At 58.2% G+C, this 57671-nt stretch carries 50 protein-coding genes, 1 pseudogene and 1 riboswitch (2 of these 52 only partly in view); of the genes and pseudogenes, 30 read left to right on the forward strand and 21 right to left on the reverse strand.

The window, feature by feature from the left end; genetic code table 11:
• Window positions 1-183, reverse strand: partial view of a hypothetical protein gene (locus tag BN1241_RS11370; RefSeq protein ID WP_054953672.1) — the 5' portion only. Its footprint begins 138 nt before the window's first position; only the first 183 of its 321 coding nucleotides appear in the window; it begins with the start codon at window positions 181-183; its stop codon lies off the left edge, out of view.
• A gap of 881 nt (window positions 184-1064) precedes the next feature.
• On the opposite strand from BN1241_RS11370, the gene fmt reads away from it, so the two are divergent.
• The 8 genes from fmt to BN1241_RS11410 all read left to right on the forward strand — a co-directional run bounded on the left by fmt (window position 1065) and on the right by BN1241_RS11410 (window position 7632).
• Entirely contained in the window at window positions 1065-1973 is a 909-nt protein-coding gene (fmt, locus tag BN1241_RS11375) for a methionyl-tRNA formyltransferase (protein ID WP_054953673.1), read from the forward strand.
• The gene (locus BN1241_RS11380; protein ID WP_054953674.1) at window positions 1970-3388 is read left to right on the forward strand and encodes a transcription antitermination factor NusB; all 1419 of its coding nucleotides are present in this window, start codon (window positions 1970-1972) and stop codon (window positions 3386-3388) included. The genes fmt and BN1241_RS11380 overlap by 4 nt, the downstream gene beginning before the upstream one ends.
• Window positions 3389-3399: 11 nt before the next feature.
• Entirely contained in the window at window positions 3400-4065 is a 666-nt protein-coding gene (gene rpe, locus BN1241_RS11385) for a ribulose-phosphate 3-epimerase (protein WP_054953675.1), read from the forward strand.
• A 15-nt stretch (window positions 4066-4080) separates the two neighbouring features.
• A riboswitch (FMN riboswitch) is annotated at window positions 4081-4199 on the forward strand.
• A gap of 61 nt (window positions 4200-4260) precedes the next feature.
• On the forward strand, window positions 4261-5010 hold the full coding sequence (locus BN1241_RS11390; protein ID WP_230198315.1) for an ABC transporter permease: 750 nt from the start codon (window positions 4261-4263) through the stop codon (window positions 5008-5010).
• Window positions 5007-5963: an ABC transporter substrate-binding protein gene (locus BN1241_RS11395; RefSeq protein WP_054953676.1), complete on the forward strand. Its 957-nt coding sequence runs from the start codon at window positions 5007-5009 to the stop codon at window positions 5961-5963. Before BN1241_RS11390 ends, BN1241_RS11395 begins: the two co-directional genes overlap by 4 nt.
• Window positions 5964-6077: 114 nt before the next feature.
• Window positions 6078-6341, forward strand: coding sequence for a phosphoribosyl-ATP diphosphatase (locus tag BN1241_RS11400; protein WP_054953677.1), 264 nt, complete (start codon window positions 6078-6080; stop codon window positions 6339-6341).
• 11 nt (window positions 6342-6352) lie between these two features.
• On the forward strand, window positions 6353-7195 hold the full coding sequence (gene hisG / locus BN1241_RS11405; protein WP_054953678.1) for an ATP phosphoribosyltransferase: 843 nt from the start codon (window positions 6353-6355) through the stop codon (window positions 7193-7195).
• Window positions 7192-7632: a PH domain-containing protein gene (locus BN1241_RS11410; RefSeq protein WP_054953679.1), complete on the forward strand. Its 441-nt coding sequence runs from the start codon at window positions 7192-7194 to the stop codon at window positions 7630-7632. Before hisG ends, BN1241_RS11410 begins: the two co-directional genes overlap by 4 nt.
• A 109-nt stretch (window positions 7633-7741) precedes the next feature.
• Here the strand turns inward: BN1241_RS11410 and BN1241_RS11415 are convergent, their stop codons facing one another.
• The gene (locus BN1241_RS11415) at window positions 7742-8812 is read right to left on the reverse strand and encodes a DUF3866 family protein (protein ID WP_054953680.1); all 1071 of its coding nucleotides are present in this window, start codon (window positions 8810-8812) and stop codon (window positions 7742-7744) included.
• A 33-nt stretch (window positions 8813-8845) separates the two neighbouring features.
• Between BN1241_RS11415 and BN1241_RS11420 the strand changes: the two genes are divergently transcribed.
• The 9 genes from BN1241_RS11420 to BN1241_RS11460 all read left to right on the forward strand — a co-directional run bounded on the left by BN1241_RS11420 (window position 8846) and on the right by BN1241_RS11460 (window position 18184).
• Window positions 8846-9763, forward strand: a complete 918-nt coding sequence (locus tag BN1241_RS11420) for a helix-turn-helix transcriptional regulator (RefSeq protein ID WP_054953681.1) — start codon at window positions 8846-8848, stop codon at window positions 9761-9763.
• Window positions 9760-10734, forward strand: a complete 975-nt coding sequence (locus tag BN1241_RS11425) for a helix-turn-helix transcriptional regulator (RefSeq protein WP_054953682.1) — start codon at window positions 9760-9762, stop codon at window positions 10732-10734. The genes BN1241_RS11420 and BN1241_RS11425 overlap by 4 nt, the downstream gene beginning before the upstream one ends.
• Window positions 10731-11018 (forward strand): hypothetical protein, encoded by a 288-nt coding sequence (locus BN1241_RS11430; RefSeq protein ID WP_054953683.1) that lies wholly within the window; start codon window positions 10731-10733, stop codon window positions 11016-11018. The genes BN1241_RS11425 and BN1241_RS11430 overlap by 4 nt, the downstream gene beginning before the upstream one ends.
• 43 nt (window positions 11019-11061) lie before the next feature.
• Window positions 11062-11322 carry a twin-arginine translocase TatA/TatE family subunit gene (gene tatA, locus BN1241_RS12620; protein ID WP_082418344.1) on the forward strand — a complete coding sequence of 87 codons (261 nt, stop codon included), beginning with the start codon at window positions 11062-11064 and terminating at the stop codon, window positions 11320-11322.
• The gene (gene tatC / locus BN1241_RS11440; RefSeq protein ID WP_054953684.1) at window positions 11319-12143 is read left to right on the forward strand and encodes a twin-arginine translocase subunit TatC; all 825 of its coding nucleotides are present in this window, start codon (window positions 11319-11321) and stop codon (window positions 12141-12143) included. The genes tatA and tatC overlap by 4 nt, the downstream gene beginning before the upstream one ends.
• On the forward strand, window positions 12128-13030 hold the full coding sequence (locus BN1241_RS11445) for a diacylglycerol/lipid kinase family protein (RefSeq protein WP_054953685.1): 903 nt from the start codon (window positions 12128-12130) through the stop codon (window positions 13028-13030). Before tatC ends, BN1241_RS11445 begins: the two co-directional genes overlap by 16 nt.
• A 9-nt stretch (window positions 13031-13039) precedes the next feature.
• Window positions 13040-15655, forward strand: coding sequence for a DEAD/DEAH box helicase (locus BN1241_RS11450; RefSeq protein WP_054953686.1), 2616 nt, complete (start codon window positions 13040-13042; stop codon window positions 15653-15655).
• Between the two features lie 301 nt (window positions 15656-15956).
• A complete protein-coding gene (gene lnt / locus BN1241_RS11455; RefSeq protein ID WP_054953687.1) occupies window positions 15957-17447 on the forward strand; it encodes an apolipoprotein N-acyltransferase in 1491 nt (496 codons plus the stop codon).
• Window positions 17444-18184, forward strand: a complete 741-nt coding sequence (locus BN1241_RS11460) for a polyprenol monophosphomannose synthase (RefSeq protein WP_054953688.1) — start codon at window positions 17444-17446, stop codon at window positions 18182-18184. Before lnt ends, BN1241_RS11460 begins: the two co-directional genes overlap by 4 nt.
• 174 nt (window positions 18185-18358) lie before the next feature.
• On the opposite strand, the gene BN1241_RS11465 is transcribed toward BN1241_RS11460, so the two are convergent.
• The gene (locus BN1241_RS11465) at window positions 18359-18709 is read right to left on the reverse strand and encodes an RNA polymerase-binding protein RbpA (RefSeq protein WP_054953689.1); all 351 of its coding nucleotides are present in this window, start codon (window positions 18707-18709) and stop codon (window positions 18359-18361) included.
• Between the two features lie 61 nt (window positions 18710-18770).
• Window positions 18771-20558 carry a glycoside hydrolase family 15 protein gene (locus BN1241_RS11470; protein ID WP_082418383.1) on the reverse strand — a complete coding sequence of 596 codons (1788 nt, stop codon included), beginning with the start codon at window positions 20556-20558 and terminating at the stop codon, window positions 18771-18773.
• 71 nt (window positions 20559-20629) lie between these two features.
• Here BN1241_RS11470 and BN1241_RS11475 point away from each other — a divergent pair, with 71 nt between their 5' ends.
• From BN1241_RS11475 to BN1241_RS13045, 3 genes are all read left to right on the forward strand, one after another.
• Complete coding sequence (locus tag BN1241_RS11475; RefSeq protein WP_054953691.1) at window positions 20630-21904, forward strand: glucose-6-phosphate dehydrogenase; 1275 nt, start codon at window positions 20630-20632, stop codon at window positions 21902-21904.
• A 138-nt stretch (window positions 21905-22042) separates the two neighbouring features.
• Window positions 22043-24349: an ATP-binding cassette domain-containing protein gene (locus BN1241_RS11480; RefSeq protein ID WP_230198316.1), complete on the forward strand. Its 2307-nt coding sequence runs from the start codon at window positions 22043-22045 to the stop codon at window positions 24347-24349.
• Between the two features lie 260 nt (window positions 24350-24609).
• A complete protein-coding gene (locus BN1241_RS13045) occupies window positions 24610-25203 on the forward strand; it encodes a TetR/AcrR family transcriptional regulator (protein WP_054953693.1) in 594 nt (197 codons plus the stop codon).
• Window positions 25204-25421: 218 nt separating this feature from the next.
• On the opposite strand, the gene BN1241_RS11490 is transcribed toward BN1241_RS13045, so the two are convergent.
• Together BN1241_RS11490 and BN1241_RS11495 are read right to left on the reverse strand one after the other, a co-directional pair.
• Window positions 25422-25958 carry a GNAT family N-acetyltransferase gene (locus BN1241_RS11490; protein ID WP_077138375.1) on the reverse strand — a complete coding sequence of 179 codons (537 nt, stop codon included), beginning with the start codon at window positions 25956-25958 and terminating at the stop codon, window positions 25422-25424.
• A 67-nt stretch (window positions 25959-26025) separates the two neighbouring features.
• Window positions 26026-26733, reverse strand: coding sequence for a VIT1/CCC1 transporter family protein (locus BN1241_RS11495; protein ID WP_054953694.1), 708 nt, complete (start codon window positions 26731-26733; stop codon window positions 26026-26028).
• Between the two features lie 316 nt (window positions 26734-27049).
• Between BN1241_RS11495 and BN1241_RS11500 the strand changes: the two genes are divergently transcribed.
• From BN1241_RS11500 to BN1241_RS11525, 6 genes are all read left to right on the forward strand, one after another.
• Window positions 27050-28366 (forward strand): nickel-dependent putative hexonate epimerase, encoded by a 1317-nt coding sequence (locus BN1241_RS11500; protein WP_054953695.1) that lies wholly within the window; start codon window positions 27050-27052, stop codon window positions 28364-28366.
• A gap of 504 nt (window positions 28367-28870) precedes the next feature.
• Entirely contained in the window at window positions 28871-29887 is a 1017-nt protein-coding gene (locus tag BN1241_RS11505) for a TRAP transporter substrate-binding protein (RefSeq protein ID WP_054953696.1), read from the forward strand.
• A 2-nt stretch (window positions 29888-29889) separates the two neighbouring features.
• Window positions 29890-30498 carry a TRAP transporter small permease gene (locus BN1241_RS11510; protein ID WP_077138376.1) on the forward strand — a complete coding sequence of 203 codons (609 nt, stop codon included), beginning with the start codon at window positions 29890-29892 and terminating at the stop codon, window positions 30496-30498.
• Window positions 30495-31802: a TRAP transporter large permease gene (locus tag BN1241_RS11515; protein WP_054953697.1), complete on the forward strand. Its 1308-nt coding sequence runs from the start codon at window positions 30495-30497 to the stop codon at window positions 31800-31802. Before BN1241_RS11510 ends, BN1241_RS11515 begins: the two co-directional genes overlap by 4 nt.
• A gap of 210 nt (window positions 31803-32012) precedes the next feature.
• Window positions 32013-32540, forward strand: coding sequence for an NADPH-dependent FMN reductase (locus tag BN1241_RS11520; protein WP_054953698.1), 528 nt, complete (start codon window positions 32013-32015; stop codon window positions 32538-32540).
• Between the two features lie 324 nt (window positions 32541-32864).
• Entirely contained in the window at window positions 32865-33503 is a 639-nt protein-coding gene (locus BN1241_RS11525) for a TIGR03085 family metal-binding protein (RefSeq protein WP_054953699.1), read from the forward strand.
• 174 nt (window positions 33504-33677) lie between these two features.
• On the opposite strand, the gene BN1241_RS11530 is transcribed toward BN1241_RS11525, so the two are convergent.
• From BN1241_RS11530 to pepN, 4 genes are all read right to left on the reverse strand, one after another.
• Window positions 33678-34235: a MerR family transcriptional regulator gene (locus BN1241_RS11530; RefSeq protein WP_315968847.1), complete on the reverse strand. Its 558-nt coding sequence runs from the start codon at window positions 34233-34235 to the stop codon at window positions 33678-33680.
• 111 nt (window positions 34236-34346) lie between these two features.
• Window positions 34347-35096: a transcriptional regulator FtsR gene (ftsR, locus tag BN1241_RS11535; protein WP_054953701.1), complete on the reverse strand. Its 750-nt coding sequence runs from the start codon at window positions 35094-35096 to the stop codon at window positions 34347-34349.
• Complete coding sequence (locus BN1241_RS11540; RefSeq protein ID WP_054953702.1) at window positions 35096-35539, reverse strand: FHA domain-containing protein; 444 nt, start codon at window positions 35537-35539, stop codon at window positions 35096-35098. The genes ftsR and BN1241_RS11540 overlap by 1 nt, the downstream gene beginning before the upstream one ends.
• 287 nt (window positions 35540-35826) lie before the next feature.
• Window positions 35827-38262: an aminopeptidase N gene (gene pepN / locus BN1241_RS11545; RefSeq protein WP_054953703.1), complete on the reverse strand. Its 2436-nt coding sequence runs from the start codon at window positions 38260-38262 to the stop codon at window positions 35827-35829.
• Between the two features lie 388 nt (window positions 38263-38650).
• Between pepN and ald the strand changes: the two genes are divergently transcribed.
• Both ald and BN1241_RS11555 read left to right on the forward strand, forming a co-directional pair.
• Complete coding sequence (gene ald / locus BN1241_RS11550) at window positions 38651-39775, forward strand: alanine dehydrogenase (protein ID WP_054953704.1); 1125 nt, start codon at window positions 38651-38653, stop codon at window positions 39773-39775.
• Between the two features lie 217 nt (window positions 39776-39992).
• The gene (locus tag BN1241_RS11555) at window positions 39993-40904 is read left to right on the forward strand and encodes an NAD(P)-dependent oxidoreductase (protein ID WP_054953705.1); all 912 of its coding nucleotides are present in this window, start codon (window positions 39993-39995) and stop codon (window positions 40902-40904) included.
• A gap of 107 nt (window positions 40905-41011) precedes the next feature.
• Here BN1241_RS11555 and BN1241_RS11560 read toward each other — a convergent pair whose 3' ends face one another.
• From BN1241_RS11560 to BN1241_RS11595, 8 genes are all read right to left on the reverse strand, one after another.
• Entirely contained in the window at window positions 41012-41716 is a 705-nt protein-coding gene (locus BN1241_RS11560; protein ID WP_230198317.1) for a helix-turn-helix transcriptional regulator, read from the reverse strand.
• 202 nt (window positions 41717-41918) lie between these two features.
• Window positions 41919-43277, reverse strand: coding sequence for a D-serine ammonia-lyase (locus BN1241_RS11565; protein WP_054953915.1), 1359 nt, complete (start codon window positions 43275-43277; stop codon window positions 41919-41921).
• Between the two features lie 105 nt (window positions 43278-43382).
• Window positions 43383-44768 (reverse strand): GntT/GntP/DsdX family permease, encoded by a 1386-nt coding sequence (locus tag BN1241_RS11570; protein WP_054953706.1) that lies wholly within the window; start codon window positions 44766-44768, stop codon window positions 43383-43385.
• 213 nt (window positions 44769-44981) lie between these two features.
• Window positions 44982-46388, reverse strand: coding sequence for a mycothione reductase (locus BN1241_RS11575; RefSeq protein ID WP_054953916.1), 1407 nt, complete (start codon window positions 46386-46388; stop codon window positions 44982-44984).
• Between the two features lie 532 nt (window positions 46389-46920).
• The gene (locus BN1241_RS11580; RefSeq protein ID WP_054953707.1) at window positions 46921-48489 is read right to left on the reverse strand and encodes an ATP-binding cassette domain-containing protein; all 1569 of its coding nucleotides are present in this window, start codon (window positions 48487-48489) and stop codon (window positions 46921-46923) included.
• A 2-nt stretch (window positions 48490-48491) separates the two neighbouring features.
• Window positions 48492-49331, reverse strand: coding sequence for an ABC transporter permease (locus BN1241_RS11585; protein ID WP_054953708.1), 840 nt, complete (start codon window positions 49329-49331; stop codon window positions 48492-48494).
• The gene (locus BN1241_RS11590; protein ID WP_147599430.1) at window positions 49328-50278 is read right to left on the reverse strand and encodes an ABC transporter permease; all 951 of its coding nucleotides are present in this window, start codon (window positions 50276-50278) and stop codon (window positions 49328-49330) included. The genes BN1241_RS11585 and BN1241_RS11590 overlap by 4 nt, the downstream gene beginning before the upstream one ends.
• Window positions 50278-51921: an ABC transporter substrate-binding protein gene (locus tag BN1241_RS11595; RefSeq protein WP_054953710.1), complete on the reverse strand. Its 1644-nt coding sequence runs from the start codon at window positions 51919-51921 to the stop codon at window positions 50278-50280. The genes BN1241_RS11590 and BN1241_RS11595 overlap by 1 nt, the downstream gene beginning before the upstream one ends.
• A 496-nt stretch (window positions 51922-52417) precedes the next feature.
• Between BN1241_RS11595 and BN1241_RS11600 the strand changes: the two genes are divergently transcribed.
• Window positions 52418-53035: a hypothetical protein gene (locus tag BN1241_RS11600; protein ID WP_147599433.1), complete on the forward strand. Its 618-nt coding sequence runs from the start codon at window positions 52418-52420 to the stop codon at window positions 53033-53035.
• A 202-nt stretch (window positions 53036-53237) separates the two neighbouring features.
• Entirely contained in the window at window positions 53238-53807 is a 570-nt protein-coding gene (locus BN1241_RS11605; RefSeq protein ID WP_054953712.1) for a thymidine kinase, read from the forward strand.
• 170 nt (window positions 53808-53977) lie between these two features.
• Here BN1241_RS11605 and BN1241_RS13345 read toward each other — a convergent pair whose 3' ends face one another.
• From BN1241_RS13345 to BN1241_RS11615, 3 genes and pseudogenes are all read right to left on the reverse strand, one after another.
• Window positions 53978-55363, reverse strand: a complete 1386-nt coding sequence (locus BN1241_RS13345; RefSeq protein WP_222704449.1) for an HAD-IC family P-type ATPase — start codon at window positions 55361-55363, stop codon at window positions 53978-53980.
• Between the two features lie 283 nt (window positions 55364-55646).
• Window positions 55647-56576 (reverse strand): annotated as a pseudogene (locus BN1241_RS13350) (HAD-IC family P-type ATPase); the annotation flags it as partial.
• A 680-nt stretch (window positions 56577-57256) separates the two neighbouring features.
• A protein-coding gene (locus tag BN1241_RS11615) for a penicillin acylase family protein (protein ID WP_054953713.1) crosses the window boundary here: on the reverse strand, window positions 57257-57671 show its final stretch. The gene runs 2309 nt beyond the window's last position; the window shows 415 of its 2724 coding nt (coding positions 2310-2724); its start codon lies off the right edge, out of view — the gene reads right to left on this strand; the stop codon is at window positions 57257-57259.

Genomic DNA, 57671 nt, shown 5'->3' on the forward strand with positions numbered 1-57671 from the left:
AATTTCAAGCTCCTCATCGCTACTTGCGCTGCGAAATGCCTTGCCCAGGTAAGAAGTGGCGCGATGGAGTCGGCACACGGCTTCCATGGCACTCAGTTCAAACGGATCTTCGTATGGCGCGAATGCACTCAACCGTTCGGTCACAATATCTTCCGCGGCACACCTGATTTCGTCCTCGATCAAGCGACTCTTATTAAACTAACGTCGATTTACCGCGGTCACATATTTTTTACCGCTGAACGATCATCTCGACGCATAGCGATTGCTCTTCACAACGAACCCTTTCCCGAGTAGTTGCTAATTGATTGAGAGTGACAGTTCCACTTCGATCAAAGTATCCAACCGCTATGCGTCTATGCACAGAGTAGTGGTGAGAGCCAGAATAAGCGACAAGGTAATCCAATTGTGATGGAGTGAACGACGTGTACATATTGCGCAATGAATGCAACGAGTTTGCATTCATTTGATTGAAACTTTCCAGAGTGCGACATATTAAGCTAATTCGGTCCTGTGACCACTGCATTTAGGTTCAACTTTCCTTGTGTGAAAGCCATTATTGTTGATCGGCTGTTCGTGGAATTGTGGCGAAAGTTGTCACGACCTGAGATGAACTATTCTGTATCATTCGTTTCTTTGCAATCCTCCGTGCTCGAGGAGGAGTGACTGTTGGTATCCGTTTTATGCATTCATATTGGCGGCAAATTTCGATGTCCCATTTGTGTAATTTCAGAAAAGGGATGCTTTTCTCTCGGGTTTTCCTATAGTCGTTGTCGTGATGCGGATAATTGCTTACGGCTGAGTGGTGCCGATCAGCTTAGGTGAACGGAAAATGCGCGATCCGGAACAGTGCAGTGACGAGAAGATGGGCTGGCATCGTGCCTGCGGCTGGGATGATGGGGTGACTTGGAGGTGCTATTGCTGACTAGCGGGGACGGGTCGCCTAGTCGAGCGTCGGCACATGTAAGCCACGGCCTGAAATTGCAGCCTCGTTATTGGGTGCTATCAGTGCGCCGTATGCTTAGCTGCCATCTGAAGCGTTTGGGTGTTGGCGATAGAGTAAGGGCATGCGAATACTCTTTGCCGGTACCCCCGCAACCGCGGTGCCCACTCTGCTACGACTTGCTGACGAAAACGAAATCATCGGAGTCTTAACGCGGGCCCCAGCGCCCGTGGGGAGAAAACGAATCATGACACCGTCACCGGTTGAGAACTTTGCTCGAGAACGCGGCTGGTCGGTCCTCACGCCTTCAAGCCTGCGCGATGCGGGCGTGCAGCAACAGATTCACGAACTGCGGCCAGACGCCGTGGCAGTGGTCGCCTACGGTCTCCTTATCCCCAAGGCGCTCCTTGACGTTCCTACGCACGGCTGGATTAACCTGCACTACTCACTCCTTCCGCAGTGGCGCGGAGCCGCCCCCGTGCAATACGCAATCGCGGCAGGGCAAAAGCGAACGGGAATCTCCACCTTCCTGATCGAAGAAGGTCTCGATACGGGGCCCGTGTTTGACACGCTGGAGGTTGAGATTGGTCACCGTGAAACTGCGGGAGAACTCCTCGACAGACTCTCGGATGTGGGGGCGGACTTGCTGGCGAAGACCCTGAAGGATCTGGAAACGGGTGAGGCACGGGGGAGGGAACAGGCCGGTGAGCCGAGCCACGCCCCGCAGCTCAAGACAGCCGACGGGAAGCTTGACCTCACGAGACCAGCAGTTGAGCTTGACGCTCAAATCCGCGGATTTACGCCCGCTCCGGGAACCTGGACCACCTGGAATGGTGACCGGGTCAAGATCGGACCCGCCACGCCAGTCTCTGACCAACTTGAGGTTGGGGAGGTATCGGTTGGTGATCGGGTTCTCCTCGGAACCGGGGAAGGTGCACTCGAGCTCGACCAGATTGCGCCCCCGGGGAAACCGTGGATGAAGGCGGTTGACTGGGGTCGCGGTGTACGCGGAAAGGTAGTCTGGAACTCATGAGTGAAGACCGCCCCACGAACTGGCGCCCCGCGCGCATGCAATCCGACCCGGCACGAGTCGTTGCCCTCGACGTCCTAGAGCAGGTACGCAACGGTGCCTACGCCAACATCGCACTTCCCGCGACCCTGCGCAGAGCAAACGTGCGCGGACGCGGGCGCGGCTTCGCCACCAACCTGACGTACGGAACGCTACGCATGCAGGGGCGTTGGGATGCGATTATCGCCAACTGTGTCCAAGGGCGCCCCGTTGACGAGATTGATCCGCTCGTCATGGACATTCTCCGCCTCGGAGCCCACCAGATTCTCGGACTCCGGGTGCCGATCCACGCGGCCATGAACGAGACGGTCAACCTGGCACGCAACGAAGTTGGTTCCGGCGCCTCCGGCTTCGTCAACGCCGTCATGCACCGCATCAGCGAACGCACGAACGAAGAATGGGATGAGCTCATTGCAGAAGAGCTGAAGGATCAGGGAGAGCGAGCAGTTCTCGCGGCCCAGACCTCTCACCCCGAATGGATTCTTGAAGTGTACGAGGATTCCTTCGATGCCTCCGGTCGCGACCGCGAGGATTTGCCCAAGCTCCTCGCCGCTAACAACGAACCCGCCCGTGTAGCCCTCGCACCGCGTGCGGTTTCCCGAGAGACCGTCATGTCCGATGCTGCGGAAGCCGGCGTCCAGGTAGTTGACGGGGTGCTCGTGCCCGATGCTCTCGTCCTTGAGAAGGGCAATCCGGGACGCATGGCATCCGTGCGCGAGCTGAGTGCGGGTGTGCAGGACGAGGGCTCACAGCTCGTGGCTCACCTGCTTGCGGTTGCGCCACTTGAAGGTAGGGATGAGGAATGGCTCGACCTATGCGCAGGCCCCGGCGGTAAGACCGCGACCCTTGCCTCTCTCACCGGAGACCGCGACGTCACAATCTTCGCGAACGAACTGCACCCGCACCGCCTCGATCTTGTTGCCGACGCCGTTGCTCCTTTCGGTGACATAGTGGTCATGAGAGAAGGGGATGGGCGTGAGCTGGCCGATGAGGAACCAGGCCGGTTCGACCGCGCCCTCGTCGATGTGCCCTGCTCCGCAATCGGTTCTCTGCGTCGGCGCCCCGAGGCTCGCTGGCGCAAGGACGACGGCGACGCCGAAGGAATGACGGAATTGCAGGCAGGCCTCCTCGAGGCCGCCATTAACGCCACCCGGGAAGGCGGCATCATCTGCTATTCCACGTGCTCCCCGGATCTTCGAGAAACGAAGCAGATCGTTGATCGTTTTGTGGACCGTGTCGAGGTTCTCGACACGGTGGAACTGGCCTCCAGTATGGTCCTTCCGGGTAAGCTTGATGGCATGACCGGCCCGTACCTGCAACTGTGGCCGGACCTGCACGAATCGGATGCAATGTTTGCTGCCCTGCTGGTTAAGAAGTGAAAGAGTAGATTATGAGTGTTCTTATTTCCCCCTCCATCCTCAACGCCGACATTGGTGACCTCGCCGGCGAACTGAAGAAGATTGAGGGCGCCGACTGGGCGCACGTCGATGTCATGGACAACCACTTCGTTCCCAACCTGTCGTGGGGAATACCCGTGGTCGAGGCAGCAAAGAAGTATTCTCCCGTTCCGATCGATGCTCACCTCATGATTGAGGACCCGGATCGCTGGGCACCCGCCTATATTGAGGCTGGCGCGGCCTCCGCAACGTTCCATGCTGAAGCAGTGAAGTCCCCGATCCGCCTGGCACGGGAGATTCGGGCCATGGGTGGGCGTGCAGGCCTCGCCCTGAACCCAGCCACTCCGATCGATGCCTACATCGACATCCTCGATGAATTCGACATGGTGCTGTGCATGACCGTGGAGCCCGGTTTCGGCGGCCAGCCGTTCCTTGCCTCCGTCATGCCCAAGGTTGAGCGCCTGCGCGAACTCATCAACAAGAAGGGCCTCGAGACCTGGATCCAGGTTGATGGTGGAATCAGCGCCGACACGATTGCGCAGGCTGCTGAAGCGGGTGCCAACAACTTCGTGGCCGGCTCCGCCGTCTATAAAGCAGAGGATGCTGGTGAGGCAGTGGAGAACCTCAGATTGCTTGCCTCACAGCATGTGCACCCCTAGTCATGCTAAAATCGTGGCGTGTTTCGGGGTCGGTGAAAGTCCGAGCCGGCGGTTAAAGTCCGCGACCCGCGCAAGCGGCTGATGAGGTGAAAGTCCTCAACCGACGGTGAAAGTCCGGATGGGAGAAACACGTTAGGCTGTCACGCCCTGCGTGCGTGACGCGTGCCCGCTGTCCCCGAAATGCGCGGAGGACAGTTGAGGCGTTTCGCTCCACTCATTTTCGGACTTGGTGTCCTTGTCCTGTGGTGGGTTGTTGCCGAATCGGGTGCGGTCGAAAGCTACTTCCTGCCCCATCCCGTCAAGGTGTGGGACACGCTCTATCTCGGACTGACCGAGGGGGATCTCCTTCGCGCGACTGGCGTGACGTTGACGTCCGCGGGACTGGGCTGTGTCATCGCCGCCCTGCTCGGGATCCCTCTCGGCTACGCGATTGCCAAGTCCCGTGTCGTGTCCGCAACGATCGGGCCCTATCTTGCTGCCTCGCAAGCGATTCCTGCCGTGGCGCTCGCCCCACTTCTCGTTGTGTGGATCGGCTATGGCCTGCCCTCGATCACGGTCCTGTGCGTCATTCTCGTCATCTTCCCGGTCGTCATTTCGACAGCCCTCGGTATTCGCGAACTCGATCCCGACATTATTGCGGCCGCTCGGCTGGACGGTGCGGGAACCGGGCCGCTCGTGTGGCACATCGAATTGCCGCTTGCTGCGCCATCGATTCTTGCTGGCCTGCGCACCGGCTTCACTCTCTCCATCACCGGTGCGGTGGTGGGGGAGATGGTCATGGGTGGTGATGGCCTGGGCGCTGCCCTGGCACGAGGCCAAGGCTCAACAGCCAATGTTGCCCACCTCTTTGCCGTCATCGCGATCCTCGTCGTCCTTGCGGTCGGTATTTATCTACTCCTCACGCTCATCGAGCACATGGCGGATCAACGAAAAGGAAACTCATGAAAAAAATGGCGGTAGCGGCGCTCTCCCTGCTTATGCTCGCGGCCTGCGGCAGTGACGAAACTGATGAGACGATGACGGTGGGCCTCACTTACATCCCCGATGTGCAGTTCTTCCCGTTCTATGTCGCTGTCGACCGAGGCTATTTTGAGGATGCTGGGGTCACCGTTGGGCTGCGTCACCACGGCACCCAGGAAGCCCTTTTCACCGCACTAGCAACCGGTCAGGAAGACGTTGTCTTCACGTCGGGGGACGAGGTCATGTCGGGACGGGATGAGGGAGTGGACCTCGTGAGCATCGCGACTCTCTATAGCGACTATCCCGCCACCCTTATCGTCCCCGCCGACTCACCCATCACATCCCCGGAAGATCTCGAAGGGAAGACCGTGGGAATTCCCGGCGAGTTCGGTGCCACCTACTTTGGGCTGCTCGCCATGATCGACCATTACGACCTGGATAACGTCGACGTGCAGTCGATTGGGTATACGCAGATGGCGGCGCTTTCCCGCGGGGATGTCGATGCCGTGGTCGGTTTCATCAACAACGATGCGGTCGCCATGCAGTCTCAGGGTTTTGACGTTCGCACAATCGACCTCGCACCCGAGGTGCCTCTCGTTGGCCCCGGCCTTGCCGTCATGACCGACAACCTTGACGGGAATGAGGAGCAGTATGCCGGGCTCCTCGAGGGGCTCGATCGGGCCGTGACCTTTGCCGAAGAAAACCCTGAGGAAGCGCTCGACATTGTGTCGAACTACGTGACGAACATGAAAGATCCCGAAGTCTGGGAGGCAGCGCGCGCCACTTTCGAGGCAACCCTGCCCCTGTACAGCGGTCACGGCACCGTCGGTTTCCAGGACCGTGACCGCTGGGAGGCGATGAATGAGTTCATGGTTCAAGCAGGACTCATCACAGCCCCGATTGACATCGACGAGGCCATGTTCGAGATCGAACGATAGTGACGATCGCCTTCTGTGGCGCTTGCAGTGTGCGGGATGCTTGTGGCGTGCGGGTACTTGCGGGGTGAAATGGACGGGTGTGCCCGGACCGAGTAAAGGTCGTAAGCTTGAGCCGTGAAGAACTTCGAAGAACTGTTCGCTGAACTGTCCCAAAAAGCCATTGAACGACCCGAGGGCTCGGGAACCGTTGAGGAGCTTGATGCTGGGGTCCATGCGATCGGCAAGAAGATCATTGAGGAAGCCGGCGAGGTTTGGATCGCTGCCGAATACGAATCGGATGAGCAGCTGGCCCTGGAAGCTTCCCAACTCCTTTACCACCTGCAAGTCATGCTCATCGCCCGAGGCCTCACCCTCGACGACGTGTACCGCTACCTGTAAGGAATAGATCAATGCTGCGAATTGCTGTCCCCAACAAGGGATCCCTGTCCGAACCTGCCTCCACACTCCTCAAGGAAGCCGGATACCGCCAGCGTCGGGACATGAAGGAACTCGTCCTCCTCGACGAAGTCAACGGCGTCGAATTCTTTTTCATCCGCCCTCGCGACGTTGCCGTCTACGTAGGCGCAGGAACGGTCGATGTTGGCATCACCGGCCGCGATCTACTCGTCGACTCCGAAGCCGATGCCGTTGAACACCGGGCTCTTGGCTTTGCTCGTTCGACGTTCCGCTTCGCATCCCCGGGCGGTTCCATGAGCACCATTGACGATCTCGCGGGCAAGCGTATCGCCACCTCCTACGATGTCGTGGTCTCCCAGCACCTGAAAGAGAAGGGCATCGACGCGACGGTTGTGCACCTCGATGGTGCAGTCGAGTCCTCCGTCCAGCTCGGCGTCGCTGACGCGATCGCCGACGTTGTCGAAACCGGTTCCACTCTTCGCGCAGCTGGCCTCACGGTTTTCGGGGAGCCGCTCATGATGTCAGAAGCGGTCCTTATTCGCCGCGCCGACCGTGTCCCCGAAGGTTTGGAAGTTCTCGACCGCAGAATCCAGGGTGTTCTCGTCGCCCGCGGCTACGTGCTCATCGATTACGACATCCGTGCCGACCACCTCGAAGAGGCCGTCGCCATCACCCCCGGTCTCCAGTCACCAACGGTATCGCCGCTGCACGACGGCGAATGGTTCGCTGTACGGGCCATGGTCAAGAAGGACGATCGCAATAAGGTGATGGATGGGTTGTACGAAGTGGGGGCCCGGGCAATCCTCGTGACCCCGATTCTGGCCTGCAGGTTGTGACACCCTTCCGTCCGAGACTCGCCCGCATCGTCTCAGTCGTCCTCGCCATCGCCCTTATCATCGGAACTGGTGCACTGTTTGCCGTCTCCCCGAGTTTCGGCATGTACGAATTCACGACCTGGGATTATGTGGGCACGATCGTCTTTGTTGCCCTGCTCCTTGGGTTGCTGTGGATCCAGTACCAGGTGCGCCTCGTGCCCAGTGAGGACGGCATCTACATCAAGAATCTCTTCCTATCCCACCGACTCACCTGGAACGAGATTATTGGCGTGGATTTTGGTCAGGGTCCCTGGGCCCGGATCGACACGGTCATGGGCGATACGATCAATATCATGGCCATCCAGAGTGCCGATGGTGAGTATGCCAAGCGGGAGGCGGTGCGTCTCGCAACGCTCATCGACAATCATTCACCACAGGAACCGCCAACACCCGCCTAGCCTAATCAGGTAACAATTTTCTGGCCGGTACTTTCTGGACGGTCGGTCCAGCCAGTCCCGCGCACTGTCGAGACAGTTCTTGATTCTACGGGCAGGTCTCGTTCGGCACTCACGCCAGGAGCTGGGCTGCGAGAACTCCGCCCGCCCCGGCAAACGCAAATGCAGCGTAATCGGCCTCGAGGTTCCGTCCCATGGTGCGAAGCGGCACGGGACTCGACTCGAGACCGGGCCGAATACCCGTGACTTCTCTCAGTGTCAGAAGGCCTGTTTCCTCCAAGGCCGGATAGTCAGCTTCTATGAGGCTGAGGGTTTGCGGATCGATGCCCTCGGTCGTGATGGGGATGAGAGCCGGGGTTAACGCGACCTTCGTGTAGGCGGTGAGGGAATGATGAGAGATCCCGCGGTGACGCGGCCTCTCATCGGCCTGCGAGACCCGGAGGGTGGCGATCGCGGTGCCTCCGAGGACATTGATGGCGTTGATGGCTTCACCAACGGCGGTGCCCGAGTAACCCCAGGGTGTTCCGGTCCCGATATTCCCGGGGCCTTGAATGACGATCGCAAAATCCGCATTGATCACATGGCGTGCTGTCAGGAGTGCGGTGTGGACGTTGACGGCCTCAAAGTCGCCCCCGTACGACTGCCCAGCCGTTACCGTCACGATATTGCACGTGTCTTGCAAGGTGGCAACGGTCTTGGAGAAGGCGATGGGAAGGGCGGCGGTGTCGGTATGGACGTAGGCGATGGTGAGATCGGGATTGGCATGGAGGGCGCAGGAGACAATAGCGGGGAGTGCGGAATGAAGGTCGGCCACCACTACCGGCATACCACCCACTTCGTGGGCGTTCTTCAAGGTCTCGTGATAACGGGATTCCTGCTCGTCGACACCGAGGACCATCGCTTGCAGGGGCGTGTAGCGGGCCTTCATCATGTGCCCGGGAGCGCTCCGCGGGGGAGGGAGGGTGTCCGTTGGGGCGACGATAAACAGGTAGCCGCCCGTACCTAGGTTCCGGTCGGTTGCCGTGGAGGTCAGAAGAACCTCGGCACCCTCATGGAGGGAACCAACCATGTCCCGGTAGGAAAGTGCCTTGACGTCCTTTCCTTCGACACGTACGAGCCACTCGTCCGCCCCAGACCATGAGCCAAGTGCCTTCAGAAGGGTCCCTTTGCGCCAAGTAATCACGAACCAACCCTATCGTGCGATAGTCTGAGTGACGTGACTGAAACACGTTATGACCCCGGCAAGCGAACGTTTCGACTGCTTGCCAATCTCGTGGACCGTCCTCGCACGAGGAGTGAGCTGTACGAGCTGGGCTACGACCAGGCAGGCACGGACCGAGCAAAGGCGCTGTCCCGCGATATCGACAGGCTCGAGCAACTCGGTTATCCCGTGACGATCGACAGTGACGATACGGATCCTGTCTACCGATTGAAAAGAGACGGGCTCGTCGGAATTGACCTGAACTCGGCCGACCTGACACTCCTGCGTCTCGCTGCCCAGTCCATGACCGGCAAGGACGAACTGCACCAGATCGCGCGCCGCACGGTCCGCAAGCTCCTTGGTGGTGCGAGTGTGACGGATGATCAGGCAACCGTACGCATCACCCTCCCCGAACACGGATTCTTGTTCACCATCATTGAGGCCATGGCGCAGCGGGCTCCCATTCGCATCGAGTACGAGAATCCCCGCCACCCCGAACGCCGCTTCTATACGGTCGAGGTCACCGGCGTGTGGGAAACACTCGGAGCCTTCTATTGCCGCGGCACCAGGCTCGCTGTTGGTGCGGTCGTGGGGGATATGCAGGAGACGAAGCCGGAAGAACGAAACTTCCGCCTGTCTCGCATGAAGAGCGTTGAGATACTCGAGCCGACCGGTTACGAACCGAAGGGCACCCTCAACCGCTACTTTGATCCGATCGATGCCTCGGTTTTCCTCGCAGAAGGTGCGGGTGACCACCTGCGTGACGAAGCGCAGTACGTGGGCACGAGTGAAGGCTGGGACGAGTACCGGTTTGAGAACGTGAACTGGCCGCGACTCATGGAACAGCTGGGTGTCATCGGCACGGGTGCACGCACCTCCCATCCCGACTATCGGGAGCGCCTCGAACACCTTGTCGGATTGGGGGAGTCATGAGTAAACCCGATGTTGTGCTCCTGACCGCGATCACAACCTATATCACCAACGCAAAACAAACATCCATCGGGGAGATTGCCGACGTTTTTGACCTCAAACTTGAAAATGCGATCGACGCGATCAAGACGATCCTCTTTACCGAGGTCGAAGACCGGGTCGGACGCTACTATCTGGATTTCCACGTAGATGCTCAGGAAACTGAGGATGGCACGGACGTCATCTATTCCGAGGATGACGAGATCACCTACCAGCCCACCAAGTACGACGACCCGCACGTCTATCTGACCGTTGGTGAGGCCGCCGTATCGATCGAGATGCTCGACCAGCTCCTCAAGCTAGTTGCTCCCGACTCACCGTCGGCCGAGTCGCTCCTGTCCGTGCGCGGTAAGCTCCACGATGCGACCGGCCAGATCATCGGTGCAGAGCCACCCACATCCCGCGGGTCAAAGGATGTGCTCACGACCGTCTGGGACGCGTTACGCCACTCGAAAGAACTGATTTTCCAGTACCACAGTCCCGAAGAGTACGGCGAGAAAGTTACCGAACGGACCGTCATTCCCTGCGCCGTCGTATCCGAATACGAGGGCTACCTGGCAGCACTCCAAGACAAGAAGGACCTGAGGTGGTTCCGTTTGGATCGAATGTCGCACGCACGCACGGGTAAGACCTTCACCACGACGGATGCGAACCGTGCGCGCAGGACGCTGCGCAGGCAGCCCGACACGCACCCCACCGGCGGTGCGACTGTGACGTTCACAACGAAACCGTCAGCCGTGTGGTTCGCGGAATCCACGCCCGGTGCGACGATGGTGGCAGGCGATAACAGCATCCGGATCACGGTGCAGGCGATCTCCACGACCTGGGTGCGCAACTGCGCCCTCAAGATCGGCACCGACCTTCTCGACATTGAGCCGGCCGACATGAAGGCCGCGGTTGTCGAGCAGGCCAGGCGGATTCTGGAGGTCCAATGAGCGCGTGGCTCATTGCTGGTCTCCTCGTCCTGTTCGGTCTCGGCTATTTTGTTTACGCCGCCTGGAATCTGGTTCGGGGTTATTGGAAGCGACTCGCCGCACTCGGTGAAGAAGTTGGACGTAGCAGCGAAAAGCTCGCCAGCATCGAAGCCCCGGAGATCCCCGCCGCCCCTGAACAAACCGCTCTTGAGGTCAAGAGGCGGGTCAGGGAGACTCGGCATAGTGGCAAGGCCACGAGGCTAGCTAGGACCATTGGACGATGGTCGGGAGAAATGTCCGATTAGACTCGAGTTACTATTAGGGTCTACACACATTTAGGGAGTCACAATGAATCTCAGCGGATGGGAAATCATCATCATCCTCGTCGTCCTCATTCTCGTTTTTGGGGCCGCGAAGCTTCCCACGATCGCCTCCTCGGTTGGTAAGTCGATGAAGGTGTTCAAGAAGGAAGTGTCCGAGCTCCGCGATGACACGAACGTCAATGGAGGTAAGACTCAGATCACGAACCCCGCTGACACCCCGATCCCGCCCGCCAGCTACGACACCACGGCACCGCGTGATCAGGGACAAGACCGCACCCAGCAGTGACGGAACGGATCACCAAACGCCGTGATCCGGAAGGGCGCATGCCGCTTGCTCAGCACCTACGTGAACTACGAAACCGGATCATTTATGCGCTGATTGGCATCGCCCTTGCGTCCATTGCCGGATGGTTCCTGTACGAACCCTTCGCGGCGATCATGGCCGAACCCCTTGACGGCATCAACGAGCGCGGGGGACATGCCGAGCTGAACTTCGGTTCGGTCGGCATTGGCTTCGAGCTGCAGTTGAAGATGTCGGTTTTTATCGGGCTGTTCATCTCCTCACCCTGGTGGATCCTGCAGGGCTGGCTCTTCATCGCCCCCGCCCTCAAGCGCAAAGAAAAGATCATGGCCCTCAGCTTTGCTGGGGCAGCCGCGATCCTCTTCCTTGCCGGCGGGCTACTCGGCTGGTACATCCTCCCCAGAGCGGTTGTCATCCTGACCGGCTTCGCTCCGGACTTCGCTGTCAACCTGCTTGATGCTCGGACGTACTACCGGTTCTTCATGCAGATCATCGGTGCCTTCGGCGTGAGCTTCCTGCTCCCGGTGTTCATGGTTGGCCTCAACTTCCTTGGCATCATCAAGGGCAAAACGTACCTGAGCGGATGGCGGTGGGCCCTGGTCTTCTGCGCCGTCCTTGGCGCACTCCTCAACCCCCTGCCAGACGCCTGGTCGATGCTCATGATCATGCTCCCCATGTTCCTGTTCTACTTCCTCGCCACCGGTCTGTGTATTATTCACGACAAGAGGAAAGCAAAGCGCCGATCCAAAGAATTGGCGGAGCTTCTTGGCGATGAACAAGAAGGACAGGATTGGATTCAACCCTAGGTTTCGTCATCAGTCCCACGGCCGGCAACGGCCGTGGGACTTTCGTTGGACGTACGGTCCGTGACCGCCTGCTCGAAGCGGGCCACCGGGTGATCCCACTCGGTGCCCCCACTCACGAAGAAACGAGCGCACTCCTCGAATCCGCACTCGATGCGGGCGAGCTCGACGGGATTGTGACGATGGGTGGGGATGGCACGATCCACCTCGCCATTCAGCACCTTGTCGGCCGGGACGTTTTCCTCGGACATGTCCCCTTCGGAACAGGCAGCGACATTGCCCGAGACCTGGGGCTGACAACCTCCTGGGACACGGGTCTCGACATCCTGATCGAAGCCCTGAACGAGCGCCAGCCCGGCACCATCGACGCTCTGGAAATCACCGGCAGCCACGGGGTGAGCTACGGGATGGCGGTGGTCTCAGCAGGGGTTGATGCGATCGTTAACCAGGCTGCCAACACCTATTCCTGGCCGCACGGGCACTCCCGCTACCTCCGCGCTGTGCTCGCGAAACTGCCGGGATATAGACCGCGCACATACAGGATCGAACACGACGGCAAGCAGGCGACGGGCGAGGCTATCCTGATCGCTGTGGCGAACACGAAGTCGTTCGGTGGCGGGCTCACGATCTCACCGGACTCAGATCCGTTCGACGGGAAGCTGGAACTCCTCATGGCGAAGAAACTGTCACTCCTCGAGGTGGCCGACGTGCTCCCCAGGCTTTACGAAGGCACCCACGTCGAGAAAGACTTCGTCCACGTACACGACGTGACCGAGGTCCGGCTCGACACGATCGGTGAGGGCGTTGTGGCCATGGTTGATGGTGAAGAAATTGGTCCACTTCCCGTGACCGTGCGAGTACGTCCACGCGCACTGAGGATCCTCCGCTAACCTAGCCCCGTGGGCATTTACCTCGACAACTTCTCCGACGCCGTTTCCGCCACCGGAATCACGCTCGATTCCTTCCAGGAAGATGCGGCACGGGCACTCGAAGAAGGACGAGACGTTCTCCTGTGCGCACCCACCGGGGCAGGGAAGACGATGGTGGCTCTTTTTGCCGTGGAAATGTCTTTCGCGACCTCCACCACCTGTATCTACACCACCCCGGTCAAGGCACTGTCGAACCAGAAGTATCGTGAGCTTGTCGCCCGGTACGGAAGCGAATACGTGGGCCTGATGACCGGCGATGTCACGATCAATCGGGGCGCCAACATTGTTGTCATGACGACCGAAGTTTTGAGGAACCTGCTGTACGCGGGGGAAGACCTGAAAAACCTCGGATACGTCATCCTGGACGAGGTTCACTACCTGGCTGATCCCGAGCGGGGGCCGACGTGGGAAGAAGTAATTCTCGAACTCGACACCTCCGTCCGGATCGTCTCACTGTCCGCCACCATAGCCAACGCCGACGAATTCCATTCCTGGCTCGAATCCGTACGCGGCAACACCACACTCGTCCAAACCTCCCTCCGTCCCGTTCCGCTGCGCCAGCAACTCGTCGTGGGACGCAAACTCCACGACCTCTACGAGGGCGGGGCCTCCGCGACCCTCGGGGCCGGCAGGAATCCAAACGAACGGGCACTGGGGAGTCTCTCGCGCAAGAAACTCCCCGAACGCATCGGGCCCGGGCAGAGATACAGCCTGCTCCGCCTCATGTCCGAACGCGACCTGCTCCCCGCGATCGAGTTTATTTTTTCCCGCAAGGGCTGCGATCAGGCCGTGGCTGACCTTGTCAAAGACAATGTTTCGCTCACGACCCGAAATGAACGCAGACTCATTCACCAGGCACTCGACCCCATTCGCGAGCAACTGACCGACCAGGACAAGGCGGTGCTCCGCTTCCGGTCCTTCGAAAGAGCGCTTGCCAATGGCTATGCGGCCCACCACGCGGGGGTGTACCCGCCCTTCAAGGAACTCATCGAATCGCTCATGCAGCGGGGCCTCATCAAGATCGTGTACGCGACCGGAACGCTTGCCCTGGGGATTAACATGCCGGTGCGAACAACCGTCATTGAATCACTGACGAAGTTCAACGGCACCGAATTCACCGACCTGACCGGGATTGAGTACACCCAGCTCATCGGGCGTGCGGGCCGGCGCGGGAAGGACGAAATCGGTCACGCCCTCGTCTATCCCACCACCGACACCGATACGGATGTCCTCCTCACCCTCGGAGCAGGCGAACTCGAACCGCTCGAATCGGCGTTCTTCCCCTCCTACAACACCGTGGTCAACGTGCTGGCCGACCACGACTACGAGAGCGCCCGCGCCCTGCTCGCCCGTTCCTTTGCCCAATATCAGCGCAACCGGGAAGTCACCAAGCTCGAGGTGACCCGCGAGCGCGTCCGTCTCGCCCTCGATGAGGAGGCGGAGAAGCTGCGCGGTATGTGCGAGGCGGGGGATGTTGCTGATTATGCGAGACTGCGATCCTCGTCCGCCCGAGCATCATCGTCGGCACGCAAGAAGGCGAAGAAGGCTTACCGCCACAGGGTTGCCGACTCCTTTGAGTACGCGAACGGCGGCGAGATCATTGCCTACGCCTACGGGACCTCACTCGAATATGCTTACGTCACGCAGGTGGATGATGATCGGCTGCGCGTGGCGACGTGGCTGGGGGATCTGGTGTGGCTCACACCTGAGTCAGTTAGATCCGAGCTGCGTCACGTTGGTGACTACGTGCTGCCGGCAGGGATGAAGCTGCGGGACCCGAGCCAGCGTGAGGTCTTGGCGGACAAGATTGCCGAGTTCGTTGAGGACCGCGTCACCATTGGCCTGGATGAGGACCTGTTGAAGTCCTGGGATCGCGGCGCGGTCCGGGAAACCCCTGAGCTTCTGGAGCATCCTGTCCATTCGTGCCCGGACAGGGAGAAGCATCTGGAGGAGGCGACCGCTTTCCTTTCCCTCTCTTCCCAGCTTCGTCATCTTGACTCGTTGCGTGAGTCCTACGATGACTCCGTCGGTGCGGAGTTCGATGCCACCTGCGACCTGCTTGCCACGGTGGGTGTTCTGCAGGGGGAGAGGGGCGCCTACGTGCTGGGTTCCGGTGCCGCACCGCTGCGCCGCCTCCATTCGAACGCTGACCTGCTCATCTACGAATGCTTGAAGGATCCGCACTTTGCCGGCCTGTCACCGGTCATGTTGGCTGGCATGCTGTCCTGCTTCGCATTCAAGGAGCGCAGGGGCCGGGCGCGGCCGCCCGCCGACCCACTGGCGTGGCGAGTGATTCGACACAACCACGAATACCTGAGCGACCTGGAGGAACGATTCGGGCTTGCCCGGCAACCCGAGATCAGTTCGCATCCGACCACGGCCGTCGTTGCGTGGGCTGAGGGAGCTACTCTGCAAACCTGCCTCACCATGTCTCAGTTCCTGCCCGGTGACTTCATTAATGGACTGCGTCGGACGGCGGACCTGTTGACGCAGGTCATGCATGCGGCCGAGGGCACACCGGTCGGGGATTCGGCAGCCACTGCGCGCCGTCTCATCGATCGCCCGGGTGTCACCTCCGTCTTCTAGATAGCGTTCAAACGAGGCAACTCCGGTACCTATTTTGGCAACCCGGCAACCTACCGTTCGGTAGTGAATGTGGGCCGCTGAGACACGCTGGGAGTGGCGGACACGCCGCGGATTTGTTGGGATTGGCGGAACCTTCACCACAATCTGTGACATCGACTTGCGCAAAGGGTGCAGGCTCCTTACCGTAGGTATGACGCACGGCCAGTCCGTGTCTCCCGTCGCCTCTTCGGTAGAAAACGCTGGGCACCTGTCCACGGTCCGAGGGAGAGGCGGCGGGATCTTTTTTCGGTAATGTTGGACTGTGCTGACTCGTCTTCTCCTCCTGCTGGGTTCTGCCGCAGGCGGGACCCTCATGTGGGCGGCCTTCGATCCGGTCGATATCGGTTTCTTGGCCTTCCCCGCCCTCGCCATCCTCGCACTCTGCGTCAAAAACCAGCCCATGTGGTTCGGTTTCATGGCAGGCACCCTGTGGGGACTCGCATTCTTTCTTCCGCTCGTGGAGTGGACTTGGACGGCCGTGGGGGAGCCCCTGCCTTGGTTAGCCCTGTGCGTGTCGCAAGCCCTGTTCATCGGTGTTGTCGGCGCCATCTGGTCCCGGGTTCTGACATTGAAGGTGGTGCCGGCAGTTCTACTGGGCGGGTTTGCCTACGCGGGCGTTGAAGTGATCCGGACAAACTGGCCATTTAACGGTTTCCCGTGGGGAATGGTCGCCTTCTCACAGGTCGATACACCGCTCCTGCGCTCAGCCCCCTATCTCGCTGCCGTCGGGGTCACGCTCCTTACGGTCATGCTCAGCCTGCTCCTTGCCCTCGGCATCTATCAGCTCTTCTTTGAATCGCGCATAGGCGGCCTTGCCCTCATTCTCAGCGGACCCCTGGTTATTGCGCTGTGCCTGACGCTGTCTCTGCCCGTGCGAGCCGAAGAGACGCTCCGCGTGGGCTGGGTCCAGGGTGGTCCCGATGTGGGGAAGCACAACGAGGGTCGGGCCCTCAACGTCACCCTCCGCCACGAAGAGGAAACGATGCGGTTGCTCGAGCAGGGTCCCGAGCTTGACCTCATCGTGTGGCCGGAATCGGCCTCGGACCGCGACGTTCGGCAGACTCCGCAGGCACAGGAGATCGTTGAACGAGTCAGCACGGAAGCGGGAGTGCCGCTCCTGCTTGGCACCCAGGAGTACGTGGATGATGGTCGGTATAACGACTACACGGTCTGGGTTGATGGCGAATTGATCGACACCTACTCCAAGTCACGACCCGTGCCTTTTGGGGAATATATCCCGCTTAGAGATTTCTTCTCCAACTTCACCGATGCCGTTGACCAGGTATCGACCGACATGCTCCCCGGTGAGGGGCCAGCCACCGTCACGGTTCCCGTGGCGGGAGTCGAGCACGTTCTGGCGGTGCCGATCTGCTTCGAGATCGCTGTCGATGATGTGGTCCGAGATGCTGTCATGGCAGGCGGCACCGCCCTGATCGTCCCCGTCAACTCCGCCTCCTTCGGAGACAGTGCCGAATCACGACAGCAGATGGCACAAACCCAGTTCCGTGCGGCCGAGTTTTCCCGTGCGGCACTCCAGGTCTCCACCATCGGAGTATCGGGAGTTGTCATGCCCAACGGCACCGTCACCGACATGTCAAACAACGGTGAGGCCGCCTCAGGTGTCGCGACAATCCCGCTTCGCACCGACCTCACCTCCGCGGCCACCAATGGCTCCATCTACCGAGTCGGGGCGATCCTTGGCGCGCTTCTGTCTCTTGTGTGGGCGTTTGCCCTCAGGAAGGAACGATCATGAAACCGATCGTCATCATCCCTACCTACAACGAGATCGAGACCCTTCCGTCGACACTCGACCGGGTGAAAAGTGTTCTTCCCGAGATCGACATCCTCGTGGTCGATGATGGGTCTCCTGACGGGACGGGAGACTACGCAGACACGAGAGCGGCAGCGGATGCCACGATTCACGTTCTCCACCGCCCCGGTAAGGGTGGCCTTGCCGCCGCCTATCTCGCGGGATTCGCCTGGGCCTTGGAATCGGACTACACGCATGTGGTGCAAATGGATGCCGATGGTTCTCATCGGGCAGGGGATCTGAAGAACATGCTCGAGCGGGCTGATGGGGCGGATGAACCGGATCTCGTCATCGGCTCGCGGTGGGTTCCCGGAGGGGGAGTGGTGAATTGGCCGCGCAGCCGCCAATACCTCTCCCGCTTAGGCAACCTTTACAACCGGGCGGCTCTCGGCCTGCCGTACGCCGACATCACCGCTGGCTTCAGGGTGTACCGTGCCGATACGCTCCGGGCACTCGATCTCAACGATGTCGAGATCGTCGGCTACTACTGGCAGACGGATATGACCCAGCGGCTCCATGACCATGGCGCCCACATTGTTGAGGAACCCATTACGTTCCACGAACGGGAGGCGGGCGAATCCAAGCTGTCATCGACAATCTTCTTTGAATCCCTCAAAGAGTCGACGAAGCGCGGATTCCGCCACCACACCTCGCTAGCGAAGTCGATCACCAAACGATAGCCGGGCACTCTCGGGGCTCACTTGGGCTCCCAATGGTTGGCACCGTACGTTAGGTCGATTCGTAGGCCCCGGATCGTTGAATTGGGTCTGAGAATGAGTTGAAGGATGAGGAGGGGCCGGCATGATCCAAGTGGATCGACCGGCCCCTCCTCGACTTCTTAGTACCCGGGTGGGTTATGACATGCGGGAGCGCATACCCCTCTTGTTGATGAGAGCCATGCGTTCATCAAGCAGTTCGTCAAGCTCTTCAATGGTGCGACGTTCGCGAAGCATGTCCCAGTGGGTGCGCTGTGGCTTCACCTTCTTGGTGTCCTCCGGCTCCTCGGCATTCTCGAGGAGCGCGTTCGCGCCACAGTGGCATTCCCACAGTGCCGGCACGTCTGCTTCCTCCGCGAAAGTCTTGTGGAACACGTGACCGTTCGGGCAGGTGTACGTGTGCTCGGACCGTGGAACAAAGCGCACGCCCTCGTCGGTTTCGAGCGAGGAAGCACCAATTTTCATGCCACGAAGTGATCGTTCAGCCATTCTTCTCCTTAAATCTGCACCTAGTGCAACGCGGGTGAGCCCCACTTTGTTCCAAATACGGCTAATTCAGTTTATTGCCCAGGCTGTCGGCCGCCCGGATGAGACCCAGGTGGGAGAATGCTTGGGGAAAGTTCCCAGCAAGGCGCGACTGAACCGGTGAATATTCCTCTGCCAAGAGACCTAGCGGAGAGGCAATGCCCACGAGTGCATCCATCAGTTTTCTCGCTTCTTCAATTCGTCCTGTCATGGCGTACTGCTCGACCAGCCAGAAGGTGCAGATGAGGAAAGGATATTCATCCCCTTCCAAGCCATCCACCCGACCAGCGGTCCGGTAGCGGTGTACAAATCCAGCATTATCCACCAGGTCTTTTTCAATCCGGGCCACGGTCGAGAGCATCTTCGGATCGTCATAGGCGCAGTAGCCCACCTGGGGAAGCTGGAGAAGAGAAGCATCGACTTCGGCCGCACCGTAGGTCTGGGTGTAGGACTGAATTTCCTCATTCCAGCCCTTTTCTTCGATCTCCTGTGCGAGCCTGTCTCGCAACTGCTCCCAGTGTTCAATCGGCCCATCATAGCCAAAGTCGCGTACGGCGCTGATCCCGCGGTCGAATGCCGCCCACATCATCACCCGCGAATGGGTGAAGGTCGTCAGTTCGCCCCTCATCTCCCAAATGCCGTGCTCGGGTCGATCAAAGTTTTCTTCCGCAAACTTCAGGAGTTCTTTTTGAAGCCCCCAGGAGCGCTCAGTTTCCTTCATCCCGGCGCGGCGCAACTTGTCGAGAGCCAGCATGACCTCGCCGACAACGTCGCCCTGGAATTGCCCCGCGGCCCCGTTACCGATGCGGACCGGGGTCGAGCTTTCGTAACCGGGCAGGTGGTGGAGCTCAAACTCGGGCAGGTGCCGTTCCCCCGCGAGCCCATACATGATCCGCAGCGAATGCGTGTCACCGGCGATTGCACGCAGGAGCCAGTCGCGCCACGCGAGTGCCCCGTCGGTGAAGCCGTGGGCGACGAGTGCCTCAATCGTGAGTGCCGAATCGCGCAGCCACGTGTAGCGGTAGTCCCAGTTCCTTGAGCCACCGAACTCCTCGGGAAGCGAGATGGTGGCGGCCGCAACGATCCCACCGGTGCGGTTGTCGGTCAGTGCACGCAGCACGAGCAGGGAGCGAACAATCTCTGCCGAGTAGGGACCGCGAACATCGATCTTCTCCGCCCACTTGTTCCAGTAAACAGCGGTGATCGCTTCAAGGACGGTATGGTCTTCCACTTCGGGGACCGGTTCGTACGAGGGCGACCACACCATGGTCCAGCACTCGCTCTCGCCCTCCCTCAGTGTGTACGTGCCGCCGTGCGAGTAGCCTTCAGGGGAGAGCCTGGGACCAAACAGGTGGATCGAGGTCGGTCCCGCAATTGCCGCGAGCGCCCACTCATCCCGTACCTTGACTTTCTCCACCCACGGAACCGAAGCACCGTAGTTGAATCGGAGGCGAAGATCATGCTCAATCTCGACCGTGCCCTCGGTGCAGGTTACAGACCGCACCACGTCGGATTCTTTGAACTGTCGTGTGTTGACGGGCATGAACTCGGTGATGGTGGCTTTCCCGGTGGGCGTTACCCACTGCGAGTCAACAATGAACGTGTTGTCCCGGTAGCTGCGGTGCAGGAGTGTCCCGTCCTTGGGGGCCATGAGCCAACGCCCGTGCTCTTCGGTTCCGAGCAGGGCAGTGAACAGCGCTTCCGAATCGAACCTAGGGAAACAGAGCCAGTCGAGGGAGCCCGCCTGGGAGATGAGGGCTCCCGTCTGTCCATCGGAAAGGAATGCGTACTGTTCAAGGGGTGTAGAAGGCATCGGTGTCATCCTAGCCGCGATTCCACGGTCGTGGGATAGCGTCAGCTGGATTACGCCGTTAGCCTGTCAGTGTGACCGAACGTAGCATTCTCATTCTTGGTGGCACCGGCGACCTGGCCCGGCGTCTCCTTCTACCCGGTGTCGGCGAATATGCTGAGCTCTTCTCCATTGTAACGAGAGTGGTGGGTGCTGATGTTGTGGGTGATGCCGACTATCCCAGCATCATCTCCCAGGCGTTGCGGGATGCTGGTGTGGGTGGCGAGCACGCCAGCAGGTTGGCCTCCCACAGCAACTATGTTCAGGTTGATGCCACCTCGGCAGAAGACTTGGCGCGGTTACTTGCGGGGGAGGAGGAACCGGTCCTTTACTTTGCCCTGCCTCCCGCCATCACCTCCCAAGCCCTCCAAGCGCTAGCGCACGTGGACCTACCCGATGGTTTAATTCTCGCGGTTGAGAAGCCGATCGGGCACGATGCTGCCTCGGCCCGGGAGGTCAACAATCTGCTTTCAGAGCTCGTACCGGAGGAGCGGATCTTCCGTGTCGACCACTTCCTCGGCATGTCAGCAACCGTCAATATCGGCACACTCCGGTCAGATAATCGGCTGATCGATCCCCTGTGGAATAACGAGCACCTGGCCGAACTCAGGATTGTGTTCAACGAGAGCCTTGGTGTTGAGGGCCGGGCGGCCTTCTATGACCATACCGGTGCGGCACGCGACATGATCCAATCGCACCTCCTTCAGGTAATGGCACGCACCCTTGCCGATGAAGATATGGGGCATGACGAGATCTTGGCCGCAACGACGGTGAAGCGGGTTCGGCGAGGCCGGTACACGGCTGGCACGGTTGGTTCCCGCAGTCTCCCGTCCTACATCAACGAGGATGGCGTCGATCCCGAATCGACCACGGAAACGTGGGCACGGATGATCATGGCCGTCGACACCGAGCGGTGGCGCGGCGTCCCTATCGTTCTCGAATCAGGCAAGGCGATCGGCAACCCCCGCCAAGAGATCACCGCAATCTATAAGACCACCAAGGGCACGGCACCCAACACCCTGCGCCTCGCCTTCGAATCCGATGACCTGCTCCTCGAACTCAATGTCGCAGATGCTGCAGAAGCTTCTCGCGCTCGGGTCTCTCTCGCCTCAAACCTCGTGCCCTCAAAGCTCGGGGCCTACGGCCGCGTCATCGCCGCCATCCTCAACGACCAGCCGGATATGAAACTCAGTGCCGCAGCAACCGAGCAAGGCTGGCGCATCCTCGATCCCGTCCTCACCGACTTCGAAGACGTGCCGATGGAGGAATACCCGGCCGGCACGACACCGGGAGCCAAGCCCCTCATCTAACCACCCCGCTGTATCAACAGCACTGTTCGCATTGGGGCCGCTGTCAGGTGTCCGTGTAGCGTGGTACTCTTCCGCGGTAGAGCTTCCAGCACGAAGGGCCACATGATGCATCCTGCCGACAGTCACGACACTATTTCGGTGCGTGGTGCACGCGAAAACAACCTGAAAAATATTGATCTTGACCTGCCCAAGCGCAGGCTCACGGTCTTCACAGGTGTGTCTGGCTCCGGCAAGAGCTCCCTCGCGTTCCAGACAATCGCCGCAGAATCGAAGCGTCTCGTCAACGAAACCTACTCGGCTTTCATTCAGGGTTTCATGCCCACGAACGCACGTCCCGATGTGGATGTCATGGAGGGGCTGACAACAGCGATCGTTGTCGATCAGGAGCGGATGGCCACCAATCCGCGTTCAACGGTCGGAACCGCAACGGATGCTAATGCGCTGCTTCGCATCCTCTTCTCCAAGGTTGCGCAGCCCCACATCGGTGGACCGCAGGCCTTCTCCTTCAACACCCCCTCTGTATCTGCCCAGGGCGGGATTACAATTCACAAGGGTAAGGAACAGAAGCGGGAGCTGGCGACCTACCACGTAACGGGAGGTATGTGTCCGAACTGTGAGGGTAGGGGAGCGGTCTCGGATCTCGATGTGCACGAGATCCTGGACTGGGACCTCTCACTCAATGACGGAGCGATCCAGGTACCCGGATACAAGCCGGGAGGCTGGTCCGTACGCTACTACTCCGAATCTGGTCTCGTCGACCCCGACAAAAAGATCACCGACTATTCGAAGCAAGAACTGGACGACCTGCTCTACAAGGAACCGGTCAAGATGAAGTTTCGGGGCATCAACACGACCTACGAGGGGTTCGTTCCCAAAATACGTCAGTCCTTCCTCCAAAAAGACCGCTCCTCGATGCAACCCCACATCCGCGCCTTCGTTGACCGTGCCGTCACGTTCCTGGAGTGCCCGGAATGCCACGGGACAAGACTTGCAGAAGGAGCACGCACAGCACAGATTGATGGCGCGACGATCGCGGATGCGTGTGCCATGCAGATCACCGAGCTACGTGATTGGGTGGCGGGCCTCGACAAGCCAGGGATCGGCCCACTCCAAAACAACCTCCATGGCGTCCTCGACTCCTTTGTCACGATCGGGCTCGGCTACCTGTCCCTCGACCGTCCCGCCGGCACACTGTCCGGCGGAGAAGCCCAGCGAACAAAGATGATCAAACACCTCGGTTCACCCCTGACCGATGTGACATACGTGTTTGATGAGCCCACAATCGGACTCCACCCGCACGATATTGATCGCATGAACTCTCTGCTACTCCAGCTCCGCGACAAGGGAAACACCGTTCTCGTGGTCGAGCACAAGCCGGAAACCATTGCGATCGCGGACAACATTGTCGACATCGGCCCGCTGGCAGGAGCCGGGGGAGGTCACATCACCTACGAAGGTGACGTTGAGGGGCTGACAAAGTCTGACACCGTGACAGGCCGGCACCTGGCAGACAGGGTCGCGCTCAAAGACGAAGTGCGCAAGCCCGAAGGACAGATCGAAGTCCGGGGAGCCAACAAGCACAACCTCAAAAACGTTGACGTTGATATTCCGCTCGGCGTGCTGACCGTCGTGACGGGCGTGGCCGGCTCCGGCAAATCCACCCTCATTCACTCCTCCCTGCCGGAAATCGAGGGACTCATCTACGTGGACCAAACCGCGATCCGCGGATCACGCCGCTCCAATCCAGCAACCCACACCGGGCTGCTAGACCACATCCGCAAGGCTTTTGCGAAAGAAAACGGAGTCAAACCCGCTCTCTTCAGCCCAAACTCTGAAGGAGCCTGTCAGAACTGTAAGGGTCTGGCTGTTGTCTACACCGAGTTATCGTTCTTCGAATCGGTTGCCTCACCGTGTGAAGTGTGCGGGGGAGACCGGTTCCAAGAGCACGTCCTCGACTACGCTTACCACGGGAAAAACATCGCTGATGTGTTACGCATGACAGTCAGCGAAACAGCCGAATTCTTCATAGAGGCAAAGCTCAGGGGAGCGGTAGCCATCCTCGAGCGCCTCAATAATGTCGGACTCGGCTACATCACCCTCGGGCAGCCACTGTCAACACTGTCGGGTGGTGAGCGGCAGCGGATCAAGCTCGCGAAGCACATGGAAGACAAAGGCGGAATTTACGTCCTTGACGAACCAACCGCAGGGCTCCACCTCGCGGACATCGAACAACTTCTTGGCCTGCTCGACCACATGGTCGACTCAGGCATCTCCGTCATCGTCATTGAGCACCACCAGGCGGTCATGGCGCGTGCCGATTGGATCATCGACCTGGGGCCGGGCGCAGGCACCGAGGGCGGCAACGTTGTATTCTCGGGAACACCGCATGATCTGATCACATCCGACACCGTGACCGGAGAGCACCTCGCTGAATATCTCAAATAGGATCTAACGCACCTAAATCAGATTTTTATAAGTGAAGGGGGGATGCTGGGTTTTTTACCAGGCATAATGCTACTTTCTTGAGTAGAAAGAAGAAATCTGCGATCGGCTCTGCCCGGACAATTCAACTCTTGCGGGAAAGGACACACAAACGCACAATTATGCCGCGCTGTCTTTCGTTCCACGAGTCGCTTCAACGCGCCACTTCTAGGGGTTACAATTGGACAACAAATTTTCCGGGGCATAAGTGGAAAGTTGGCCAAGTGAATACCGTCGAACGTTCGTATCATCATGGCAATTTGCGCAATGAGCTGATTCGAGTTGGCCTCGAATTGGCTACAGAGGGCGGAATCAAGGCCGTTGGTTTGCGCGAGGCCGCGCGCCGCATTGGCGTCTCGCCATCCGCAGCATACCGACACTTTGACAGCCAAGCAGACCTCCTCATGGCAGTGCGGGAAGCACTCATTAAGAAGATCGAGGTTGATTTCGAGGCCGCCCTCGGCAATATCACCGAGCTCGATGTCCTCAACAAGCTCAAAACACTCGGCGAAATCTACTTCGCCTTCGCCATCAATAATCCGATGCAGTTCGAACTCTTCTGTGACGTCTTCCCGGAAACCCCGGACTGGCTTCCACATTCCGGCAGCCCCATCCTCATCCTCAGTGAGACACTCGAACAGATCAATCCCGATTCGGACGACAGTCGTGCGGACGCGTTAGCCGTCTGGGCAGCGATGCACGGCATCGCCGTTCTGTGTTCCACCGGCGTGCTCCGCAGCCTTCCAACTGAAGACAAGTGGGCGGCACAGCACAAAACGTTTGAGCTCATCGTCCGCGGACTCAAGCACATTGACTAGAAAGTATCTGGTGCTTCCTCAGCAAACGGGAACAGAACACAGAGCGATTAAATGGGAACAAGGAAACAGCACAATCAGAGGAAAGCCCCCGGCCCCACACAAATACTCCAATGTTCCGATAATGAATATTATGTCATTTTAATTTTCTGATGAGCGGGTCCGCGGTGACCGAAATAGCCGTGAGTCACTTCCCCGGTTAGTTTCTGGGGTCCACTTCTCTACTTCTGGAAGCGAAGGGTTTTCCACTCTTCTTTGAGTAGTGCCATCTGCACGACGTCGTATCGCTTGCCCTGCCAGAGTCGAGCTTGCGGGATGCGGGAGCATTCTTCAAAGCCGAGTTCGCGACCGAGTTTGATCATTGGTTCATTTCCCGACCACGTGCTGATTGTCAGCACGTGAGCATTTGTGTGTTCGAAGGTGTGATTGATCCAGAGATCTGAAGCTGCCCTGCCAACTCCCTGCCTACGGAACATTGGATCGTAGATGGCGATGCCAACGTCCCACCAGCCACCCCCGTTCGGGGGTAGTTCGTGCCGGTGTACGGTGCCAGCCCGCTGACCATCGATTGTGATGATGGCGCGGGTGCGTCCGCTAATGGTCTGGCGGTGCACAAAATCCTCGAAACTTTGACGAGCGATGCTGCCGTGCAGGAAGGGTGAATCCCACTTCTTCCAGTCCGGATCATCGAGTTCGTGTCGCCAATGCCAGAGCCACCGCCAGTCATCTTCGGTTTCGGTGCGCAAGGTTACGTGCATGAGATCAGCCTAACCAATTGATGTGGCTAGGCTGATCCGAGGGACGTGCAGTGTTGTGTGCGATGGGTTAGAGCGCCGTTCCGACCAGTGCACCAATCGCGTAGGTGATGAACATGGCAGCCAGCCCCCCGATGACGACTCGAACAACTGCTGGCAGTGGCTTCGCACCACCGAGCCTGGCCGAGATCGACCCAGTGAGGCTGAGCGACACAACCACGGCTATCACGGTAAAGGCGACTCTCAGGTGATCGGGTGAGGCAACCATGGCGATAAGCGGGATCAGTGCGCCCAGGGTGAAGGCGGCAAAGGATGCCAAGGCAGCATGCCACGGATTCGTGAACTCTTCAGAGCTGATTCCCAGCTCAAAGCGTGCATGTGCGCGAACCGCGTCCTTCTGTGTGAGTTCGTCAGCAACCGTCATTGCCGTATCTCGTGACAAGCCTTCCCTCATGAAGGTGCGCGTCAGACTATCCCGCTGCTCCCCCGGTTCGCTCGTCACAAGATTCCGCAAGCGTGACACTTCCGCCTGCTCGGTATCGCGTTGGGAGGAGACTGAGATGTACTCCCCCACGCCCATTGAAATAGCTCCGGCAACGAGACCTGCAACTCCCGCAGCAAGTAGCGCCTGGTCAGATATTGCCGCACCCGCAACTCCCATAACAATTCCCGCGGTCGACACGATGCCGTCGTTCGCGCCAAGCACTCCGGCACGCAACCAATTCAGCTTTGACGACAGGCCATCGGCCTTTGACTCGTAGGTAACTTCCCCAACCATGACTCCCCTTACGTTCCATACTGGAATGATTCAATTTTGCTGATTTACCTTGACCATACTCCTACAAATCCTTCATGTCACCGAAGGTTAGGCTTACCTTTCCTCGATATGGCGCCGTTTAATACCTCATCGATGGTGAGCATTTGAGGTTGGCAAACCTAGAAATAATCACGCAAAACGGACATGGGCTGTACCGTCTGAGCGCCAAGTGAGTCGAAACTAGAGTTTCTTGAAAGCACCGCGACGAGACCGGTGCAGTAATGGAAACATAAGGCATTCCACAACGGAAGAGTGACCGAGAGAATATGCTGTCACCATGACTTGGTTTAAACATGAAGCGTCGATCATTGATCGCCCAACGATTGAAGACTTGCTCCTTCGCATGGTCGAAGAGTCCAAGAAACGTTTTGGTCTGAGTGAACTGAAGCGAGTGCTCCTCCTCCCCCCGGACATCACCCGGGCCCACGCAGGTGTGGGTTGGATGACCGAGTTCCTCTACCAGCACCTCGATGAAGCCGGTGCGGAGGTTCACCTCATCCCCACCCTTGGTCAGCACGTCCCCCACACTCCCGAAGACAACACGTGGATGTTCGGCTCGGTTCCTGAGGAGCGGATTCACCCTCACGACTGGAAGAACGGTGTCACGCATCTCGGCACGATCGAAGCCGAATTCGTCAAGGAAAAGACCGGTGGCCTGGTTGATTGGGAGATTCCGATCGACCTGAATACGATGACGGTCACGGAAGACTGGGATCTCATCATCAACATCGGGCACATCGTTCCTCACGAGGTGCTGGGCTTTGCCAACCACAATAAGAACTACTTCATTGGGCTCGGTGGTAAGCGTCTTCTTGGCGCCTCTCACATGGCATCCGCCGTGTACGGTATCGAGAACAATCTCGGCAACCTGCTAACTCCGGTACGGGCATGCTTCAATGAGGCTGAGGAACGCTTCCTTGGCCACCTCAAGGATGTCTACTTCCAGGTCGTCATGGACTACAACGACGAGGGCCAGCTCATCCACACCGGTGTCTACGTCGGTGATGATCTCGAGACCTACTACGACGCTGCGCGAGCTTCCCTTGCTCTAAACATTACGCAGTTCGACAAGCCGGTGAAGAAGATCGTGGCGGTCATGCAGGCGGATGAGTTCCGTGCAACCTGGGTCGCCAATAAGGCTGTCTACCGCACCCGCATGGCAATCGAAGATGGTGGCGAGCTGCTTGTTATTGCTCCCGGTGTCGAGCGATTCGGTGAACAGCCCGAAGTGGACGAACTCATCCGCAAGTATGGCTACATCAGCCAGGCTGAGGTACTGGAGCTCTACGAGACTCAGGAAGACATGCAGGATATCCCCCACGGAACTGCACACCTCGTGCACGGCTCCTCAGAAGGACGCTTCACCATCACCTACGCTCCCGGTGCACTCACGAAGGAAGACATCGAGTCCGTCGGATACCAGTACATGGATGTAAACGAAGCACTCGAGCGGTACAACCCGGACGTGATGGCCGACGGCTGGAACACGATGCCCGACGGTGAAGAAGTCTTCTTCATCTCCACCCCATCAGCAGGGCTCTGGGCAACCAAGGAAAAGCTCGACCAGCGATCACAGCACGAACAACACAACTAGGTCGCGCAAGTGAATTCAGGTCCGTGAGGCCTATAAATTCTGATGGGCGGGGTGGCAACACCTCGCCCATCAGGCTTCTTGGCAATCTGATCAAGAATGTTTGCGCAATGTTGCGCGAATAGTTGTACCCAAAAAGTGGACATTTCATGGCTAGCCCAATACTTGCCAGTGATTGCCATCGTGCTTTGTGGTCGGATTCATCGTGCTTTAATGACAAAATTGCTGCACGCGGGTATCGACGTAATGGTGTTAACATGCGGTTTGAGATCTAAGTGAGCAGTAAAAATTTGGCTCAAATACGAGGTTTTCTCGGCCTGAAATTCTGCACTTATTTGCAATCGCTGACCGCATATGGGTCGAACTGGCAACACACGGCAACAGCAACTCTTTCCGCTGACAGATAAATAGTATGAAAGTGCGATGTTACCAACGCCTATCCAGTGCGATGGAGCTCGACGGAGATCCACACGGGTAACACGGCGAAACGCAAGGAAGCGAGGCGCTATGAGGCGACTTACACGACTAGCAGGAGCGGCAGCCGGTTCCGCTCTGCTCCTAACCGCGTGCAGTGGCACTCTTGAACCGGGACAGAACGACGGGGATGTCCTCCATCTGGCTTTGAACCAGACGGAGTCGCACCCTTCGTATATTGCTCTCGATCACTGGGGTGACTACTTGGAGGAACAGACGGACGGACGCTGGTCCATTGAGATCTACCCGAACGAAACTCTCGGTGCGCAGGCCGAAGCTCTGCAGCTTGTTTCCGACGGTTCGGTTGAGATGGCGATTGTGTCAGGCCCACAGCTGGAGAACTTGAACAAGGACTTCATTGCTCTGAACCTGCCTACGACATTCGATGACATTGACCATCAGATGCTCGTGCTCGGTAAAGAAGAGGTCGTTGGAGAGCTCTTCAACTCTCTACGCGAAACGAACAACATCGTTGTTCTCGGTGGCTTCACTCAAGGCAACCGCAGTGTCTACACGACTTTTGGTCCCGTGGAAAGCCCAGACGATCTCCACGGTAAAAAGCTCCGAGTCCAGGAATCTGAATTGAACTTGGCGATGGCTGAGGCTCTTGGTGCTTCCGCCACCCCCATGGCCTATGGCGAGCTGTACTCGGGGCTTCAGTCCGGTGTTGTTGATGCTGCAGAGAACAATGAAATTTCGTACGCCACACAGCGCCACTACGAAGTTGCACCGTACTGGTCACAGACCAACCACCTCGTGGGCCTCGACTATCTCATCATCAACTCGACGATGCTGGATTCGATGACCCCGGAAGACCGCGCGATCTTCGATAAGGGGTGGGAACTTGCCCGGGCTGAACACGTCGAACTGTGGGTTGCCGATACGGAGACCGCACTTCAGCAGGCTGTTGAAGATGGCGCCACCGTCACGATCGTGGATGAAACGATTTTCGATGAGGCACTCGAGCCGCTCGTTGACCGCTTCCTCACGACCGAAACTCAGCTGAAAGTCTATGAGGGTGCTCGTGCACTCTCCGAAAAGGAGGAGTGACCATGATGCCAATGATCAAAAAGACGCTTGACAGAATTCTTTATGTCATCGTCGCAGCACTCTTTGCGCTTCTCGTCTTCATTGTGGTGTGGCAGGTCTTTACCCGCCTCGTGCTCAACGATCCGGCGACATGGACAGAGGAAGGTGCGCGTATGACTTTCGTATGGCTGGGACTATTCGCATCAGCACTGGCCGTGGGCGAACGCGGACACATCGCTGTTGAGTTCCTTGTCCGCAAGCTTTCAGAAAAGCCCGAACGCGCGGTTGCGATCACTGTTCAGACAGTCATTCTGTTCTTCGCTCTCCTTATCTTCGTGTTCGGCGGATGGGCAGCATCCCAGAATGCTTGGAACCAGGACCTATCCGCACTCCCCTTCACTGTTGGCCAAATGTATTTAGCTCTCCCAATCAGCGGTCTACTCATCGCCTTCTACTCCACCTACTACATCATCGGCATCGCGATCGGTGCTGAAGAACCCTATGGGGACAATGCTGATGAAGAGATCGCAGTCGCACTCGAACCAGAAATTGCCGAGAAGTCGGCAGCCCAGGCCCAGCTGATCGACACTGACGACGATCACGGGTCCACTGAACCCACCAAGGAGGCATGATGGATCCGAATACCCTCGCAGGCCTCATCCTGCTCGTCGGAATTATTTTCGGCATTGTCTTCTCAGTGCCCATCGCAATCTCGATTGGCGTGTCCTCGGTACTCGCTGCGACGCCGCTGATCGGAATTGACCAGGCCGCGCTCATGACTGCGCAACGCATGTTTACCGGCATTAACTCGTTCCCGCTGCTCGCGATTCCACTCTTCGTGTTGGCCGGTGTCATTATGAACAACGGTGGTATTGCGGGAAGACTTGTTGATGCTGCGAAAGTCGTCACGGGCCGTATGCCTGCCTCGCTCGCACAAACAACCGTTGTTGCCAACGGACTGTTCGGTGCAGTGTCTGGTGCAGCCGTAGCATCTGCCGCGGCCGTCGGTAACGTTATGCACGCCCGCATGGTGAACGAAAACTACGACAGGCGCTTCGCCGCTGCTGTCAACGTTGCCTCGGCACCCGCCGGCATGCTCATCCCACCCTCCAACACGTTCATTGTGTACTCGCTGGTGTCTTCCACCTCGATCGCCGCACTGTTCATGGCGGGCCTCATCCCCGGTATCCTCTGGGTGCTCGCCTGTATGATCGTCGTCCACCTGTACGCACGCAAGCAGCCGGGCAAGCTCAAGAACTTCGAGCGCGTATCCTTCGGTGATGCTCTGAAGATTATTTGGCGCGCGGTCCCCTCGCTCCTCATGATCGTCATCGTTGTCGGTGGTATTCTCGGCGGTTACTTTACGGCGACCGAGTCGGCCTCCATCGCCGTTGTGTACTGCCTCATCCTGTCGATGATATACCGGACCATCAGGATTAGGGAGCTCCCCGGCATCCTCGTCGACGCATCCCGCACAACCGCGATCGTTATGCTGCTCGTGGCCGTGTCGACCGCACTGTCGTTCGTCATGTCCTTCGCTCGCATCCCTGACCTGATCGCAAGCTCGGTTCTCGGATTCACCGACTCCCCTGCCGTGGTCATGCTCATCATGCTGATCATTCTGCTCGTGGTTGGTACCTTCATGGACCCCACCCCCGCCATCCTCATCTTCGTGCCGATCTTCCTTCCGATCACAACGGAGCTGGGAATCGACCCGATTCACCTCGGTACCGCGTTTGTTATGGCACTTTCCATTGGCGTGATCACACCGCCTGTCGGCAATGTGCTCTTCGTGGGTGCAAGAGTGGCCAGGCTTCGAATCGAACCGGTCATTTCACGACTGTGGCCGTTCCTCGTTGCGATCCTCATCGCCCTCATTGTAGTTGCGTACATTCCCGCGCTCTCAACGTGGCTCCCTACAACCATGGGCTTGTAGCGGCTACTAAGTAGCGTCAAAGGTGGGTGGCCCGGACAAATCCGGACCACCCACCTTTTCTGTCTATTCCCTCACCTGCATCCCATCAGGAGAGCGACTTTTCCTCGCCAGGATCAGGAATGCACACTTCTTCACTCTGAGCGATCTAGTTTTGTTCTCAACTACTTCTGTGGTTATATGATGAGGTCGTACAAAGTAAAAGGAAAAGCGATGAGGGTTGGAATCGTTGTTGGATCGATCCGCGAAGGCCGCGTTGGCGAGCAGGTAGGCCAGTGGATCCTGGAACAGGCGCAGGCCCACGGCGGAGCCGACTTCGAACTCGTTGACCTCAAGAAGTTCAACGTCCCGCTGTTCACCTCCGAGACCCACCCGGCAATGGCAAACCGCAACTACGATGATCCGGCCGTCCAGTCCTGGAGCGACAAGATCAACGAATTCGATGCCTTCATCTTCGTCACCGCAGAGTACAAACACGGTGTCCCCGGTGCTTTCAAGAACGCTTTCGACTCAATCGCTCCCGAGTGGATGAACAAGCGCATCGCTTTCGTCGGTTACGGCGCTGCCAACGGCACCCGCGCAATCGAGCAGTGGCGTGGCATCGTTGCCAACATGAACATGTGGGATATCCGCTCTACCGTTGAGCTCAGCCTCTTCACCGAGTTCAACGAGACCGGCTTCGCCCCCGATGCTCGCCGCAATGACGACCTCAAGGCTCTTCTCGATCAGCTCGTTGCCTAAGAACGGAACGTGGCTCAGAGTTAACACAAGCGAATAAGAACCGGGTGCGGGGTGGGAAACCATCCCGCACTTTCCTTATTCGGACGTGGAGTCTGCCTGATCACGGATTAACCGTCGTGGCTATGGAACTTGATCGCGACCATGTCTATTCTTGTGCGGCCACAGAACTTATCTTGCGGCCCGTGTTCGCAGGTTACCGGCTGTTTTCCTAGCTTGGAACGACTACTGGCACGCAAGATTTGTTGGGGCGCACTCCCATGCCAGTGCCCCTGCAATTTCGTCAACTCCCATGTGGCATTCAGGTTGCCGCGATAATGTGGGTGTATGGATCTAGTCACAAGTGAACGAGCTCGCCTGCTGTCGACGATGGAACGTGTGGGTGGTGAAGCCCCAACACTGTGCGAAGGGTGGAATACGACAGATCTTCTTCGGCACCTCGTGATCCGTGAATACTATCCGCATCTTGCACTCACATCGAAAATCCCTGGCAAGTTCACTCAGGGGCAACGAGAGGCAAAGGCCAGGCTCGAGGAAGCCGATTTTGAAGAGCTTCTCGACGAGTTCAGGAGTAGCCACCAGAAGTACTCTCCGCTGCAGCTGTCTGCCGTCAACAAGGCATTCAACACTCTCGAGTACGTCATCCACCACGAGGACGTGAGGCGTGCTCAGGAGCCACAGCTTGGCAGGATCCTGCTTGATGAGGAACAGAAGGAAATCTTCTCCTCGCTCAAAGTTATTTCACAGCTGTCGTTCCTCAAGGCTCCGGTAAGAATCGTTCTCGATGCTCCCGGCGTGGGGAGCACAACAGTCCTTGCATCAAAGCGACACGATAGGACCGTGACGATCATAGGAGCTCCGCTCGAGATGGCTCTATTCGCTTTCGGTCGAGAGAAGTACAAGCTCCAATTCGAGGGGCCCGACGATGCTGTCGATGCGGTCACAACTATGAACAGAAAATCTTAATCTTCCCGGCGGGACCACGATGACAGATGGGTCCCCCGTGGTGAGGCGCCGGCTGGGGTTGGTCGGAGACGAAGAGGTGGCGGGAGAATATCCCGCCACCTCACTCTTATGACGATGATGACGATTAATATCCGTCAGTTGAGCATGCGACTTGTAAGCCTGCGCTCGTGATGCCTAGGAGATGTTGCGGCGAGCGCGACGCTCGGCAAGCTCATCCTTAACACCCTCGGCAAACGTGGCTTCAGCTCGTTCGGTTGGTAGCTCGGAGAGAGAGAACTCGATCTCCTGCCAGACACGACCAAGCGCAATGCCGAAGACTCCCTGACCGCCGTTGACGAGATCAATGACTTCGTCGTTCGATGTGCATTCGTAAACCGATGCGCCGTCGGACATAAGGGTGATGCCGGCAAGGTCATGCACGCCGTGCTGCGATAGCTGGTTGATGGCGACCCGGATCTGCTGGAGCGAAACACCGGTGTCGAGAAGCCTCTTCACCACCTTGAGAACGAGAATATCGCGGAAGGAATAGAGTCGCTGGGACCCGGATCCCTGTGCGCCACGGATGCTGGGCGAAACCAGTCCGGTCCTGTCCCAGTAGTCCAGCTGCCGATAGGTGATCCCCACTGCCTTGCAGGCAATCGGTCCACGGTAACCCTCGGACTCATCCAGCGGTTGATCCTCACCAAATAGTGAGGGCTGGAAGGTCTGGGTGTGTGCGGCTTCGTTCACCACGGCCTCCAATTCCTTTTAGCTTCACCTAACGTTATGCCGGGAGGATTGCTCGGTCAATCACCTGGCCGACTTCGGTTTCGGCGTGTCGTTCCTCAAGTAGTGCTTGAGGCTTTAGTCGAGTTCGATCTCCACATTTTCGACCAGGAGAGACTGGTAGAGCTTGACGAGAAGGGCCGACATCTCACTGCCTTGAGCATATGCTCTTTCCCGTGCGACCGGTGATTGTTTGGCGAGCTGTGGGGCCAGGACAGAACGCACCATGTTGGCATGGTTGTGCGCCGAGTTCTTGACGGACCTCACCTGCCTAATATCCACACCAGCATCGATCAGCATCGTCGCGTACCTGACGATGTCCACAGCGTGGGAGGTAAGCCGTCCGCGCGGATCAACTTCGACGACACCAAGTCGCGCGAGCTCCTCAATGTCTTCAACCGTTGCTCCGGTCAGGTCGGCAACCTCACGCTTGGTGAGGCGTGTGCCGGGCTTGGGCCGGGGAACATCGTCGTGAGCAACCGCTCTCATGCGGCCGGGGTGGCCGTCACCTGCTCGGCCACTGTCGAGCTGGTCGAGCAGTTCACCGATTTGCGTGAGCGGGAGGTACCTGTCGCGCTGCTCGGTGAGGATGAACTGCAGGCGTGCCACATCGGCGCGCGAGAAGAGGCGCTGATTGGAAGCTGTGCGGTGCGGGACAACGAGTTCGATAGTCTCGTAGTACCGGATCTTCGAGACGTTGAGCATCGGAAACTCAGCACTAAGAATTTCGCGCACCTCACCGATCTTCAGAGTCGGTTCGTGAGAGACATCAAATGGCCACGATACGGGTGTGTCATCGTGATGAAGTTTCTTTTCAGATTGCGCCATTACTGTGTGCGGTTGGGTGAAGCATGGAAGGTCATCCGGTACTTACCGATCTGAACCTCATCACCGGTCATGAGTGACATTTCGTCGATACGTTCGCGGTTGACGTAGGTACCGTTGAGCGAGCCGTGATCGCGCACGTAGAAGTTGCCCTCGTGGCGCAAGAACTCGCAGTGCTGCCGAGAGACAGTTACGTCATCAAGGAAGATATCTGACTTGGGGTGGCGTCCCGCGATCGTGGACTCGGAGTCGAGAAGGAACCGCGCCCCGCTATTGGGGCCCTTTTGGACGAGAAGGAGCGCGGAGAATGGAGGCAGTGCCTGTACTGCCGCAAAATCCTGTTCGCTCATCCCAATCCTGCGAGCGTCGAGTTCACCCGTTTCGGGAGAGCCGCTAATCGCAGAGAACTGTGAAGTTGCCGTGGGATCAATCTCGGGGTTCGACATCCCAACCTCCTCGCCGTTATCTGTTTGTAACATCCTAGCCTGTTTTCTTGCGACACGCCGAGCTTTGACGAACGGGTATCAGGGGAAAGTCAGCGATCCACACCACCATTTTCAACCCCACTCAGCAAATTTTGCAAGAGAGCGAGCGAGTTTAATCAAGATTGACGGCACGGGTATCTGAGGCTTGGCAAAGGCACCGACTTCCCGGTCTCGTCATGCTCTAGGAAAAGGGGGTGGTTGCCGGCTGTCACAGGCCTCTGGTACTACTCGCTCTTCGCGATAGCTACCTAGCGCTCTCCGGCGAGGAAGCGCGTCGTCTCAGCAAAGGTGTCACGTACGCGCTTGTCGCGTATGCGGGAATCGGTTCCGTCGAGCACGATTTTGCGCAGGGCTGCAGGGGCATTTGCTCCCGGTCCTTCGAGCCAAGTCTGAGCCTGGTCGATGGTCTCCTCCGTCGTGGGGAACAGTGCGTAGAGGATGCGTTCAGCAATCTCTTGGGTGCGTTCACGCCACACTCCCAGTGCAATGTCGAAGAAGGGGTACGTTTCTGCCTCAAAGGGCTGGGTGGCGCCGGCCAGGAGTGCTGAGAGGCGGTTGTTGGACACGACTTCGTCGAGGGCTTGGCGGTAGGCCTGCCGGCGGTGGTCCGGAAGTGAAGCAACCGCCTCCATGTGCGCAACGATGTCAGCCTCGCTCGGGTTGATCAGTTCCCCGTCGAGTTCGTGCTCGGTGGTCGAGCCGGTTGCTGCGAGACCTATGAGGAGCTGCCACTTCGCATCGGGGTCTCCCACGACCGTCGCGAGCGCCTCCTTGAGGAGCGGCTCCGCCTCGGGAAGGGTCGCTCCAGCACGTGCGAGCGCGCCCCGCCACAGGTGAATGCGATCCTGGTCGTGGTTGTCGACAGCGTCGCGCCAGGAGTCATCGCAGATGCCGAGCCAGATGCTGCGGACAGTGTCCTGGTCGTGCGTGTAGTGCTCAACAATGTATTCGCAGTTGCGGATCATCTGCCCGAGTTGGCTGGAGTCTGGTTCATCGTGGAAACGACCAACTGCCTCCATGTACCTTGCCGGGTCAAGCCTGGCATCACGCACTGCCTCCCACAGTCCTGCCCACACAACGCTACGTGCGAGGGGGGCTTCGATGTGGGTGGTGAGGACACTTTCGAGATGATCGGGGTCGAGGGACGCGATCGCGTAGGTGTGCGCCTCATCGTTGGGGATGATGATGTCGCCGTCAAGGTCGAGGGTGACGGTGTCGGTGATTTCCACCATTTGTTGATCCACCCGGACGAGCTCTCCGCCTTGACGGACGTAGCCACCTACGCTGAGGCGATGGGGACGATCGATCGGGGTTCCGTCCGGTTCAGTTCCCTCCTGTGTGAGGATGTTGCCGGTGACTTGCAGGCGGGAGACTCCCGTGGTCTTGAGCCACGCATCTGCCCAAGATCGAAGGTCGCGTCCCGAGGTTTCTTCGAGAGCGATGAGGAGATCGTCGAGTTTGGCGTTACCGAACTCGTGCTTCTTAAAGAAGGCCCTGGCACCCGCGAAGAAGGCGTCTTCTCCCACATAGGTGACGAGCTGGCGAAGCGTAGCAGCGCCCTTTGCGTAGGTGATCCCGTCAAAGGCTTGGTCTGCTGCCTCGAGATCGGTGATGTCGGCAACGATCGGGTGGGTGGTGGGCCGGTTGTCGTTGAGGAACGCCCACACCGATCGCCGTGCCGTGAATGCGACCCAGGCTTCCGTGTATTCGGTGGCGTGGGTGGAGGCCCAGGCACCCATGAATTCGGCAAAGGATTCTTTGAGCCACAGGTCATCCCACCAGACGGGGGTGACGAGGTCACCGAACCACATGTGGCTCATTTCGTGCAAGATCGTATTTGCTCGCCCGGCCTTCATTGCCCGAGTGGCGTGCCCCCGGGGAATATAGGCTTCTGTGAACGTGACGAGTCCGGGGTTTTCCATGGCACCCAGGTTGTATTCGGGAACGAATACTTGGTCGTACTTCCCCCACGGGTACGGGTAATCGAATGCTTCCTCGAACAGGGCGAGTCCCTTGAGGGAAATATCGAAGATTTCTTCGTGATCGAGGTGCTCGGCTAGCGATGCTCGGCAGTAGAGAGAAAAACGTGGATCATCCGCGGACTGAACCTTGTGGTAGGGGCCTGCCACAATCGCAGTCAGATAGGTAGGAATGCGTTTTGTGGGAGCAAAAATGTGCCGCACTCCCCCATCAACATCCACGGTCTCAGTCGCGGCGCTGTTGGACAGCACCGTCCATCCCCCCGGTGCGGTGACCTCAAACTCAAAGGAGGCCTTGAGGTTGGGTTGCTCCATGTTGGGGAACACCCGCCGAGCATCAGCCGGCTCGTACTGGGTGTAGAGGTAGACCGCATTGTCCACCGGGTCGACGAACCTGTGGAGGCCCTCACCGGAATGGGAGAAGAAGCCCTTCGCGGTGACGGTCACCGTATTCTTGGACTGAAGGTTTTCCAGATGGATCCGAGCACCATCCCAGTTCGAGGGAACGTCCTCACCGTTGAGGACAACGGAGCTCACCTCGGTGCCGATAAAGTCGAGGAACGTTTCGTCTCGGTCGCCTTCGAAGGTGATCGTTGAGACGACGTCAAACGTTTCCTCACCTCGCACATCGAGGGCTACGTGGTAGGTATCGACTGTCAGATTGCTTCGGCTTGCCGCTTCTTCACGTGTTAAGTTCTCGCTCACGGGCCCATACTAGGACGATTGAGCGGCCGCGGGCCACACGATAACTGAATGCCAGCGACAATTTTACAAACACTCTTCAACGTGTCGACGGTTTGTCGTTTGCGCGAAATGTCTCGACAAGCGGTCGAAAGGCATGCACCGGGAGTTGCCAAAACACCCAGCGGTCCGCAAGCTCAATAATTTTTTGCCTCGGCCGCAGAGCTTCCCAGGCCCCGGTGCTACTACCTGCTGCGGAGAGCAACATGCCCCGCTGCGGCGTGAAGCGTCAAAATAGATTGGCGGCAATTCGATCCCGATTCGACATGCGGCCGTGAAACTCCTGGGGCGTTGACGTGTGGAAGGATGTGTTCTCGAACTACGATGAGAGCTACGAAAGAAAGGTCGATCAATGATTGTTGGCATCCCGGTTGAAATCAAGGACGATGAGGCACGTGTCGGGCTGACACCTGCCGGTGCTGGTGAGCTTGTTGCTGCCGGCCACACTGTTCTCGTTGAGACGGGTGCAGGAGCCGGCGCGCAGTGCTTCGACGAAGACTACGCTGCCGCGGGTGCTCAAATCATTGATACGGCCGAAGAGGTCTGGAACAGCGCACAGCTCATCATCAAAGTGAAGGAACCGATCGGTGCTGAGCTCGACTACCTCCGCGAGGACCTGACTGTCTTCACCTACTTCCACCTGGCTGCTGACGAAGAGCTTTCCAAGCGCGTTGTTGATTCGGGTGTGACCGCCGTCGCCTACGAAACGGTACGCCTCCCCAGTGGCGCACTGCCCCTACTCATGCCCATGTCAGAGATCGCGGGCCGGCTGGCACCCCAGGAGGCAGCTCACCATCTCATGAAGCCCTTCGGTGGGCCGGGTAGGCTCATGGGTGGTGTCCCCGGAGTCCCACCGGTCCGTACCCTAGTCCTCGGAGCCGGAACCGTGGGTTCACATGCTGCCAAGGTCGCCGTTGGGCTCGGGGCTGACGTGACGGTCATGGACGTGAATACGGAGAAGCTCCGCGCACTCGATCGGGAGTACGGAACCCGAATCAGAACCTACACCTCCTCCCCCGCCCACGTGTGCGATGAACTGCCACAGGCCGATGTCATCATCGGCACCGCTCTTATCCCCGGTGCTCGCACACCCCAGCTCGTCACAGAAGACATGTTTGGCCTTCTCAAGGACGACGTGCTTCTCATTGACGTTGCCATCGACCAGGGTGGTTGCTTCGTTGGATCACGTCCGACTTCCCACCACGATCCCCTCTTCCGAGATGGCAATCGCATCTACTACTGCGTTGGCAACATGCCCGGAGCGGTGCCCGTCTCGGCAACGGCCGCCCTTACCGACCAGACTCTCCCCTACATCAAAGAGCTCGTCAACGGCCCCTTCGATGCGATGAAACGCCGCGAGGAGCTTGCCCTCGGACTCCAGTCCGCCCGTGGCCAACTCTTCGAAACCGGTGTTGCGCACGCGTTCGACCTGCCCTCCTCGGACCGTGAAGCCTTCCTCGACTCCGTGACCGATTAGAGATTACTCCGTCGCTGTACGGGATTAACTGCAAAGATAGTCAAATTCATCCGCTGAAGTTCTGCGTGATCCAAACCTGAAGAATCGACATTCTATGACTCCCCCGTGAGTCCACGACCAGGGCTCACGGGGGAACCTGTCTCAGGCAGTGAACACCGGCGCGCACTTTTATCGAAACGAGTGGTTTAAGCCATCGTTGCGGGGTAGGTTTGGAAGCGTGAGTAACGTAACCGTAGCCATTTCGCCCGACTGGACCATCGATCTCGACATTCCTGGCATCACAGTCGTTGAGTGGGACTTTAAGTCCCCAGCACCCGTGGACCACATCGACATTGCTGTCGCACCCCACGCCACCACCCCGGATCTTGTTGAGCGTGTCGCCAACACTGGAACAAAGTTGCTCCAGCTCGGCTCGATCGGATACGACCCGATCCCGCGTGACTTGCCCGAGGGACTTGTCGTGGCGAACGCAGCCGGCGTTCACGAAACAGCAACCGCCGAGCACACGCTCGCCATGCTCCTCCACTCCACTCGTGAATTCGATCGCTCCATCCGGGCCCAGCAGAACCAGACCTGGGACCAGTTCGATACGAAGGGTCTGGCGGACTCCACAATCGTTCTCGTTGGCATCGGCGGAGTCGGTACCGCCATCGCCCAGCGCCTTGCTCCTTTTGAAGCCAACGTCATTCGTGTCGCATCGAGGCGCAGGGAGGACATGTACGGGACGGTCTTCTCCCTAGAGGAACTTCCCGAACTGCTCCCCCAGGCTGATTCCGTCATTGTCGTTGTCCCCCTCAACGCAAAGACCGAAGGCCTGATCGATGATCAATTCCTGTCCCTCATGCCCGACGGTTCGACGCTCATTAACGTGGCCCGCGGCAAAGTAGCCAACACCGATGCGCTCCTCAAGCACGCTGACCGCATCCGGATCGCACTCGACGTGACCGATCCCGAACCGCTACCCGATGAGCACCCGCTGTATGAGAAGGCCCTTCTCATCACCGCCCACAACGGTGGCAACACGGCAGCCATGATCCCCCGCATGAACCGCCTCGTCCGCCGTCAGGTCGGCAACATGATCTCCGGACAGCCCTTCGTCAACGTTGTCCTTGGCGGAGAACGAGCGTAACGAAAGGCGCCACGCGCCGCTCAGATAGCCGGTGGAGAAACTCTTGAGTGCTGGTCTCGAAGTTTAGGTTTCGGGACCAGCACTTTTTTATTACCTAGGTCGTTTGGTCATGAACGGCTTTGCTTCAGGTATCGGTAGATAGTTGGTTCTGAAACGAGGAGCCGGCTTGCCAGCACCGACACTGCTCCCCGCAGCTGAAAGAATCCGTCCTCGTCAAGGATCCTGACAATCTCGAGTCGGTCCTCCTGTGTATAGTGCGCCACCGGGTAGGGGCGCTGACCGAAGGCGGTATCAATCGCGGTCGAAGTGATTTCTGAAATCGAATTGGCAATGAGCTCTGGCTTTTCTTCCTCGGTTTCCTGATCCCTGTCGTCGAGGTTGCTGAAGTAGGCATTGCCGATTTGGCTGACCAGTGCGTCAAGGTTGCGGAGCAACGTCTGGTCGGCATTCAGACAGAGTGCTCCGACAATCCTGCCATCTTTGCGAATGAAATATGTTGCCGAGCGAAGACTGCGTGGAACGTCGGAATTCACCGTGTAGCCGGTGACGAATTCTCTATTGTCGTACTGTTTGGTATGGACGGCTCGGATAATTAGATCCGTTGCGGGAGAGCCAACTTTCCTGCCGGTTACCTCACCATTCGCAATCGCAACAACCGAATGATCCAGGTCGGCTACGTCGTGCAGAACCACTTCTGTCGCGCGCCCCAATGCCTCCCCGAGAAACGTGACGAGCGGAGCAAAGGACATGACGTATTCACTGTCGTTGAGTTCTAAATGCGGCTGATTGGTGGATTGCTTGTAGATTTTCAACTGTTCCTCATTGAAGGTCTAATTGGACGAGGCGGTGCCGTGACAAGTCATCCGAATCTGAAAGCCCATAGTCCGGGGAACGGGATACCCGGATAGTAAGTCGGAGATGAATCCTTCATGGCACACTGTGGTTGTTCTCCACTCATCGTTCAGCGAAGAACAACCACAGCCCCTTGTCTTGCTCGGAGGTAAGAACTTCGTACTAGAGCAGTTCCTGACCACGGGCGATGTAGGAACCCATTTCTTCATCGGGAACCATGTTGCCACCGGTAATCCAGCACAGGTGGGTGGCATTGGCCAGGCGCTCATCGGTCAGTCCAGTGCGCTCTCGATACTCGGCAACCGGCTTCCCTGTGCCATTCATCCGCACGATGCCGGAGAAGGCAGTCGCGGAAGAGGGCTCAATTCGGAGGTCTTCGGCTTCTGCGAGAGTGGCAACGTGGCGATACATTTCCTCATCGGTCACCGTGTAGTAGCCGTCGATCAGGTACTGCATGTGTTGACCAACAAAGGCTGATGGGCGCCCACACGCGAGACCGTCCGCTGCGGTGAGATTGTCGATTCCAAAGTCCTGGACTGACAAGCCATCGTGAGCGCCAGTCATGACTCCAAGAAGCATGGAAGGAGAATGTGTCGGTTCGGCGAAGATGCAACGGACAGCATCACCAAACACTGACTTGAGCCCGAACGCCACCCCTCCGGGGCCGCCGCCAACACCGCAAGGCAGGTAAACGATGAGCGGATGATCTTCATCGACCCGGACGTCGTACGCAGTCAGTTGTCCGGCTATTCGTGCCGCCGCAACGGCGTACCCGAGGAAGAGTGAAGTAGAGTTCTCATCATCCACAAAGTAGATCGTGGGGTCACTCTCGGCCTCTTTTCGGCCTTGCGCTACGGCGACAGAATAGTCGGATTCATATTCGACAACATCAACGCCATGCTCGCGCAGCTTTGCCTTCTTCCATTCTCGTGCATCAGCAGACATGTGGACCGATGCCTGGAAACCTAGTTGGGCTGACATGACACCGATGGAAAGGCCGAGGTTGCCAGTGGAACCGACGGCGACCCGATACTGGCTAAATACCTCTCGTGCCCTGTCGGTATTGAGTGCCCGATAATTGTCGTCGAGGGTAATGAGGCCATGCTCCAGTGCAATGTCTTCTGCATGCTTGAGAACCTCGTAGACTCCGCCACGGGCCTTGATCGAGCCAGAAATGGGCAAGTGTGAGTCGAGCTTGGCCCAGACCTGCCCAGCAATCGTAACCCCGTACCGTTCCTCGAGAACGGACTTCATGGCAGGCACGCTGACAAGTGGTGATTCGAGGATGCCCGCGGTGGGTGCGGCTGCTGGGAATACATCTGCAAGGTAGGGAGCCCACCGCCTTAGCCGGTCGGCAGCGTCCTTAATATCCGCTTCGGTGAGACCGACGTGCGCAAGCCCCTCCACAGTGTTCTTAATGTTTGGGTTGAACCACTCCAACTCCGTCATCTCCTGCAAGCTGGAGATCATGGGGAACTCTTCCACCCATTGGTTAATCGTTTTGCCAAATACTTCGGTCATGTCCACAGTCCTTTCACGTTTGTTATTTTCATTATTTCGGGAGGACGCTCTCCCTCAGTGTTTACTTTTTGGCACGGGTCGTCGTCGTGTGCCCGCTTCCCTGGCCTAGATGATGAGGTCGACAAGGAGAATTGATGCCATGGCGGTCACCGATGCAACGGTTGTTCCACCGGTGAGGGTCTTGTAGGCCTGACCAACAGAAATTCCCATGTATTCCTTATACAGCCAGAACAGTGAGTCGGTGACGTGAGTCAGGCCCATCGCACCAGCACCGACGGCAAGGACAAGGAGGACCGGGGAGAGGGACGGATCAACGATGAGCATCGGCGCGACAATGCCGGCCGCAGAAATCATGGCGACAGTTGCGGAGCCAACGGCAAAGTGCAGAACCATAGCGATGATCCAAGCCAGGATCAGAGGATTCACCGACCAGCCGGATAGTGCGTCAGCGATCGCTGGGGCAACGCCCGACTCGGTCAGCACTGCGTTGAAGGCCCCTCCCGCACCAATAATCAGAAGGACACTCGCGATCGGAGCAAAACTCGAGTCGGTGATGTCAGAGAGCTTGTCGAGCCGGATGCCTCTGCGAACACCGAGAGACCAATAAGCAAAGAGCACTGAAATGAGTAGCGCAATAATCGGGTGGCCGATGAGCAGCATGATATTGAGAAGCGCATTGCCTTCTTCAAGCGTTGATTCGGCGACCGTACGTGCCACCATGAGCAGGAGAGGAAGCAGGATCGTGAAAACAGTAATTCCGAAACCCGGAAGATCCTGAACCTCGTCGGATTCTCCATTGATGGTGGGTTCATTCAGTTCACCACCAAGCCCTGAGCCACCGTGAACACCTGCGGGCACGAGTTCAAGAGCTTCCTGCTTAAGGACCACCCTCATGTACAGCGGTCCGCCAATGAGAACCGTGGGCAGCGCGACCAGGAGGCCAACAAGAATTACCTGACCAACATCGGCACCAAGAGTTTGCGAAACGGCCGTGGCTGCCGGGTGGGGAGGAAGAAGGCAGTGAACTGCCATGAGTGAAACGATGAGCGGAACACCAACATAGAGTGTCGAGACTCTCGCCTTCTTGGCAACAACGAAGACAAGTGGCACGAGAAGGACGAATCCAACCTCAACAAAAACGGGAATGCCGGCAATCAGGCCGAGTAGTGCCATGACAATTGGGGCACGGTGCACTCCAAAAACATTCAGGAGTGAAATCGCCAGTCTCTCGGCACCCCCTGACACATCGAGGAGCTTCCCGAGCACTGCCCCAAATCCGATAATGAGGACGAGGAATCCGAGAGTGCTCCCTACCCCTGCTTCCAGCAGGTCGCCAATATTCCCGAGCTCCACTCCTGTCACGAGGGCAACGCTGATTGCGGCAATTGTGAGAGCCAAGGCGCCATGCATCTTCAGCACGACTATAAGAAAGACGATGAGGGCAATCGCCGCGAATAACACGACGAGCAACCCTCCAGTGGACAGATCCATGTGACCTCCGAAATCACAACGTCGTGAATGACTCAAAACAATACGAGGCACCCAAGCGAATAGTTGATAAGAAAGTTCTTATCGCGATAACAAGAATGTTAGTGAGGTAATGGAGTCCTGACGTGGGACGAAAGTCTTTGGAGCTAGACGGCACGAAGGAGGCCCGGAGCAATGGCTCCGGGCCTCCGGTGCTTCCGTTCGGGTCCGCTTGCATTAGCCCGTGATCTGAAGGAGTGCGTTCTCAACCAGCTCGGGCATCGCCGGGTGGATCCAGTACTGGGTGGTAGCGATATCGCGCGCAGTCTGACCGGTCGACATGGCCTGGATGAGGATCTGGATGAGGGTGGGTGCGTGCGGTCCGATGATGTGGGCTCCGAGGATCTTCGTGGTGTCGCGTTCGGCGATGATCTTCGCGTAACCGGTCGTGTCCTCCATCGCCCAGCCGTAAGCGATCCCCGCATACTGCTGCTTCGCAACAATGATGTCGTAGCCGGCCTCGCGGGCTTCCTCTTCCGTCATGCCCACGGTTGCGATTTGGGGGTGGCCGAAAACTGCTGCGGGAACGAACCGGTGGTCGGTCTCCATCATGTCGTTCGGGTGTAGGAGATTGTGGCGGACCGTCTTCGCCTCCTTGTTAGCCACGTGCTTGAGCTGGTACTGGGAGGAGACATCACCCAAGGCAAAGACGCCCTCGAGAACATCGCCATAGGGATCCAGCACTCGCTGGTAGGAGTCGACAGCGACTCGACCGTCTTCACGGGTTCCGATGCCAGCGGCGGCAACATCGAGATTATCAGCATTCGACACGCGGCCTGTGGCCACGAGGATATCGTCAGCGACGATCCTCTTCTCAACACCATCCTGGGTACCGACGAGAGTGACCTGTCCCGAGGAGTCACGGGAGATAGATGTGGAGGAGAAGTTGAGCTCCACCATGTAGGCATCTGAGGCCAGCTTTGTGTAGGTGTCTGCAATATCGGCGTCGTAGCTGCGCAGCATCACGTTGGAGCGGGCTACCACGGTCACCTGGGTGCCGAGCGAAGCAAAGACGTGCGCCATTTCCGCAGCAATGAATCCCGATCCCAGGATGATGAGCGAGGCGGGTAGCTGTTCGATTCGCATGATCGAATCGGATGTTTGGGGATGTACATCAGCAAGGCCTTCAATGGCTGGCATTGTCGGGTGCGAACCGGCAGCAATGACAACGCGGTCGGCCGTGATCTCCTCGAGCCCATTGCCGGTCTCGACCACCATGGTCTTCGGGCCGGTGAACCGACCGACACCGCGGTACACGGTCATGTTCTTATTGTCTTCGTGGCTGACCCGGTACTCTTCACCCCCTTGAGCGATCGGATCGATCCGTCCAAAGATCCGATCGCGGATCGCGGGCCAATCAACACCGTTGAGCGTTTCATCCACCCCGAAGCGTGCTGCCTCCGCGGGGGTTCCAGCTACTTCTGCGGTGTAGGCGAACATTTTTGTGGGAATACATCCAACATTGAGGCACGTCCCACCAAAGACGCCCTTCTCAACGAGAGCAATCGACAGGTCGGCGAATTCCGGTCCCGGCAGGCTGTTTCCTGAGCCGGTACCGATCAGGAGAAGGTCATAATGAGTCATGAAACCACTGTAGTCTTCTTCAACTTCGCCCACTTAGCAGTCATGCCAGGCACAAACACTGGGAACAAAACTGATGAGGATCGAGTTCGGTCCAGAACACCCTTCTTGATACCTCAACACCTCGGGGATTGGCCGGGTGGACGCGAACCTCATTGTTTGCAGGTGCGAGAGCGGATATTGCGATAGCGAAAGGTTCCGTCACTCTCCTCATCCCCCGCCTTTGGCTTCCACCTTTCGCTGAGGGATGGTTCTTGGCTCCCATGCTCTTTCGGGTAACGGTCACCGGTCCCCCACCTGCCACCGGCACGTACCCTTCCTAAACTGACCGCAAGACCACACCACTATTGGGGTGAGAGGACGTGTCTGAGGTTGAACTGTAACCAGAATACGGTTTATTCGGCTGGACCATTGGAACTTACTCCTACGACGACCCTAGTCGCACGCGCGGTCCGCATTGAGGAATGCTCGTGCAGCGAGGCAGAGCTTTTTCGCCACAGCCGGTTCTGTTATCAATTGTCGATATGCCCAGATGTCAATTGTCGATGTTTGGAGTAAGTGACCCCAGGAGGGTTCGTGTGGCGGAATGTTGGGGGTGGTCGAGAACCTGGTCTCTGTGACCAATTTCCACGATCTTGCCCAGTTCCATGACCGCGATGCGGTCGGAGACCTGGCCAATGACGCCGAGGTCGTGGGAGACAAACAGCTGGGTGAGCCCGTGCTCCCTTTGCAGAGACTGGAGGAGTTCAAGGATCTCCGCCTGGACGGTCACGTCGAGGGACGAAACCGGTTCATCCGACAGTAGGATTTGCGGATCTGTCGCCAGGGCCCGGGCAACCGCCACTCGCTGCCTCATTCCCCCGGACAGGTGCAGGGGCCGGGCAGCTACGGCAGATTCGGACAGCCCAACATCGGCAAGGAGCTCCTTAACCCGCTTCTGAACCTGTTCCGGGGCCTTCCGGTAGCGCGGATATTCTCCAAACGAAACGGCATCCGAAAGAACCGATCCGACGCGAATGCGGGGGTCGAAGGATGACAGTGCATCCTGGTAAATGATCGAGATCTTCGGGCGGTGTGGGCGGCGCTCGGTTTCTGTCAGGTCCGACCAGGGCTGCGAGAGCAATTCCACCGCTCCCGAGGTTGGAGTATCCAGACCGAGAAGGAGCCGAGCCAACGTTGTCTTTCCCGAACCGGACGGACCAACGAGGCCGAGGGTTTCGCCTCTGAACAGTTGGAAGTCAACACCGTCAACGGCCCTCCGATCCGGGATCGTCGACGTACCGGGGAAGACCCGCACCAGGTTCTTCCCTTCCATGACGACCTCACGGTTTTCTCGGGGTGCCGCGGTTGATCTGGTCGGTACGGAGGCAATGAGCTGCCGGGTGGTGGGATGCTGCGGAAGGTTGAGGACCTGACTCGTGGGACCGTGCTCGACGATCTCGCCGTTGACCATGACAGCAACCTCGTCGGCGATCGATTCCACCACGGACAGGTCGTGGGTGATGAGCAGGAGGGCCTTGCCCTGTTCTTTGAGCGAGTTGAGGACGTTGACGATATGGGTTTGAACCGTGCGGTCGAGAGCGGTTGTCGGCTCATCGGCAATGAGGATGGGAGGGTCAGCAGCGATCGCTGCCGCGATGAGTGCGCGCTGGCGCTGACCACCGGACAGTTGCTCGGAGCGCTGTTTCGCTCGCGTGTGGGGCTCATCGAGCCCCACCTGTTCCAGGACTGAAATCACGTGCCCGGGGATGTCTCGAGCAGGGAGTGAAGTGTGGAGCCGGAGAGTATCCCCAATCTCGCGTCCGATGGGGCGCAGGGGATCGAGCGACACGAGAGCATCTTGGAGGACGAGCCCGATGCTTTTGCCCCGGATCTTCGACCAGGCCCTACCGCCGATCCCGTTCAGTTCCTCGCCCTCGAGCTTCAGGCTCCCGGTCACCTTCGCATTCTGTCCCGCGAGTCCCATGAGGCTTCTGGCTGTGACTGATTTTCCGGAACCGGATTCACCGACAAGGGCAAGGCAGGTGCCGGGAACGAGATCAAGGGACACGTTTTTGACGATGGGCCGGTTGAATGAGACGTTGAGGTCCCGTACTTGGTACACGTTTACACGCTCCTCACTCGGGTGGAGATGGCGCGTGACAGGACCGTCGTCGCGACAGCGGTCGCGATGATCGCGAGGCCGGGGAAAAAGGTCATCCACCATGCGCTCGACGTGAGATAGGTGCGTCCCGCGTTCATCATCGCACCCCATTCGGGTGAGGGCGGGACGGTGCCGAGCCCCAAGTACGACAGGGATGCTGCCCAGACAATGCCCTGGCCAATGCCGAGGGTGGCAATGACGAAGAGTGGGACCACGAGGTTCGGGAGGATTCTGCGGTTCAGAATCTGCATTCTGCTTCTGCCGAGAGCTCGATCAGCTTCAACATAACCTGATTGGGCGATTTTGACGGTCTGGGTACGAATCATTCGGGCGTATCCGGGAGCTGAAGCCAGTCCGACCGCGATCGTCGACGTAACAACGCCGGGACCGATCGCGGTAATGAGAAGCAGGGCCAGCACAATTCCGGGCAGGGCAAACAGAACTTCAACGAGACGGTTAAGGCTGAAGTCCATCCAACGCGGGCCAAGCCCAGAACCGACACCGAGGAGAGCACCGAGCGACAGTCCCACACCGGTTGCTGCGACACCGATGATGAGGGAGTCTTTCGTGCCGTGTACGACTCGGCGGAAAATATCCCTGCCCGATTCGTCCGTGCCAAACCAGTGCTCGGATCCGGGTGGGCTGAAGCCCGCCGCCGGATCCACGGCCAGTGGGTTGCCGGGGGCGATCAGTCCCGGTACGAGTGCGCACAGGAGAAGGAAGACGAGGAAGATCAGGGCTAGCCAGGCACCCCAACCAAGTCCGCTTCTCTTCGAGGCAGTTGTGAGAACGGGAAGGCTCATGACACCTTCCTCTTTTGCGGATTGATTTTCCTGGCACGCGGATCAATCGCGACTTCGAGAAGGTCGACGATGAGGGTGACCATGCAGTAGACGAAGGCAATGATCATGAGGATCCCGATCACGAGCGGCATGTCCCGCACCCCGACAGCAGACAGTAGTGTGCGACCAATCCCCTGCCGAGCAAAGACTTCCTCAACAATCACGGCACCGGACATGAGGGAGCCGAATGCCCATCCGCTCAGCGACACTGCGGGCAGGGAGGCATGTCTCAACAGGTGCCGTCCGTACAAGCCCAGTGTCTTCTCGCCTCTGGCGCGGGCAGAAATAATAAAGGGTGACTCCATCGCATCCAGCAGCGATTCCCTCATGATCTGTCCAAGGAATCCTGCGGTTGGGATCGCGAGGGTGAGGGCGGGCAGGATGATCGACTTCGTGTCGCTCGTGCTAATGGGTGGGAGGATCCCCAACCAGGTGGAGAAAACGACAATGAGAACGATCGCGAGAGCAAAGTGCGGAAGAGCCGCAAAGACGATCTCCACCATGGACACGATGCGCCACGGGAGCCGCCCAAAGACAGAGATGATCGAGGCAAGGAGAGCCAGAATCCAGGCGAGGAGGAGCGAAACGATTGATAGTACGAGTGTGGATGGGAGCTGCTCCTCCACGATCTCAAGAACCGGCTGATCGAAGGAATAGCTGACTCCCCAATTCAAGGTGAAGATCGACTTCAGCTGAATGAGGTATTGGATGATGAGGGGCTTGTCGAGTCCGTGAGTTTCGATGGCGAGGGCCACCGCTTCCTCACTCGCATTCGACCCGGGCCCTAGGATTGCATCGACCTCATCACCGGGAATGGCTTTAAGGGCAAGAAAAACGATTGTTGCTACGGCCCAGAGGACAAAAAGGATGCCTCCGAGCCGTAGCAGGGTCGCTTTCGCGATGTTCACTAGTTGTTGATCCAGGCGTCACCAAACCACGGGGTGGAGAGGTTCGTTTCCAGGCGGAGTCCCTCGACGTTCTCGTTGTAGAGAACACGCGTCTGCCAGTCGTAAAGGGGCATGACGTATGCGCCATCAACAATCATTTGCTGAGCCTGCGCGTAGAGTTCTTCGCGCTCCTTTTTGTCGGAAGTCTGGTTCGCGCGAGTGAGGAGATCATCGAGTTCGGGATCGCTCACGTTGATGTTGTTTGCGTGGTAACCGGACGGTGCGGGTTCAATTCCGTCGGAATGGAAGATGATGCGAAGCACGTCGGGGCTGGACTTACCGTACGGAGCGGTGATCGCATCGAATTCCCAGGCACCTGCGGCAGCGTACCAGGAGGCTAGGTCCATTGGTTCAATGGTGACCTCGAAGCCAACCTCGGCAGCCTGGGCCTGGATCTGCTCCAGGAGCGACTGTTCGGCAGGAATGGACTGGTTCGTGGAGACCGGGATGCGGACGGTCAGACGCTCGCCGTCCTTGGTACGGACCCCATCGGTTCCCATTTCCCAGCCAGCTTCATCGAGAAGTTCGTTTGCGAGATCCACATCGTAGTCGAATTCGCCGTCATGGGTTATTCCGTAGGGAGTGGATGATGCGAGAAGGCTGGTGGTGCGGTCCACCGTGCCAAAGAAGAGGTTCTCAACACCGGTCTCGATGTCTGATGCATGCATGAATGCTTGGCGCACAAGCGGATCAGAGAAGGTGTTACCACCGGTGTTGAGCTCGAGGCGGGTCGATGCTCCGGAGCGGACACCGAGAAGAGCCTGGACCGGACCATCAGACTTCTCTGCCTGGGAGATCGTATCCGGCTGTGCAGAGTCGATGACGTCCACTTCGCCGGCCTGGAGGGCCGCGTAGCGGGAAGACGCATCGGGCATGAACCGGATCTCGAGTTTCTCGAGGTAGGCCGGGCCGTCATGGGTCGCGGTCGCGGGGGCACTCGTGTAGTTCTCGTTGCGCGAGTAGACGATGGAGTGCTGCCTATTCCATTGCTCCACAACGAAGGGGCCGGTTCCCACCGGCGACTCGCAGTTCTCCTCCATGGAGCGTTCAAGTGCCGCGGGTGATTCCATGGCCAGCCAGGTCTGTGCGAAGGATTCCTGCAGGGCTGCATCCGGTTCGCTCATGTGCAGGATTGCCGTGTGCTCATCAGCCACTTCAACGGATTCAACGTGCTCAAGAGCAAGGTATCCGGTCGACGATTCGGTGGCGGGATCTTGCAGGTGCTCGACATTGACCTTGACGGCCTCCGCATTGAAGGGTGTGCCGTCGGTGAACTCAACGCCTTCGCGGAGCTTGATGGTCCATGTCATGCCGTCCTCGGACATCTCTCCCGACTCCGCGAGCCACGGTTCGACTTCGCCTTCTTCCGTCATGGTGAAAAGGGATTCGGTGACGTTGATGCCGGCGATCTGCTGCGGCATGTTGCCGCCCACGTGCGGGTCGAGACAGGTGGGTTCAGCATCACCCGTGGCAAAGGTCAGGGTGCCGCCCGATACGGGCTCACCTCCCCTTTCTTCTCCCCCTTCATCGGAGGAACAGGCTGCAAGAACGAGGCCGGTGGCCATCAGAGCTGCAAGTGTTGACGAACGACGACGTGTAAACATTCAATCACCTTTGAGTACCGTCACGGTACGACGATCCGGGTCTATTAGGAGCATTCTAAACAGACTTTTCCCAGCTTTAATTTTCGGCCGGTAAAATAAGATTCGCGTGAACTGCGTCATGGCGAAGGCCAACGCATGACCATTGCCGAACCGGTACACAGCATTTCGTGCGTGTTCATGTCATTTGCATGTACGGATTTCTGTCCACACGAGTTCAACTCACCCGGAAGAAGATTGATCGCTGGCTGAGATCGCGCGCATATGAGCTCAATACGGATTCGGCTCAGGAACGTGCACCGCACTTCTCGACATTCGTACGTGGCAGATACCCGCGTCAGAAAAAGGCGAAGATGAGAGATATTTGCCCGTCGACCACAGATGCTCGATCCAGGTGGCTTCGTTCCTTCGGGAAGCTCCGAGACTGCTGGGGAATACACCCCAGCCGTTAGGGCTTACCAAACCTGACATTGCTGTTCTTCTCGCATAGTCTTGCCGGGTGCAACCTTTAAACATTCGTGTCAGTTTGCCCCTCGCGATCGGTCTGGTTGTGGTGGGCGTTCTGCTCCTGGTACTTGCAATCTTCGGGGATCAGACAATCAACTACTTCACCGGGACAATCCTCACGATTCTCGGGACGTGCATGATTTTCGTTCCCACGATCAAGATCACCCGGAACGAGGTCAAGACGATGACCCCGATTGGCCTGACCGTCGGAACATATCCGGTTCGGTTTCCTGGTGACCTTGCCATTCAAAATAAGAAGCTCTGGCACGTACCGACGAATTCAAAGATCTTGTCTCTAGCCTTTGGCTACCGCAAAGCCGATATCGCGGCCCTCGAAGCGCAGATCTACGGCACCGCACAACCCGGCCAGGCCTCCTTCGGTCAGCCCGCATCGCAGCCGCACCAGGGAGTGTCGTACATGGGTCAGTCACCCCAGCAGGCCCCATTCAACCAGCCATTCCCGCAGCAGCCCGTCGACCAAAACCGGGGTCAGGGACGCTGGCAGGTCACGCCTCCACCCCAGGGACAGCCCGCACCCGGCGGTCAGGATCAGTGGGTCGGCTCAGACGAGCGTTTTGCTCCTCGATTTGACCAGAACGACCAGCACTAACTGATATTGGTTCCCGATAGGTAACAACAGTGTGGGGTCCTCTCTTTCGCGAGGGCCCCACACTTTTCCTTTCCCTGCTTCTCTGTTTCCTCAGCAGGTGGCGACCCACTTTCTTCCACAGTTGTCTCGTTACGTTTCCGGAAAAACCATCTGGCTGACTTCAGGACGGCAATTGTGCCGAGGCGGCGGGTAGCGTGGAGTCATGACTCGATCATTTCTCCACGTCATCAGCGGACCCATGTTTGCTGGTAAAACGGACCGGCTCATAACGGAGCTCGAGACTATGGCTACGCAGGATGCTCGAACGCAGGTTTTTACGCACGCGATTGATACTCGCCGTGGAGTCGCTGAGATATCCACCCACGACGGATTGTCGCAACCGGCGATACCGTGCGAAACTGCGTCCGAGCTACTGTCTCTCCTTGATGGGGACACCACAGTTGTTGCGATCGATGAGGCGCAGTTCTTTGGTTCCGATCTTCAGTACGTGGTTGATCAGATCCTTGACCGCAATATTTCAGTCTTGGTCTCTGGCCTATCTGTCACATTTGATGGGAGGCCGTTTACTCCCCTGCCGGAATTAATGGCGGTTGCAGAACGAGTTACCAAGCTGACGGCTACCTGCCACTGCGGATCTCCCGCCGTGTTCCACCGGCCCGTCACAGTGAGAGATACCGATGCATTAACGATCAGTGATGCTCAGGTGGGTGGAGCAGAGACTTACGAGGCCTGTTGCCGCTACCATTTCACGCGCCCAACACAGCCAATCTGAACTTCTGGTCAGATTATTTAACTCAGTGATTCATCGAGAGGGAATGGTTGCCTAGAAAAGGTGCCACGCAAGTTTTCTCCACGGAGCTACCATTTCGCTGATTCGTCAGGTTGTGCTCATTGCACGACTTCTATCAGGTCTCCCCTACCCCTCGGAGGTGGGGCATTCGCCTAGCTCTTTGACCGTGCTCTGTGCTGGAATGCTTTCTCAACCTCGATGACCAGGAAGATGACGATGCCAATGGCGACGGGTAGGAGCCAGCCGCGAATATCAACCGCTTGGGAAGCGAAGGCTGAGTTCATAAACGGTAGGTAGACGAAGGCGACCTGGAGCAAGCCCATGAGAACAAAGGCTCCCCACGATATCGGGTTGGTCGTGAAGAGTTCTTTGCGGAGCGAGCTCGTTCGAGTGAATCGGCTCGCCAGGAGGAAGAACATTTGGGCAACCACGATCGTGTTGACCGCAAGCGTCCGTGACACGGCAACGTCCATGCCCTGGTCTCGCGACCAGAGGAATACACCGATCGTGGCACCACCGATGAGGAGTGAAACGTAGGCGATGCGGATGAGTGATTCGCGAGGAAGGATAGATCCGCCGGGTTTCCTCGGAGGACGATTCATGACATCGGGTTCCGAAGGCTCGAATGCGAGCGCCAGGGAGAGCGTCACTGCCGTAATCGTATTAACCCACAGCACCTGTACGGGCGTGAGGGGCAGGGTCAGCCCGAAGAGTACGGCGACGAAGACGACGAGGCCCTGGGCGCCGTTCGTGGGGAGCATGAAGGTGATGGATTTGACGAGGTTGTCGTAAATCGTTCGGCCCATGTGTACGGCTCGACCAATGGTGGCGAAGTTGTCGTCAGCAAGAACGACATCGGCAGCATCCTTAGTAGCTTCCGTACCTTTGATTCCCATGGCGACACCAACATCGGCTCGCTTGAGCGAGGGTGCGTCGTTGACCCCATCTCCCGTCATCGAGACCACTTCGCCGTTGACTTGGAGTGCCCGGACAAGGCGGAGCTTGTGGGCAGGGCTGGTGCGGGCAAAGATGTCGTGGTCGCGTGCGACCTCCCGAAGCTCGTCATCACTGGCATCTTCGATTTCTGCTCCGGTGATGGCGGTGGTGCCTTGCCCGATTCCCATCTGGTGCCCGATGGCGGTCGCGGTGCCCGCATGGTCACCGGTGGTCATCTCGATGCGAATGCCAGCGTTGTGCAGGGTTGCGATCGTGTCGATCGCTTCTTCGCGGGGCGGGTCAATGATTCCGTAGAAGCCAACGAAGGCGAATCCGCCCGCATCCACGTCATCCGTCGTGATGGAATTCGTGTCTGCGGGAACTTCCTTCACGGCACCCGCGAGCACCCGGAGGCCTTGCGCAGACAGATCATCGATCGCGCTTTCCCAGAACTCATTGTGAATATTCTCGGTTCCATACGTACAGATCGAATCGACTGTTAATTCGGCATCGTACTCGGGTTGGCTGCGTGCCAGCAGGCGGTCGGGGGCACCCTTGAGGTAGATGTAGCGCCGACCATCGTGTTCGACCAGGCTTGCCATGTACTTGTATTCGGAGTCGAACGGGAGCGTCGCAATCCTTGACCGATTTTCGGAAAACCCCTCCCTTCATGGCAAACGTGCGCAGCGTGCCGTCGGTCGGTTCACCGGACAGGACCCACGAATCACCGTTGCGGGAGACGGTCGAGTCGTTAACGAGTGCGGCGATCCGAGTGAGTGCTGCAAGGTTCGGGTGCCTCTTCCTGTTGGCTGGTTCCCCATCCAGGAGAATCTCTCCCTCGGGTGCGTAGCCTGTGCCAGTAACCTCGTACGTGCGGTTGGCTGTCACGACGGTCTTGACTGTCATTTCGTTCTTCGTGAGGGTACCGGTCTTGTCCAAGCAAATGGTCGTGACCGAACCGAGGGTTTCCACGGAGTTCATGCGGCGCGTGATCGCGTTCCGTCCCGCCATCTTCTGCACGCCGAGCGCAAGCGTAATGGTCAGGACTGCCGGGAGGCCTTCGGGGATTGCCGAGACTGCGAAGCCGATGCCGGCCAGCAGTAGTTCGTCGAGCGTGTAGTCGTAGACCAAACCGATAGCCATTATAATGACCGTGAGGATGAGGATGACGATCGACAGCTGCTTGGAGAAACTTGCCATCTGCCTGGTCAATGGCATCTCGATGGACTCGACCTCGTCAAGCATGGTTGAGATCTTGCCAATCTCCCTGTTCTTTGCTGTTCCCGTCACGAATCCCTGGCCGGAGCCACCGGTAACGATTGTTCCAGAGAACGCCATCGAGCTGCGGTTACCGAGGCCACAGTCCTCGGCTACGGCCTCGATATCTTTATCGGTTGGTTCGGACTCTCCGGTCAGGGGTGCTTCTTCGATGCGAAGGCTCGAGGTTTCGATGAGACGGATGTCGGCGGGAACCTTATCTCCAGTAGCCAAGCGCACGAGATCACCCGGGACCAGGTCTTCAGCAGAAATCTCGAGCCAGGTGCCGTCCCGTTTGGCGTTGGCGTGGAGGGACAGCATGTTTCGGATGCCCTCCAGAGCATCGGCTGCTTTGCCTTCCTGGAGGTAGCCAATGATGGCGTTGACGAGAACCACGGCGGAGATTACGAGGGCATCGACCCAGTTCTGCATGAGCAGTGTCAGAACCACGGCACCGAGCAGGACGTAGATCATCGGATCCTTGAACTGCCGCAGGAACCTCAAGATCTTCGGCTCGGGCTTGGCCTGAGCGAGCTTGTTGGGATCGTGCTTGGACAGTCAGTCCCGCGCTTGGCTACCCGTCAACCCAGAACGCGAGGTCCCAAGCATGCCCACTAGGTCCGTGATGCTTGCCGAATGGGGACTGGGTATTCCTTGCGTATTCACCAACACGCTCTTCTTCCCTCAAAGGATTCTCGTAGTGCATTCTTTAAGTTTCCACACCATGATCTGGCAACTCCTGACGAGCTTGCGTGGAACAACCTGGATCGCACCTGGGCAGTTACTCGGATCATAAGCCTTCGCTGACACTCCAACCAGTGGAGACCATGATTGCGTCATACAAGCCTTACAACCGGGGACTCCCCAGTCGTCATTGATCGATTTACGGAACAAAACTAGGCGAACACAGGTAGTAACAGAATTGTGGAGAGGAAGGCAGAAGAGTTGGGCGTCAGGCAGGACTGTTGTCTGCCCTCCGCCCCGTCTCTCCGAGCTTCCTGTCCCCGGACCCATCCGGCCACATCACCCTTCTTGTTCCCGCCCACTGTCGTGATGACCTATCACGCTTCGAAGTCAGCAATCGATACGGTGTCATCAAACAGCAGGTGAGTCATCAGACTGCGAGCTTATTGAAACATCTGTGTCGGAAGTGCGGGAGATACGGGTGGGGCGATGCCGCCGGGACTCGTCACTTCGCCCCACCCGAAGTACATGTCAATGACCCGGTAGTTACCCGTTTATGGGGTCCCCGTGATGGTCATCGTTTCGTATCCCGCTTCCTTAACTGACTCTTCGGTAAAGCGCCACGGCAATGATTCACCGTTGGCCCACATCTCAAACTGGCTGTCGACATTGTGGGAACGAGGATGGCCAGATGCTCCGGACGAGATGATCCAGATCGCCTCATCCAGATCACTCATGTCTACGACTACGCGCATGGAGGGGCCTGTCGTCACCTCGTAATCGACCAGTCCGTTCTCATCCACGACAGGAGAGTGACCATTGGCGTTCGGGATCGAATTGTTGCCCGGGATCGGGAGTGGATCACCATTGAAATAGTTGCGGACAATCCCAGGGATGGCCTCACCACCCATCACCGAGTGCGTGGGGGTCTCAACATGGAGCTTGCCCCAGGCCCACTCGCTCATGTCA

The organism is Flaviflexus massiliensis, assembly GCF_001375495.1.
In the GTDB taxonomy this organism is placed as follows: domain Bacteria; phylum Actinomycetota; class Actinomycetes; order Actinomycetales; family Actinomycetaceae; genus Flaviflexus; species Flaviflexus massiliensis.

Bases quoted from the DNA above. Each gene is read 5' to 3' on its own strand.
- fmt (WP_054953673.1), top strand. From the start codon at position 1,065: ATGCGAATACTCTTTGCCGGTACCCCCGCAACCGCGGTGCCCACTCTG.
- BN1241_RS11380 (WP_054953674.1), top strand. From the start codon at position 1,970: ATGAGTGAAGACCGCCCCACGAACTGGCGCCCCGCGCGCATGCAATCC.
- rpe (WP_054953675.1), top strand. From the start codon at position 3,400: ATGAGTGTTCTTATTTCCCCCTCCATCCTCAACGCCGACATTGGTGAC.
- BN1241_RS11395 (WP_054953676.1), top strand. From the start codon at position 5,007: ATGAAAAAAATGGCGGTAGCGGCGCTCTCCCTGCTTATGCTCGCGGCC.
- hisG (WP_054953678.1), top strand. From the start codon at position 6,353: ATGCTGCGAATTGCTGTCCCCAACAAGGGATCCCTGTCCGAACCTGCC.
- BN1241_RS11425 (WP_054953682.1), top strand. From the start codon at position 9,760: ATGAGTAAACCCGATGTTGTGCTCCTGACCGCGATCACAACCTATATC.
- BN1241_RS11430 (WP_054953683.1), top strand. From the start codon at position 10,731: ATGAGCGCGTGGCTCATTGCTGGTCTCCTCGTCCTGTTCGGTCTCGGC.
- tatA (WP_082418344.1), top strand. From the start codon at position 11,062: ATGAATCTCAGCGGATGGGAAATCATCATCATCCTCGTCGTCCTCATT.
- BN1241_RS11460 (WP_054953688.1), top strand. From the start codon at position 17,444: ATGAAACCGATCGTCATCATCCCTACCTACAACGAGATCGAGACCCTT.
- BN1241_RS11465 (WP_054953689.1), bottom strand. From the start codon at position 18,709: ATGGCTGAACGATCACTTCGTGGCATGAAAATTGGTGCTTCCTCGCTC.
- BN1241_RS11470 (WP_082418383.1), bottom strand. From the start codon at position 20,558: ATGCCTTCTACACCCCTTGAACAGTACGCATTCCTTTCCGATGGACAG.
- BN1241_RS11490 (WP_077138375.1), bottom strand. From the start codon at position 25,958: ATGCACGTAACCTTGCGCACCGAAACCGAAGATGACTGGCGGTGGCTC.
- BN1241_RS11495 (WP_054953694.1), bottom strand. From the start codon at position 26,733: ATGGTTGGGGAAGTTACCTACGAGTCAAAGGCCGATGGCCTGTCGTCA.
- BN1241_RS11500 (WP_054953695.1), top strand. From the start codon at position 27,050: ATGACTTGGTTTAAACATGAAGCGTCGATCATTGATCGCCCAACGATT.
- BN1241_RS11505 (WP_054953696.1), top strand. From the start codon at position 28,871: ATGAGGCGACTTACACGACTAGCAGGAGCGGCAGCCGGTTCCGCTCTG.
- BN1241_RS11510 (WP_077138376.1), top strand. From the start codon at position 29,890: ATGATGCCAATGATCAAAAAGACGCTTGACAGAATTCTTTATGTCATC.
- BN1241_RS11515 (WP_054953697.1), top strand. From the start codon at position 30,495: ATGATGGATCCGAATACCCTCGCAGGCCTCATCCTGCTCGTCGGAATT.
- BN1241_RS11520 (WP_054953698.1), top strand. From the start codon at position 32,013: ATGAGGGTTGGAATCGTTGTTGGATCGATCCGCGAAGGCCGCGTTGGC.
- BN1241_RS11525 (WP_054953699.1), top strand. From the start codon at position 32,865: ATGGATCTAGTCACAAGTGAACGAGCTCGCCTGCTGTCGACGATGGAA.
- ftsR (WP_054953701.1), bottom strand. From the start codon at position 35,096: ATGGCGCAATCTGAAAAGAAACTTCATCACGATGACACACCCGTATCG.
- BN1241_RS11540 (WP_054953702.1), bottom strand. From the start codon at position 35,539: ATGTCGAACCCCGAGATTGATCCCACGGCAACTTCACAGTTCTCTGCG.
- ald (WP_054953704.1), top strand. From the start codon at position 38,651: ATGATTGTTGGCATCCCGGTTGAAATCAAGGACGATGAGGCACGTGTC.
- BN1241_RS11565 (WP_054953915.1), bottom strand. From the start codon at position 43,277: ATGACCGAAGTATTTGGCAAAACGATTAACCAATGGGTGGAAGAGTTC.
- BN1241_RS11570 (WP_054953706.1), bottom strand. From the start codon at position 44,768: ATGGATCTGTCCACTGGAGGGTTGCTCGTCGTGTTATTCGCGGCGATT.
- BN1241_RS11575 (WP_054953916.1), bottom strand. From the start codon at position 46,388: ATGACTCATTATGACCTTCTCCTGATCGGTACCGGCTCAGGAAACAGC.
- BN1241_RS11585 (WP_054953708.1), bottom strand. From the start codon at position 49,331: ATGAGCCTTCCCGTTCTCACAACTGCCTCGAAGAGAAGCGGACTTGGT.
- BN1241_RS11595 (WP_054953710.1), bottom strand. From the start codon at position 51,921: ATGTTTACACGTCGTCGTTCGTCAACACTTGCAGCTCTGATGGCCACC.
- BN1241_RS11605 (WP_054953712.1), top strand. From the start codon at position 53,238: ATGACTCGATCATTTCTCCACGTCATCAGCGGACCCATGTTTGCTGGT.
- BN1241_RS13345 (WP_222704449.1), bottom strand. From the start codon at position 55,363: ATGGCAAGCCTGGTCGAACACGATGGTCGGCGCTACATCTACCTCAAG.